Source organism: Phenylobacterium sp. (assembly GCF_004799515.1).
In the GTDB taxonomy this organism is placed as follows: Bacteria; Pseudomonadota; Alphaproteobacteria; order Caulobacterales; family Caulobacteraceae; genus Phenylobacterium.
Map to the genome: position 1 here is coordinate 1 of NZ_SSMX01000010.1, position 55,342 is coordinate 55,342.

56 protein-coding genes and 1 tRNA gene are annotated in these 55,342 nt (G+C 69.6%); 13 read left to right on the forward strand and 44 right to left on the reverse strand.

From position 1 onward, the window contains the following. Window positions 1-1,985 (forward strand): ATP-dependent Clp protease ATP-binding subunit ClpA (clpA, locus tag E8A49_RS04975; RefSeq protein ID WP_293377008.1); only part of this gene is annotated, 1,985 nt, incomplete at its 5' end. Window positions 1,986-2,055: 70 nt separating this feature from the next. Here clpA and E8A49_RS04980 read toward each other — a convergent pair. Together E8A49_RS04980 and E8A49_RS04985 are read right to left on the reverse strand one after the other, a co-directional pair. Continuing rightward, window positions 2,056-2,958: a phytanoyl-CoA dioxygenase family protein gene (locus E8A49_RS04980; RefSeq protein ID WP_293377011.1), complete on the reverse strand. Its 903-nt coding sequence runs from the start codon at window positions 2,956-2,958 to the stop codon at window positions 2,056-2,058. Continuing rightward, the gene (locus E8A49_RS04985) at window positions 2,955-3,392 is read right to left on the reverse strand and encodes an HIT family protein (RefSeq protein WP_293377014.1); all 438 of its coding nucleotides are present in this window, start codon (window positions 3,390-3,392) and stop codon (window positions 2,955-2,957) included. Before E8A49_RS04985 ends, E8A49_RS04980 begins: the two co-directional genes overlap by 4 nt. A gap of 58 nt (window positions 3,393-3,450) precedes the next feature. Between E8A49_RS04985 and E8A49_RS04990 the strand changes: the two genes are divergently transcribed. After that, the gene (locus tag E8A49_RS04990; RefSeq protein ID WP_293377017.1) at window positions 3,451-4,041 is read left to right on the forward strand and encodes a DUF4287 domain-containing protein; all 591 of its coding nucleotides are present in this window, start codon (window positions 3,451-3,453) and stop codon (window positions 4,039-4,041) included. Here the strand turns inward: E8A49_RS04990 and E8A49_RS04995 are convergent. From E8A49_RS04995 to phaP, 4 genes are all read right to left on the reverse strand, one after another. Further along, the gene (locus tag E8A49_RS04995) at window positions 4,038-5,204 is read right to left on the reverse strand and encodes a GNAT family N-acetyltransferase (protein ID WP_293377020.1); all 1,167 of its coding nucleotides are present in this window, start codon (window positions 5,202-5,204) and stop codon (window positions 4,038-4,040) included. The two genes, E8A49_RS04990 and E8A49_RS04995, sit on opposite strands and share 4 nt — an antisense overlap. A 7-nt stretch (window positions 5,205-5,211) precedes the next feature. Next, the gene (locus E8A49_RS05000) at window positions 5,212-5,976 is read right to left on the reverse strand and encodes a glycerophosphodiester phosphodiesterase family protein (RefSeq protein ID WP_293377023.1); all 765 of its coding nucleotides are present in this window, start codon (window positions 5,974-5,976) and stop codon (window positions 5,212-5,214) included. Next, entirely contained in the window at window positions 5,973-6,434 is a 462-nt protein-coding gene (locus E8A49_RS05005) for a RidA family protein (RefSeq protein ID WP_293377026.1), read from the reverse strand. The genes E8A49_RS05000 and E8A49_RS05005 overlap by 4 nt, the downstream gene beginning before the upstream one ends. 133 nt (window positions 6,435-6,567) lie before the next feature. Next, complete coding sequence (gene phaP / locus E8A49_RS05010) at window positions 6,568-7,008, reverse strand: phasin family protein (RefSeq protein WP_293377029.1); 441 nt, start codon at window positions 7,006-7,008, stop codon at window positions 6,568-6,570. A gap of 293 nt (window positions 7,009-7,301) precedes the next feature. On the opposite strand from phaP, the gene E8A49_RS05015 reads away from it, so the two are divergent. Then, window positions 7,302-8,576 carry a D-alanyl-D-alanine carboxypeptidase family protein gene (locus tag E8A49_RS05015; protein ID WP_293377032.1) on the forward strand — a complete coding sequence of 425 codons (1,275 nt, stop codon included), beginning with the start codon at window positions 7,302-7,304 and terminating at the stop codon, window positions 8,574-8,576. Between the two features lie 42 nt (window positions 8,577-8,618). On the opposite strand, the gene E8A49_RS05020 is transcribed toward E8A49_RS05015, so the two are convergent. From E8A49_RS05020 to E8A49_RS05035, 4 genes are all read right to left on the reverse strand, one after another. Continuing rightward, window positions 8,619-9,050 (reverse strand): DnaJ domain-containing protein, encoded by a 432-nt coding sequence (locus E8A49_RS05020; RefSeq protein WP_293377035.1) that lies wholly within the window; start codon window positions 9,048-9,050, stop codon window positions 8,619-8,621. Window positions 9,051-9,056: 6 nt separating this feature from the next. Next, entirely contained in the window at window positions 9,057-9,890 is an 834-nt protein-coding gene (locus tag E8A49_RS05025; RefSeq protein WP_293377038.1) for a division plane positioning ATPase MipZ, read from the reverse strand. A gap of 124 nt (window positions 9,891-10,014) precedes the next feature. Beyond that, complete coding sequence (locus tag E8A49_RS05030) at window positions 10,015-10,422, reverse strand: DUF1489 domain-containing protein (protein WP_293377041.1); 408 nt, start codon at window positions 10,420-10,422, stop codon at window positions 10,015-10,017. A gap of 59 nt (window positions 10,423-10,481) precedes the next feature. Continuing rightward, window positions 10,482-11,324 (reverse strand): enoyl-CoA hydratase-related protein, encoded by an 843-nt coding sequence (locus tag E8A49_RS05035; protein ID WP_293377044.1) that lies wholly within the window; start codon window positions 11,322-11,324, stop codon window positions 10,482-10,484. Window positions 11,325-11,438: 114 nt separating this feature from the next. Between E8A49_RS05035 and E8A49_RS05040 the strand changes: the two genes are divergently transcribed. Further along, window positions 11,439-13,226 (forward strand): patatin-like phospholipase family protein, encoded by a 1,788-nt coding sequence (locus tag E8A49_RS05040; protein ID WP_293377047.1) that lies wholly within the window; start codon window positions 11,439-11,441, stop codon window positions 13,224-13,226. A 252-nt stretch (window positions 13,227-13,478) separates the two neighbouring features. Here E8A49_RS05040 and E8A49_RS05045 read toward each other — a convergent pair whose 3' ends face one another. Next, complete coding sequence (locus E8A49_RS05045; RefSeq protein WP_293377050.1) at window positions 13,479-15,659, reverse strand: TonB-dependent siderophore receptor; 2,181 nt, start codon at window positions 15,657-15,659, stop codon at window positions 13,479-13,481. Between the two features lie 209 nt (window positions 15,660-15,868). Here E8A49_RS05045 and E8A49_RS05050 point away from each other — a divergent pair, with 209 nt between their 5' ends. Both E8A49_RS05050 and E8A49_RS05055 read left to right on the forward strand, forming a co-directional pair. Further along, on the forward strand, window positions 15,869-18,073 hold the full coding sequence (locus E8A49_RS05050; RefSeq protein ID WP_293377053.1) for a penicillin acylase family protein: 2,205 nt from the start codon (window positions 15,869-15,871) through the stop codon (window positions 18,071-18,073). 250 nt (window positions 18,074-18,323) lie between these two features. Further along, window positions 18,324-18,740, forward strand: a complete 417-nt coding sequence (locus E8A49_RS05055) for a hypothetical protein (protein WP_293377056.1) — start codon at window positions 18,324-18,326, stop codon at window positions 18,738-18,740. 61 nt (window positions 18,741-18,801) lie between these two features. Here E8A49_RS05055 and E8A49_RS05060 read toward each other — a convergent pair whose 3' ends face one another. The 6 genes from E8A49_RS05060 to E8A49_RS05085 all read right to left on the reverse strand — a co-directional run bounded on the left by E8A49_RS05060 (window position 18,802) and on the right by E8A49_RS05085 (window position 23,916). Further along, window positions 18,802-19,236, reverse strand: coding sequence for a DUF3574 domain-containing protein (locus E8A49_RS05060; protein ID WP_293377059.1), 435 nt, complete (start codon window positions 19,234-19,236; stop codon window positions 18,802-18,804). Then, window positions 19,233-20,399 carry an isovaleryl-CoA dehydrogenase gene (locus E8A49_RS05065; protein ID WP_293377062.1) on the reverse strand — a complete coding sequence of 389 codons (1,167 nt, stop codon included), beginning with the start codon at window positions 20,397-20,399 and terminating at the stop codon, window positions 19,233-19,235. Before E8A49_RS05065 ends, E8A49_RS05060 begins: the two co-directional genes overlap by 4 nt. A gap of 50 nt (window positions 20,400-20,449) precedes the next feature. Further along, on the reverse strand, window positions 20,450-21,907 hold the full coding sequence (locus E8A49_RS05070) for a lysozyme (protein ID WP_293377065.1): 1,458 nt from the start codon (window positions 21,905-21,907) through the stop codon (window positions 20,450-20,452). A gap of 86 nt (window positions 21,908-21,993) precedes the next feature. After that, entirely contained in the window at window positions 21,994-23,415 is a 1,422-nt protein-coding gene (mgtE, locus tag E8A49_RS05075; RefSeq protein ID WP_293377068.1) for a magnesium transporter, read from the reverse strand. A gap of 62 nt (window positions 23,416-23,477) precedes the next feature. Further along, window positions 23,478-23,562 (reverse strand) — tRNA-Leu (locus tag E8A49_RS05080). 99 nt (window positions 23,563-23,661) lie between these two features. Continuing rightward, window positions 23,662-23,916 carry a FliM/FliN family flagellar motor switch protein gene (locus E8A49_RS05085; RefSeq protein ID WP_293377071.1) on the reverse strand — a complete coding sequence of 85 codons (255 nt, stop codon included), beginning with the start codon at window positions 23,914-23,916 and terminating at the stop codon, window positions 23,662-23,664. Window positions 23,917-23,981: 65 nt separating this feature from the next. On the opposite strand from E8A49_RS05085, the gene lipB reads away from it, so the two are divergent. From lipB to E8A49_RS05100, 3 genes are all read left to right on the forward strand, one after another. Beyond that, the gene (lipB, locus tag E8A49_RS05090) at window positions 23,982-24,707 is read left to right on the forward strand and encodes a lipoyl(octanoyl) transferase LipB (RefSeq protein ID WP_293377074.1); all 726 of its coding nucleotides are present in this window, start codon (window positions 23,982-23,984) and stop codon (window positions 24,705-24,707) included. Between the two features lie 34 nt (window positions 24,708-24,741). After that, the gene (locus E8A49_RS05095) at window positions 24,742-25,725 is read left to right on the forward strand and encodes an SPOR domain-containing protein (protein WP_293377077.1); all 984 of its coding nucleotides are present in this window, start codon (window positions 24,742-24,744) and stop codon (window positions 25,723-25,725) included. Window positions 25,726-25,788: 63 nt separating this feature from the next. Next, on the forward strand, window positions 25,789-27,867 hold the full coding sequence (locus E8A49_RS05100) for a S9 family peptidase (protein WP_293377080.1): 2,079 nt from the start codon (window positions 25,789-25,791) through the stop codon (window positions 27,865-27,867). Here the strand turns inward: E8A49_RS05100 and E8A49_RS05105 are convergent. Continuing rightward, on the reverse strand, window positions 27,864-28,271 hold the full coding sequence (locus tag E8A49_RS05105) for a DUF805 domain-containing protein (RefSeq protein ID WP_293377083.1): 408 nt from the start codon (window positions 28,269-28,271) through the stop codon (window positions 27,864-27,866). The genes E8A49_RS05100 and E8A49_RS05105 overlap by 4 nt on opposite strands. 49 nt (window positions 28,272-28,320) lie before the next feature. Further along, the gene (locus E8A49_RS05110; RefSeq protein ID WP_293377086.1) at window positions 28,321-30,297 is read right to left on the reverse strand and encodes an acetyl/propionyl/methylcrotonyl-CoA carboxylase subunit alpha; all 1,977 of its coding nucleotides are present in this window, start codon (window positions 30,295-30,297) and stop codon (window positions 28,321-28,323) included. A 59-nt stretch (window positions 30,298-30,356) separates the two neighbouring features. Here E8A49_RS05110 and msrB point away from each other — a divergent pair, with 59 nt between their 5' ends. Next, the gene (gene msrB, locus E8A49_RS05115) at window positions 30,357-30,869 is read left to right on the forward strand and encodes a peptide-methionine (R)-S-oxide reductase MsrB (RefSeq protein WP_293377089.1); all 513 of its coding nucleotides are present in this window, start codon (window positions 30,357-30,359) and stop codon (window positions 30,867-30,869) included. 124 nt (window positions 30,870-30,993) lie between these two features. Here the strand turns inward: msrB and E8A49_RS05120 are convergent, their stop codons facing one another. The 4 genes from E8A49_RS05120 to E8A49_RS05135 all read right to left on the reverse strand — a co-directional run bounded on the left by E8A49_RS05120 (window position 30,994) and on the right by E8A49_RS05135 (window position 35,112). Continuing rightward, window positions 30,994-32,169, reverse strand: a complete 1,176-nt coding sequence (locus tag E8A49_RS05120; protein WP_293377092.1) for a BON domain-containing protein — start codon at window positions 32,167-32,169, stop codon at window positions 30,994-30,996. 80 nt (window positions 32,170-32,249) lie between these two features. Then, the gene (locus E8A49_RS05125; RefSeq protein WP_293377095.1) at window positions 32,250-33,782 is read right to left on the reverse strand and encodes an acyl-CoA carboxylase subunit beta; all 1,533 of its coding nucleotides are present in this window, start codon (window positions 33,780-33,782) and stop codon (window positions 32,250-32,252) included. A 76-nt stretch (window positions 33,783-33,858) separates the two neighbouring features. Then, complete coding sequence (locus tag E8A49_RS05130; protein WP_293377098.1) at window positions 33,859-34,191, reverse strand: hypothetical protein; 333 nt, start codon at window positions 34,189-34,191, stop codon at window positions 33,859-33,861. 138 nt (window positions 34,192-34,329) lie between these two features. Continuing rightward, on the reverse strand, window positions 34,330-35,112 hold the full coding sequence (locus tag E8A49_RS05135) for an ATP12 family protein (RefSeq protein WP_366928787.1): 783 nt from the start codon (window positions 35,110-35,112) through the stop codon (window positions 34,330-34,332). A 37-nt stretch (window positions 35,113-35,149) separates the two neighbouring features. Between E8A49_RS05135 and E8A49_RS05140 the strand changes: the two genes are divergently transcribed. Beyond that, complete coding sequence (locus tag E8A49_RS05140; RefSeq protein ID WP_366928788.1) at window positions 35,150-36,661, forward strand: DUF1800 family protein; 1,512 nt, start codon at window positions 35,150-35,152, stop codon at window positions 36,659-36,661. Then, complete coding sequence (locus tag E8A49_RS05145; protein ID WP_293377107.1) at window positions 36,658-37,923, forward strand: DUF1501 domain-containing protein; 1,266 nt, start codon at window positions 36,658-36,660, stop codon at window positions 37,921-37,923. The genes E8A49_RS05140 and E8A49_RS05145 overlap by 4 nt, the downstream gene beginning before the upstream one ends. 3 nt (window positions 37,924-37,926) lie before the next feature. Here E8A49_RS05145 and E8A49_RS05150 read toward each other — a convergent pair whose 3' ends face one another. From E8A49_RS05150 to E8A49_RS05180, 7 genes are all read right to left on the reverse strand, one after another. Then, window positions 37,927-39,426 (reverse strand): putative 2OG-Fe(II) oxygenase, encoded by a 1,500-nt coding sequence (locus E8A49_RS05150; RefSeq protein ID WP_293377110.1) that lies wholly within the window; start codon window positions 39,424-39,426, stop codon window positions 37,927-37,929. Continuing rightward, a complete protein-coding gene (locus tag E8A49_RS05155; protein WP_293377113.1) occupies window positions 39,423-40,403 on the reverse strand; it encodes an RluA family pseudouridine synthase in 981 nt (326 codons plus the stop codon). The genes E8A49_RS05150 and E8A49_RS05155 overlap by 4 nt, the downstream gene beginning before the upstream one ends. Beyond that, window positions 40,400-40,783: a fluoride efflux transporter CrcB gene (gene crcB, locus E8A49_RS05160; RefSeq protein WP_293377249.1), complete on the reverse strand. Its 384-nt coding sequence runs from the start codon at window positions 40,781-40,783 to the stop codon at window positions 40,400-40,402. Before crcB ends, E8A49_RS05155 begins: the two co-directional genes overlap by 4 nt. A gap of 10 nt (window positions 40,784-40,793) precedes the next feature. Then, entirely contained in the window at window positions 40,794-41,537 is a 744-nt protein-coding gene (locus E8A49_RS05165; protein ID WP_293377116.1) for an RluA family pseudouridine synthase, read from the reverse strand. A 10-nt stretch (window positions 41,538-41,547) separates the two neighbouring features. Further along, window positions 41,548-41,997, reverse strand: a complete 450-nt coding sequence (locus E8A49_RS05170) for a hypothetical protein (RefSeq protein WP_293377119.1) — start codon at window positions 41,995-41,997, stop codon at window positions 41,548-41,550. A gap of 75 nt (window positions 41,998-42,072) precedes the next feature. Then, on the reverse strand, window positions 42,073-43,374 hold the full coding sequence (locus tag E8A49_RS05175; RefSeq protein ID WP_293377122.1) for a replication-associated recombination protein A: 1,302 nt from the start codon (window positions 43,372-43,374) through the stop codon (window positions 42,073-42,075). Between the two features lie 6 nt (window positions 43,375-43,380). Further along, window positions 43,381-43,818, reverse strand: a complete 438-nt coding sequence (locus tag E8A49_RS05180) for a helix-turn-helix domain-containing protein (protein ID WP_293377125.1) — start codon at window positions 43,816-43,818, stop codon at window positions 43,381-43,383. Between the two features lie 80 nt (window positions 43,819-43,898). Between E8A49_RS05180 and E8A49_RS05185 the strand changes: the two genes are divergently transcribed. Beyond that, a complete protein-coding gene (locus E8A49_RS05185; RefSeq protein WP_293377128.1) occupies window positions 43,899-44,525 on the forward strand; it encodes an FMN-dependent NADH-azoreductase in 627 nt (208 codons plus the stop codon). Here the strand turns inward: E8A49_RS05185 and E8A49_RS05190 are convergent. The 14 genes from E8A49_RS05190 to rpsM all read right to left on the reverse strand — a co-directional run bounded on the left by E8A49_RS05190 (window position 44,522) and on the right by rpsM (window position 55,246). Next, entirely contained in the window at window positions 44,522-46,240 is a 1,719-nt protein-coding gene (locus E8A49_RS05190; protein ID WP_293377131.1) for a serine hydrolase, read from the reverse strand. The genes E8A49_RS05185 and E8A49_RS05190 overlap by 4 nt on opposite strands. A gap of 96 nt (window positions 46,241-46,336) precedes the next feature. Continuing rightward, the gene (locus E8A49_RS05195) at window positions 46,337-47,755 is read right to left on the reverse strand and encodes a Do family serine endopeptidase (protein ID WP_293377134.1); all 1,419 of its coding nucleotides are present in this window, start codon (window positions 47,753-47,755) and stop codon (window positions 46,337-46,339) included. Window positions 47,756-47,834: 79 nt separating this feature from the next. Further along, window positions 47,835-49,106: a TCR/Tet family MFS transporter gene (locus E8A49_RS05200; RefSeq protein WP_293377137.1), complete on the reverse strand. Its 1,272-nt coding sequence runs from the start codon at window positions 49,104-49,106 to the stop codon at window positions 47,835-47,837. Window positions 49,107-49,158: 52 nt separating this feature from the next. Next, window positions 49,159-49,620 carry an SRPBCC domain-containing protein gene (locus tag E8A49_RS05205; RefSeq protein ID WP_293377140.1) on the reverse strand — a complete coding sequence of 154 codons (462 nt, stop codon included), beginning with the start codon at window positions 49,618-49,620 and terminating at the stop codon, window positions 49,159-49,161. Continuing rightward, entirely contained in the window at window positions 49,617-49,970 is a 354-nt protein-coding gene (locus tag E8A49_RS05210; protein WP_293377143.1) for a metalloregulator ArsR/SmtB family transcription factor, read from the reverse strand. Before E8A49_RS05210 ends, E8A49_RS05205 begins: the two co-directional genes overlap by 4 nt. Then, window positions 49,961-50,416: a VOC family protein gene (locus tag E8A49_RS05215; protein ID WP_293377146.1), complete on the reverse strand. Its 456-nt coding sequence runs from the start codon at window positions 50,414-50,416 to the stop codon at window positions 49,961-49,963. The genes E8A49_RS05210 and E8A49_RS05215 overlap by 10 nt, the downstream gene beginning before the upstream one ends. After that, window positions 50,409-50,897, reverse strand: a complete 489-nt coding sequence (locus E8A49_RS05220) for a VOC family protein (protein ID WP_293377149.1) — start codon at window positions 50,895-50,897, stop codon at window positions 50,409-50,411. The genes E8A49_RS05215 and E8A49_RS05220 overlap by 8 nt, the downstream gene beginning before the upstream one ends. Before the next feature lie 54 nt (window positions 50,898-50,951). Then, a complete protein-coding gene (locus E8A49_RS05225; RefSeq protein WP_293377152.1) occupies window positions 50,952-51,395 on the reverse strand; it encodes a DUF1801 domain-containing protein in 444 nt (147 codons plus the stop codon). Window positions 51,396-51,432: 37 nt separating this feature from the next. Next, a complete protein-coding gene (locus E8A49_RS23140) occupies window positions 51,433-52,014 on the reverse strand; it encodes an alkaline phosphatase family protein (protein ID WP_366928789.1) in 582 nt (193 codons plus the stop codon). Further along, window positions 52,014-52,676 carry an ectonucleotide pyrophosphatase/phosphodiesterase gene (locus E8A49_RS23145; protein ID WP_366928790.1) on the reverse strand — a complete coding sequence of 221 codons (663 nt, stop codon included), beginning with the start codon at window positions 52,674-52,676 and terminating at the stop codon, window positions 52,014-52,016. Before E8A49_RS23145 ends, E8A49_RS23140 begins: the two co-directional genes overlap by 1 nt. Window positions 52,677-52,779: 103 nt before the next feature. Continuing rightward, entirely contained in the window at window positions 52,780-53,193 is a 414-nt protein-coding gene (rplQ, locus tag E8A49_RS05235) for a 50S ribosomal protein L17 (protein ID WP_293377155.1), read from the reverse strand. A 186-nt stretch (window positions 53,194-53,379) separates the two neighbouring features. Continuing rightward, entirely contained in the window at window positions 53,380-54,396 is a 1,017-nt protein-coding gene (locus tag E8A49_RS05240; protein ID WP_293377158.1) for a DNA-directed RNA polymerase subunit alpha, read from the reverse strand. Window positions 54,397-54,472: 76 nt separating this feature from the next. Next, window positions 54,473-54,862, reverse strand: a complete 390-nt coding sequence (gene rpsK / locus E8A49_RS05245) for a 30S ribosomal protein S11 (protein ID WP_293367170.1) — start codon at window positions 54,860-54,862, stop codon at window positions 54,473-54,475. A 15-nt stretch (window positions 54,863-54,877) separates the two neighbouring features. Beyond that, window positions 54,878-55,246, reverse strand: coding sequence for a 30S ribosomal protein S13 (gene rpsM, locus E8A49_RS05250; protein WP_293377161.1), 369 nt, complete (start codon window positions 55,244-55,246; stop codon window positions 54,878-54,880). Window positions 55,247-55,342: the final 96 nt, after the last annotated feature.

A 55,342-nucleotide genomic window follows, 5' to 3' on the forward strand; every position in this document is an offset into this window, starting at 1 on the left:
TCTCCGAGCGCGAGAGCCACGCCGCCTACTTCCTGCAAGAGCAGGACATGACCCGCTACGACGCGGTCAACTACATCGCCCACGGCATCGCCAAGAAGGCCGGCGCAGCGGAATCCAAGCCCGTGAAGGGCGCCTCGGACGACGAGGACAAGCCCACCGTCAAGACCGGCGGCGAGGCGCTGGAAGCCTACTGTGTGAACCTCAACGAGAAGGCCAAGCAGGGCAAGGTCGACCCGCTGATCGGCCGCTCGGCCGAGGTGGAGCGCTGCATCCAGATCCTGTGCCGGCGCACCAAGAACAACCCGCTCCTGGTGGGCGACCCTGGCGTTGGCAAGACCGCCATCGCCGAGGGCCTGGCGCGCAAGATCGTCAACCACCAGGTGCCCGAGGTCCTGGCGGGCTCGACCATCTTCTCGCTGGACATGGGCTCGCTGCTCGCCGGCACCCGCTACCGCGGCGACTTCGAGGAACGCGTCAAGCAGGTGGTCAAGGAACTCGAGAACCATCCCGACGCGGTGCTGTTCATCGACGAGATCCACACGGTGATCGGCGCGGGCGCGACCTCAGGCGGGGCGATGGACGCCTCCAACCTGCTGAAGCCGGCGCTGGCCTCCGGCACCCTGCGGTGCATGGGGTCGACCACCTACAAGGAGTTCCGCCAGCACTTCGAGAAGGACCGCGCGCTCGTCCGCCGGTTCCAGAAGATCGACGTCAACGAGCCCACCATCGACGACACGATCAAGATCCTGAAGGGCCTGAAGATCTACTACGAGGAGTTCCACAAGCTCCGCTACACCAACGACGCCATCAAGGCGGCTGTGGAGCTGTCGGCCAAGTACATCAACGACCGCAAGCTGCCGGACAAGGCGATCGACATCATCGACGAGGCCGGCGCCAGCCAGATGCTGCTGCCCGAGGGCAAGCGGAAGAAGACCATCGGCCTGAAGGAGATCGAAAGCGTCGTCGCCAAGATCGCCCGCATCCCGCCGAAGTCGGTGTCGAAGTCCGACACCGAGGCGCTGAAGCAGCTCGAAACCGACCTGAAGCGCGCGGTCTACGGCCAGGACGACGCCATCGAACAGCTCTCCGCGGCCATGAAGATGGCGCGCGCGGGCCTGCGCGACGGCAACAAGCCGATCGGCTGCTATCTGTTCTCGGGCCCCACCGGCACCGGCAAGACCGAGACGGCCCGTCAGCTCGCCTCGACGCTGGGCATCGAACTGCTGCGCTTCGACATGAGCGAGTACATGGAGCGCCATACCGTGAGCCGCCTGATCGGCGCGCCTCCCGGCTATGTGGGCTTCGACCAGGGCGGCCTCTTGACCGACGCGGTGGATCAACACCCGCACGCCGTCGTCCTGCTGGACGAGATCGAAAAGGCGCACCCGGATGTCTACAACATCCTGCTGCAGGTCATGGACCACGGCGCGCTGACCGATAGCAACGGCAAGAAGATCGACTTCCGCAACGTGGTCCTGATCATGACCACCAACGCCGGCGCCGCCGACGCCCAGCGCAACTCCATCGGCTTCGGCCGCGGGAAGCAGGACGACGAGGCCGAGGAGGCGATCAAGCGGGTGTTCACGCCGGAGTTCCGCAACCGCCTCGACGCGGTGGTGGCCTTCAAGGCGCTGACGCCGGAGATCATCCGCCAGGTGGTGCAGAAGTTCGTTATCCAGCTGGAAGCCCAGCTGGCCGACCGCCACGTCACCATCGAGACCACCGACGAGGCGGCCGACTGGCTGGCCAAGAACGGCTTCGACGAGCTCTACGGCGCCCGGCCGCTGGCCCGGGTCATCCAGGAGAACATCAAGAAGCCGCTGGCCGACGAGATCCTGTTCGGCAAGCTGGTCAAGGGCGGCCACGTTAAGGTGGTGCTGCGCGACGGCAAGTTGGCCTTCGACATCGAGGGCGACGACCACGAGCCGGGCGCACCGGTCATCGAGGCGCCCGCCGCGGCGGTCGAGGTGGCCACGGTCGACTAGGCTTCGCCGGTCACCTTCAGAGACGAGAAGCCCCAGGTCCGCGCCTGGGGCTTTTTCGTGGACGGCTGGTTCAGTCCACGAACGGCTGGCGGCGGACGCCAGCCAGTACGGCGCGGGCGACCAGGATCGGGGCGAGCGGAGCCGGCCAGCCATTGCGCTTCGGCCAGGCCCAGCGGCCGGTCCTGACGTTGGGCGGCATCCGCAGGTCGAGGTCGCCCGCCGCCTCGTCCGAACTCATCGGCGTGTAGTAGAGGCAGTCCTCGAAATAGCAGTGGACCACCAGGGACCGGCGCGTGGAATCCGGGTCGAGGATCGGCGCGCCGCCGTGCGCCAGGTTGGCCGCCCAGACCAGGGCCTGGCCCTTCTTCAGCTCGGCTTGCCGCCGTGGCAGGCCGGCACCATCGATGCGCTCGGCGAAGCGTGGCTCGAAATGCAGCGCATAGTCGTCCGGCTGGGCGCGGCCGGCGTTCACGCCCGCATCGCGCATCGTCATCACCGGCAGGCGGTGGCTGCCGGGATAGTAGACCAGGGGGCCAGCGTCGGGCCGCACGTCCTCAAGCGCGATCCAGACGCCGCACATGAAGCGCGCCGGCACGCTGTGGAAGTGCACGGTGTCGGCATGCAGCGCCTGGGTGCTGCCGCGCCGGAAGTTGAGCGTCTGGAAGGGAAACGGGTCGCGTCCATAGGCCGCGCGCAGCCGCTCGCGCATGGCCGGCCAGACCGCCAGGCGCCGCACGGCGGGCGACCGGCGCCAGGCGTCCTGCACGCGCACCGCGCCGGCGTCGAAATAGGCTTCGGTCTCGGCGACGGCTTGGTCGCAGAGGGCGCGGGCCGCCTCGCCCAGGTCGACCACCGCATAGCCGTCCCGCGCCAGGTCGCGGACGAAGACCTCGGCGTCGGCGTCAAGACCGGCCCTCGCCAGATAGGCGTCCAGGCCGTCGCTCTCGAACCAGGGAACGTCCGGCAGGCTCACGCGATCTGGGCCGCGATCTCAGCGGCGAGCGCCTTCAGCTCCGTAGGATCGGCCATGCCGCCGGCCGCATGGCGACCCAGTTCGACGCCCTCCCAGCGCGGGATGATGTGGAAATGCAGGTGGTAGACCGTCTGGCCGGCGGTCGCGCCATTGAACTGCGTGACCACCAGGCCGTCGGGCTTCAGCGCCGCGCGCACGGCGCGGGCCACCCGCTGGACGCCCAGGATGACCTGGGTCAGCACCGCCGGCTCCTCGTCCAGCAGGTTGCGGGCCTGGGAGTGCTTGGGGATCACCAGGGTGTGGCCGCGGGCCTGCGGGAAGACGTCCATGAAGGCGAAGACGTGGTCGTCCTCGAACACCCGGGCGGCCGGCGCCTCGCCACGCAGGATCTTGGCGAAGATGTTGCCGTCGTCGTAGGTCCCGTCCAAGCTCATGACGCTTAAGTCCCCCTGATTGTAACAATCGTAGCAAATCGCTCTGGAGGGTGAAACGATGGCCGCCGGCGATGACAAACTGACGCCGCCCAGCGGGCTTTCGCCGCGCCAGCAGAAGTGGTTCGCCTCGGTGCAGGCCAGCCTCGAGCGCGACACCGGCAAGACCCTCGAGGAATGGGTGGCGATCGCCAGGACCTGTCCGGAGACCAAGCCCCGCGCCCAGGCCGCCTGGTTCAAGGCTAACTACGGCCTCTTGCAGAACCGCGCCATGCACGTGCTGTCTGTCGCCTTTCCGTCCGAGACCGGCGGCTGGGCCGAGGCCGATGCGCTGCGCGAGGCGCTGTGGGCCGACCCGGCGTCGCGGGCGATCCTGGAGGCGGCGCAGGCCGCGGCCACCGCCCTGCCCGACGTGGTCATGGGCCAGCGCAAGCAATTCACCGCCTTCTCCCGCGAGTTCCAGTTCGCCTCGCTCCGGCCGGTGAAAGGCGGCAAGGCCATGCTGGGCCTGGCGCTCGCGCCCGACGCCGACCCGCGCCTGGAAGCGCCGAAGAACGAGAGCTGGTCGGAGCGGCTGAAGGCCCGGATGCTGCTGGAGAGTCCCGCCGACCTCGATCCCGCGCTTCTGAGACAGGCGTGGGAGCGGAGTTAGCTCTCCGCCTTGAACGGCGAATACTCCTCCGCCAGCCACTCCATCTCCTGCTCGACGCCCTGGCGTTCCTGCATCAAGAAACGTTCGACGGGACCGCGCAGCGCCGGGTCGGCGATGTAGTGGGCGGAGTAGACGGGCCTCGGCAGATAGCCGCGGGCGATCTTGTGCTGGCCTTGCGCGCCGGCCTCGACGCGGGCCAGGCCGTGGGCGATGGCCCAGTCGATGGCCTGGTAGTAGCAGAGCTCGAAATGCAGGAAGGGCACGTCCTCGACGCAGCCCCAGTTGCGGCCATAGAGGCAGTCGTCGCCGATCAGGTTGAGCGCGCCGGCGATCCAGCGCTCGCCGCGCCTAGCCATGACCAGCAACACACGGTCGGCCATCCGCTCGCCCAGCAGCGAGAAGAACGGCCGCGACAGATAGGGCCGGCCCCACTTGCGCGAGCCGGTGTCCATGTAGAAGCCAAAGAAGGCGTCCCAGTGCTCTTCGCCGATGTCCGCCCCGGTCAGGCAGAGTATCTCAAGCCCCTGCCCTGCGTCGCGGCGCTCGCGCCGGATGGTCTTGCGCCGGCCCGAGCTGAGCGCCCCCAGGAAGTCCTCGAACGCAGCGTAGCCGCGGTTCTCCCAGTGGTATTGCTGGCCTTCGCGCAGCGCCAGGCCCTGCCCGCCCATCCAGCGCCACTCGGCCTCGGTGGGGAAGTTGATGTGCAGGGACGAGGTCCCGTAGCGCTCGCAGAGCGTCAGCGCCCCGCCCAACAGGAAGGCCCGCGCCTCGTCCTCATTCACGTCCGGCCGGGCCAGCAGGCGCGCGCCGGTGGCCGGGGTGAAGGGCGCGGCCGACAGCAGCTTCGGATAGTACTGCCCGCCCGCCCGCTCGTAGGCGTCGGCCCAGGCGTGGTCGAAGATGTATTCCCCCTGGCTGTGGGACTTGCGGTAGAGCGGCATGACCGCGGCCACCCGGCCCGCCTCATCCTCCACCGCCAGATGCGTCGGACCCCAGCCGGTGCGCTCCACCGCGCAGCTCGACTCTTCCAGGGCGTCCAGGAAATCGTATTGGATGAACGGGTTGCCGGCGTAGGCGGGGTTGGCGGCGCAGGCGTCCCAGGCCTCGCGCCCGATCTCGGCGATGCGGCGGGCCACGGTGACCGCCGGCTTCAGGGCGGTCATCGGAGCCTCAGCAAGGGGCGAAACCTTCGAAGATCAGGTTGTCGCAACTGTCGCGCACCGCCTCCCACTGCTCCGGCTTGCGCACGGTCCAGGCGATGACCGGCAGGCCCTCGACGCGCAGGCCGCTGGCCGCCTCGCTGGGCAGCATGTCGAGGCCGAGCGCCAGGAAATGCGGCCGGGCGATGGCCACATGCTCCAGCCGCGCGAAGCTGCAGCGCTGTTCCTCCGAAAGCTGCGGGGCGCGGTCGTAGGAATAGGAATCGAGGCCGCGCAGGACGCCCGGGAACCGCTCGGCGAACCAGGCGTGGCTGTAGGGGTTGAAGCCGATCACGCAGACCGGGCCCGCGTGGTCGATGATGATCTCGTGGGTGCGCTGCTCCAGCGGCCCGACCCGGCCGTAGGGCGTCTTCAGCTCGATATGGACCAGCGCCCGGCGGCCGACCAGGGCCAGGGTCTCGACCAGGGTCGGGATGCGCTCGTCTGTCCCCTTCAGGCGCAGCTCGGCCAGCTCGGCGGCGGTGCGGTCGCCGAGCCGGCCCGGCGCGCCGGTCATCCGCGCCAGGTCGTCGTCGTGGAAGACCATGGCCTCGCCGTCGGCGGAAAGCTGCACATCGAGTTCGATGCCGTAGCCCGCGGCGCAGGCGGCCTGGAAGGCGGCGAGCGAGTTCTCCGGCGCCCCATCGGGGCTCCACAAGCCGCGGTGCGCCACCGGCGGGTGGAAGAGCCGCTCCCACGCCTCGCCGAATTGCGCCTGCCGTTCGGTGTCTCTCACCGGATGGCCACCACCGCGTCGACCTCGACGGCGAAGTTCATCGGCAGGCGATAGACGCCCACCGCCGAGCGGGCGTGGCGGCCGGCGTCGCCGAAGGCCTCGACCATCAGGTCCGAGCAGCCGTTCACCACCTGCGGGATCTCGATGAAGTTCGGGCCGGCCTGGACGAAGCCGCCCAGCTTGACCACCCGCACCACCCGGTCGAGGTCGCCTTCACAGGCGGCGCGCATCTGGGCCAGCAGCGATAGGCCGCACAGCCGGGCCGCGCGCTTGGCGGCCTCCATGTCGACATCCTCGCCGACCACGCCCTTGATCCCGCCATTGGCGTCCAGGGACACCTGGCCGGAGATGTGGACGAGGTCGCCTACCCGCACGAAGGGGACGTAGTTGGCGACAGGGGCGTTCGGCTGCGGCAGGACGATACCGGCGGCGGCCAGGCGGTCTTCGATCTGTGACATGGGCGAAGGTCTAGCGCCCAAGTTCGCCGGAGAACAGACACCTCACGAGAAAAGGGCCGGAGCTTTCGCTCCGGCCCTTCACGCCCATCGGTCCCGTACTAACGCTGGGGCCGTACGCGGGAGACTGGTTGTCTTAGCGAGCGGCTTGCAGGCGCTCGACCATGGCGGTCATGCGCTCGTTCAGCGGCTTCATGCTGTCCTTCACCGAGGCCGAAACGGTCTCGGTCATGCGGCCCATCTCGGCCATGTAGGCTTCCAGCGCGGTCTTGGCGAAGGAGGTCTGCAGCTCGACGACTTCCTGCACGCTCTTGGCCGAGGTCAGCGACTTGGCGGCCGCGACGTTCGACTCGAAGGAGGTCTTGGAGAAGGCCATCGCCTGGGCGCCCAGGGCTTCCGCGCCCTTGGTGGCGGCGGTGACCGAGGCCACGACCGCTTCCAGGTTCTTCTTGGAATGGGCGTTGGCGTCGTTCAGGGCGGCGAGGGTCTTCTCGACGCCGTCCTTGAAGGCGGTGTTGGAGGCGGTGGTGAACTGGTCGACCGTGGACTTCACGGCTTCGGCGGCGGCGGCGGCCATGGTGAGCTCCTGGTTTGAGGGCGGTACGGACGATCCGGGGGTGATCGCCGATCAACGCAGGGCTGTTGTCTCATGTTGCAGTGCAGCAGTCAACGACTTTTGTGCACTGCACAACGACGTGAATGGCGAACGAGTCGCTTGCGGGCCAAGCGGTTTCAGCCCATCTGCGGGCGCCGCGACATTTCAGCCCGTTCAATTCCTGTTTACTCTAATTTCAGGTTCAGGCTGTCATGCTACGGAGATTCACGAGCAGTCTGACGCTGTTCGCAAACCTTTGATTCGACGGACGAAGCATGATCGCCACGCGCGCCCGCCGGCTGTTCCTCGCGTTAGGTCTGGCCGCCACCACCGCCCTGGGTTCCATCGCCACCCCGGCCGCCGCCCAAATCCCCTATTTCCAGAACCTGCTGGCGGCCTCGCAGACCAAGTACGCGGCCGTCGTGGTGGACGCCAAGACGGGCGAGATCCTCTACGCCAAGCATGCCGACAGCCCGCGCTACCCGGCCTCGATCACCAAGGTGATGACGCTCTACCTGACCTTCGAGGCCCTGGCTTCGGGCAAGCTGCACCTGGAGGACCGGGTGACGTTCTCGCCGCACGCCGCGGCCCAGGCGCCGTCGAAGCTGGGCGTGCGCCCCGGCGACTCCATCTCCGTGGACGAGGCCATCGAGGCCATGACCACGCTGTCGGCCAACGACGCCGCCGTCGCCATGGGCGAGAAGCTGGGCGGCACGGAAAGCCGCTTCTCCGCCCTGATGACCCTCCGCGCCCAGGAGCTGGGCATGCAGAACACCCACTTCGCCAACGCCAACGGCCTGCCCGACAGCCGCAACCTGTCGACGGCCCGCGACATCGCCATCATGTCGCGCGCGGTGATGCGCGACTTCCCGCAGTACTACCACTACTTCAGCCTGGAAGAGTTCCCGTTCCGGGGCCGTGAGATCACCAGCCACAACCATCTGCTGGGTCCCGGCGTGGACGGGCTCAAGACCGGCTTCACCAACGCTTCGGGCTTCAACATCGCCGTCTCCGGCGTGCGCGACGACCGCCGCCTGATCGTGGTGGTGATGGGCGGGCCGACCCGCGTGGCGCGCGACCAGAACGCCGAGGACCTGCTGCTCACCGGCTTCGACGTCATGCGCCGCCGCGCCAACGGCGAGAAGATCGTCGTGGCCCAGAACATGTTCGAGCCGACCGAGTTGAACGGCCCGGTGGTGCGCCCGCCGGTGGAACAGGGCGATGGCGACCAGGATTCGCTGAAGATCCAGCTCACCGGCGCGCCCGCCGCCAGGGCCGGCAAGGTCACGGTCGAGACCCGCGCCCACATCACCAAGGCCAAGTGGGCCGTGCAGGTGGGAGAATTCCACTCCAAGTCCGAGGCCCACGCCCAGATCGCCTTGGTCGAGAAGAAGTTCGCCGACCATTTCGACGGCGCCCGCGGCGCGGCCGACAAGGCCGGGCGGCGCTACAAGGCGGTGTTCACCGGCCTGACCGAAACCGACGCCAAGGACGCCTGCCACGCCCTCAAGGCCCGGCGGCTTGCCTGCGTGGTGATCGACCCCGCCTGATCTGACGGGCTGGCGAGCCGGCGCCTTCGAACTCGCCGGGAACTAGTCGCTCAGCAATCGATCGCGTGCGGCGTTGAGCTGCGCCGCGAGGCCCGTCGTGCCGCCCTTGTCCGGGTGGGCCATGCGTATCAACCGGCTGTAGGCGGCCTGGATTTCGTCAGCCGTGGCGTCAGGCCCAACGCCCAGGATCGAGCAAGCCTCCTGACGGCTCATGCCGCGCTCCGGCGGCGGCGGAGGGACGGCCGCCCTCGGCCCGTTGATCCGCGCCGAGGTCACAAGCCACAGGCCCAGGATCACCAGGATGATCGAAATCTCCCAGCCCCCGCGTAGGCCAACGTAGGCGGCCGCCGCGAAGGCCGCGAGCGCGAAGGCGCCGGACAGCAGCCGCCACTCCCGGCGCTTGAACACCGTCTGTCCCCGCCCGAGCCCCACCAACAGCCACAGGATCGCCGCCCCGAAGGCGAGGTAGAGCATGGGCGCCTATTCCGCGGCGATCTGCTCGGCGTCAGAGAAGCCGGAAAGGCCGAGCGCGGTCATCAGGGCCCGCAGTTCCTGGCGCGCGGCCACGTGCTGCAGCGACATGACCACCGGGCGGATCGACGGCGACAGGTCCGCCACCGTCAGGCCGAAGGGGAACAGCTCGCGGTAGATCACCCGGTCGCGCAGGCCTGGGCCGATGCGGAAGCCGACCTTGCGCGACAGCGCCTCGATCCTCTCCTCCAGGCGCTTGCGGTTGCGCGCCTCAGTCGGCGCCAGGCGGTTGCGCAGCACCACCCAGTCGATCTGCTTGCGGTCCTTGACCGCGCGGGCCTTGCGGCTTTCCCAGACCGTCTCGGAATAGAGGCTGTGGCGCTTCAGCTCGAGCGTCACCGGGTCGACCACGCCCAGCATGTCGAAGTCGACGAAGCTGTCGTTCATCGGGGTGACGATCAGGTCGGCCAGGCCATGGGCGGCGCGGCTGATGGCGGTGTCACTGCCGGGGGTGTCGATCAGCACGAAGTCGGCGCGCTGGGCGACGTCGGCGAAGGCGTCCTCGAAGCGGGCCAGGGCCTCGGCGTCGGAGGCCTTGGCCAGGGTCTTGCCATCGGCGCTCAGCGGATGTTCGATCGGCATCGGGGCCGTGACGTCGTTGGCGGCCAGCCACGCGCGGCGGTTGGCGAAGAAGTGGCCCATGGACTGCTGGCGCAGGTCCAGGTCCAGCACCGCGACCTTGGCCTCGGCGTGCAGCAGGGCTGCGGCGGTATGGATGGCGATGGTGGACTTGCCCGCCCCGCCCTTTTCGTTGCCCACCACGATGACGCTGGCCTGCGGCATGGTCTTAAGTCTCCGGAAACGAATCGGCTGAGGGCCGACTCACGTCTGGCCTAGGTGAGCGCGCCGGGCGAAGCGAGGTCAACGCGCCGATGGCCGCCGGCTGTGGATTGGCCGGCGCGGAGGCCTACCAGGCGCCCACTTCGCGCAACTGGCGGGCGAGTTCGGCGGGAACGTCGCCGAAGCTGTCCTGCGCCAGATCGGGCGGCGCATCCTTGCCCTCGAGATAGCGCCAGCCCTGGAAGGCGCGGCGCGGGGTCGGCGCCACGCGCAATGGGGTCTCGTCGAGCGTCACCTCGCAGCGGGCGGCAGGCCCCTCGCCCACCGTGTTCACGTCCAGGATCGCCTGGCGGCAGAGGATCATGCCTTTGAAGACGCGGTAGACCGAACCGCCGTCCATCAACTCCGCCGCCCGCTTGGGCGTCTGCCGGGTGCGCAGGATCCAGGGCTGGCCGGGCGTGTGGGCCGCCCGCCATTCGAGCAGCTCCTCGACCGTGTCGCAGCCGACCACCAGCTTGATCATGTGCAGGACCATGACCTTGGATTAGGTCGCGCCCTCCATTTTGGCCAGAGGGGCTTTGGCCGCAGACGGTCTCAGCCGCCGGCCCAGCTCGGCTTGCGGCGTTCCAGGAAGGCGCGCACGCCCTCCTGGCCTTCCTCGCCGACCCGGGCTGCGGCGATACGCTTGGCGGTCTCCTCCATCAGCCCGTGATCGATCTCGCGGCCGTAGACGTCGCCCACCAGGTCCTTGGCGTCGGCCACCGCGCCGGGCGCGCAGGCCAGCATCTCCGCGCCGATCCGATCCCGCGCGGCGTCCAGCGCCGCGGCGTCGGCCACGACCTCGCTGACCAGGCCGATGCGCAAGGCGTGCTCGGCGTCGAAGGCCCGGCCGCTGGCGAACAGGCCGCGGGCCGCCCGCGGCCCGATGGCGGCCACCACATAGGGGCTGACCGTCGCCGGGATCAGGCCCAGCTTGACCTCGGAGAAGCTGAAGCGGGCGTCCGCCACGGCCACCGCCGCGTCGCACGCCGCCACCACGCCGGCGCCGCCGCCGAACGCCGCGCCCTCCACCAGGGCCACCGTCAGGTGCGGCAGGTCCCAGAGCGCCTTCAGCATGCGGGCCATGGCGAAGGCGTCCTCGCGGTTGTCGGCCTCTGTGCGGTCCACCGCCTCGCGCATCCAGTCGAGGTCGGCGCCGGCGCTGAAGGTCCCGCCCGCACCGCGCAGGAAGACGACGCGCACGCCCTCGGCGCCGCGCAGCGTCTCGAAGGCCTCGGCCATGGCGGAGATCAGGCCGGCGTCGAAGGCGTTCTTCTTGGCCGCCCGGTTCAGGGTCACCGTCACCGCGCCGCTTTCCGTCCCCTCGATCCGCACCAGGTCGGCGGTGGGGCTCACGTCCGGCAACTCGACCAAAGGATCGGCGATGGGGTTCGACATGGCGGGGTCCTTTATCTGCGCGCCAGCTCAGCGTCTCGGGCCGCGCCGCGGCGCCGGCGGAAGCGACCGCGAAGCCATAGCTCCGACTCTCCGGGGGCGATAGGCTCTGCGCCTGTGTCCCGGCTGCCTGACATTCCCGACGAGTCGGCGCTGGCGCGGCTCTTCCATCAGGAGCGCGTGCAGCAGGAATCCACATGGTTCTCCCTGCCTGGCGGCCAGACCCTGTTCTCGGCCGGCGACAGCTCCGAGGAGTTGTTCTTCGTGCGCGCCGGGCGGCTTGGCGCCTTCCGCCGTGAGCCAGGCCACGAGACCCAGTTCCTGGGCGTGATCCGCCCGGGCGAGCCGGCCGGCGAAATGTCGCTGATCGCCGCCGCGCCGCACTCCGCCGACGTGGTCGCCCTGCGCGACAGCGAGATCATAGCCGTGCCGCGCGACGTCTTCTTCGAGGCCTGCGAGGCCGACACCGCGGTGATGATCGAACTCGCCAAGCTTATGATGCTGCGCTCGCGCCAGGCGGTGACAAAGGGCGGGGTCGGCGAGCCCTCGGTGTTCGGCTTCGTCTCACTGGGCCAGACCGGGCCCCTGCGCGCCCTCGTCGACCGCCTGACCCTGGAGATCGCCCGGCTGGGCTACAGCGTCACCACCATCGGCCACGAGGCGCAGAGCGCCCCCACCGAGTGGTTCTCCGACGTGGAGAAGACCCACGACTTCGTCCTCTACGTCGCCGAGGCCGCCGACGGCGGTTGGCGGCAGATGGTGGCCCGGCAGGTGGACCGGCTGTTCCGGGTCGGCCGCGGCGACCGCAAGCCACCGCGGGAAGAGGCCGTCCACGACGTGCCCTCGCCGTTGCAGGCCCAACAGCTCGTCGACCTGATCCTGCTGCAGCCGCCCGACCTGGCGCGGCCGGAGGGCTCCGAGGCCTGGCTGGACGCCGCCACACCGGCGCGCCTGTTCCACGTGCGCCGCGACCACGACGGTGACCTGAAGCGGATCGCCCGTATCCTGACAGGCCAGTCGGTGGGTCTGGTGCTTTCCGGCGGCGGGGCGCGGGCCTACGCCCATGTGGGCGCGGTCCGGGCGCTGCGCGAACGCGGCGTGCCCATCGACTTCGTGGGCGGGGTCTCCATGGGCGCGGTGATCGCCGCCGGCGTCGCCATGGGCTGGACCGATGCCGAGATGGACGAGCGCATCAAGGAGGCCTTCGTCAACACCAGCCCCCTGGCCGACATCGCGCTCCCCCTGCTGGCCATGACCCATGGGCTGAAGGTCAACGAGCGGCTGGCGCACCACTTCGGCGACACCCAGATCGCCGACCTATGGCTGCCGTTCTTCTGCCTGTCCTCGAACCTGACCACGGGCGCCTATCAGATGCACCGCCGCGGCCTGTTGCGCCGGGCGCTCCGGGCCTCGGTCTCGCTGCCCGGCATCCTGCCGCCGGCCATCGACGACAACAATGTGCTGGTGGACGGGGCGGTGATGAAGAACTTCCCCGCCGACGTGATGCGCGCCAGCCAGCTCGGCCCCATCGTCGGCGTCGACGTCACCCAGGGCCGCAGCATCACCGCCGACGACGTGGCGCGGCCGGCCTCGGTCTGGCGCTGGATCTGGTCGGGCGAGTGGAAGAAGGGGCCGCCGATCGTCTCGCTTCTGATGCGCACCGCGACGGTCTCCACCTCCCGCGACCTGACTGCCGCACGCGACGCCACCGATGTCCTGGTGATGCCCGACGTGTCGAAGGTGGAAATCCGCGACTTCAGCGCCTACGCGCCCGCCGTGGCCGAGGGTTACCGCGCCACCCTGGAGGCGCTCGACAAGCTCTCCGTGCCCGTCCAGGCGGTGCGCCGCCGCCCCAGCCTGGACGAGCTTGCGGCGCAGAAGACACGGCCGGCGGCGATCGGCTGAAATGCGCCACGGCGACGTTTGCGTGTGCGCCGGAACCGACCCATATTCGAGATCCTTGCTCAAGCAACTGAAAGGAGGTGATCCAGTGTCTCACCGCAATCAACCGGAAATGTCTGCTGGATCAACGTCCTACGGGGTGGCCCGCTGACGTTGGATCTACGCCGTTTCTACGGGCTGACCTTTCCGTGATCGGTGTGGGCGGGCTGGGAAACCAGCCCGCCCTTTCGATTCTCGGCGTTATCGTTCGGGGCGCTACTGGCGGAAGGCCAGGGTCAGATGGACGGAGCGGCCGGCGCCCACGTTGAGGTGGTTGTCGTCGAGGCCGTCGTAATAGTGCTTGTCGAACAGGTTATCGACGTTGACCTGCAGGCTGAGGTCCGGCCTCAGCTGGTAGCGGGCGAGGACCGAGAAGGTCGCGTAGCCTGGAACCTCCTGGCGGAAGCCGTTCGGGTCGGGAACGGAGGCCGGGACCCGGCTCGAGGAATAGTCCATCCCGCCGCCCATTGTCAGCCGGTCGGTGACGTCATAGGCCGAGAACAGCCGCAGGCTGTTGCGAGGCGCGTCCTGCAACGGCTGGCCGACGTCGTTGTTAGGCGAGGAAATGATCTTGGCGTCCAGATAGGTGTAGCCCGCCAGCACCACCCAGCGCGGGGTGATATGGCCCTGCGCCTCCAGCTCGACGCCCTCGCTGCGCGCCGTGCCGGCGATGGTCTCCAGGCTGGGGTCGGTGGGCGACGGCTCGCGGAAATTATCCTGCACCGTGTCGAACGCCGCGGCCGACAGCAGCAACTGTCGGTGGTTGAACTCCCACTTGATGCCCGCCTCGACGGTGTGCTCCCGCTCCGGCGCCAGGTCCGCCGTCGTGGCGCTCAGCGAGAGGTCCTCAGCCGAGGGGTCGAAGGAAGTGCCGTACATCACGTAGATGCGGCCCGCCGGCGCCGGCTTGTAGACGAAGGCGGCGCGGTAGGACGGCTCGGTGTCGTCCTCGTGCAGGGTGAGCGGGGTCGGCACGGAATTGTGGAAGGTGGCGTCGAAGCGGTCGATGCGGACCACGCCCTCCGCCTCGAACAGCCGGCCATATTCGATGGTGTCGCCGACATAGGCGCCCAGCGTATCGGCGGTGAAGTTCACCTGCGACTTGACCTTCGTCACCCCGCTGAAGAGGGCGTCTTCGTCGGGCGAGATCAGGTTGGTCCCGGGCACGCCGGAATAGCTGTTGGTGGTGGGATCCGAAGTCTGCCGGCCCACCTCGCCGCCGAACACCAGCTTGTGGGTGAGGCCCCAGAGCTGGAACCGGCCGGAGACATCGGCCTGGTCCTCCAGGAAGCTCTCGGTGGATTGCAGGCCGCGCACGGTGCGGGTGACGGTGACCTCGTCGAGCGGCGTGCCGGGCGCGACGATCGGGGTGACGCCTGGCTCGACCCCACGGAAGTTGCGCGAATAGTAGGCGTAGCGGGCCTGGTCGTTGAAGGTCCAGCCGGGCGCCAGGTCCTGCTTCAGGGCGACGGTGGCGATGTCGGCGTTGGTGCGGGCGTAGTCGTCCTTGAAGCCGTAGTAGTTGCCCCAGGGCACGGCCGCCGGATGGCTGACGTTGGTGCCGGAGATGTCGATCCACGGCACGCCGTAGTCCGGCCGGCCCCACTGGGTCTGGTGCATCAGGCCGACGGTGACCTCGGTAGGCGTACCCATGCCGAAGGCCACTACCGGCGAGAGGCCGAAGCGGCTGGTGTAGACCTTGTCGCGGCCCGCCGTTGGCGAATAGTCGGCCATGCCGTTGATCCGCACCGCGCTGGTGGCCGACAGCGGGGCGTCCACGTCGCCGGTCAGCCGCCCCAGGCCTTCGTCGCCGCCGGTCAGGGTGGCGGCCGTGAACCCGTCGAGGCTCGGCTTCTTGCTGACGTCATTGATCGCCCCGCCGGTCGAGCCGCGCCCGAACAGCACCGAGGACGGCCCGGTCAGCACCTCCACCGTCTCCAGGTCGAAGGGGTCGCGGTAGTACTGGCCGAGGTCCAGCTGGCCGTCGCGGTAGATGTCGAACCGAGCGCTGAAGCCGCGGATCTGAACGTTCGTGCCCTGGCCGCTGTCCTCGTCGGCGTGATTGCTGACGCTGGGGTCCAGGCGCAGCACGTCGCGCAGGTCGGTGAGCCCGGCCAGTTGCATCACCTGCTCGGTGATGAGCGTGATGGTCTGCGGGGTCTCAATCACCGGCTCGGTCAGGAGCGGCAGGGCCAGTTTGCGCGGCGCGACCACCTCGACGCCCTGGACGCTCTGCGCCGCCGCCGGCCGCTTCGGCGCGGGCTTGTCCGGCGCCTTGATGTCGACGCCGGAGACCTGGTTGGCGGGGGCCGCGGCGGCCTCGTCCGTGTTGGCGCCAGCTTGGGCCGCGCCGGCTTGCAGTCCCGCAAGGATCAGCACCGCCGCGGGCCACGCCACGGCCGAATCGCGAATAAGACGCCTTCGCAGGTTCATACTGACCGCCCTCATGATCACCCCTTCTACCCGGCCCTTGGCCGCACGCGCACAAGCCGGGACATCGCCATGAGAACTGTGACATTGCCGTGATAGTCGGGGCGGTTGTCGGCCCCTTGCCTTCCCCGGCGCCTGTCGCGAAGGTCGCCGCTCGGCTGATTTGGAGCTTGGGCATGGTGAAGCGGCGTTTGGCGATCCTGGCGGCGGCCTGCGCGTTCGCCGTTCCGGCCCTCGCCGCGTCCGCCGGTCCTCATGGCGACCTCGCGCGCCTCAAGGCCGAGGCCGCGGCCGTCACCATCGTGCGCGACGACTGGGGGATCGCCCACGTGCACGGGAAGACCGATGCGCAGGCGGTGTTCGGCATGGTCTACGCCCAGGCGGAAGACGACTTCAACCGCGTCGAAATGAACTACCTGACCGCCCTCGGCCGCACGGCGGAGGCCGAGGGCCAGGGCGCGATCTGGGCCGATCTACGCTACAGGCTGTTCGTCGATCCCGTTGACCTGAAAGCGAAATACGCCGCCAGCCCGGTCTGGCTGAAGGCGCTGATGAACGGCTGGGCTGACGGGCTCAACTTCTACCTCGCCACCCATCCGCAGACTCATCCGAAGGTCATCCGCCACTTCGAGCCCTGGATGGCGCTGTCTTTCACAGAGGGCAGCATCGGCGGCGATATCGAGAAGTACGTCGCCCTGCCCCAGCTCGAGGCCTTCTACGGCGCCCCCAAAACCGCGGCGGCCAAGATCGAACTGGCCGAGGCCGAGAGCCTGAAGTTCAAGGAGCCCTCCGGCTCCAACGGCATGGCGCTCTCGCCCTCGATCACCAAGGACGGCCACGCCCTCCTGCTGATCAATCCGCACACCTCGTTCTATTTCCGCTCTGAGCTGCAGATGAGCAGCGACGCGGGGCTGGACGCCTATGGCGCGGCGACCTGGGGCCAGTTCTTCGTCTACCAGGGCTTCAACAGCCACGCGGGCTGGATGCACACCTCGACCGGCGCCGACACGGTGGACGAGTTCGCCGAGACCATCGTGCGCCAGGACGGCAAGGCCTTCTACCGCTACGGGGCGGCGCTGCGGCCGGTGACCGTCTCGACCATCACCGTGCCCTACCGCACGCCCGACGGGACCATGGCGTCGAAGGCCTTCACGGTCTTCCGCACCCACCACGGCCCGATCGTGAAGGCCGAGAACGGCAAGTGGATCGCGATCGCCCTGATGAACAAGCCCATCGAGGCCCTGGAGCAGTCCTTCGGCCGCACCAAGACCCACGACCTGGCCTCGTTCCTGAAGGTGGCGGAGCTGGACGCCAACTCCTCGAACAACACCCTGTTCGCCGACGACAAGGGCGAGACAGCGCTCCTGCTGCCGCAGTTCATGCCTAAGCGCGACAGCCGCTACGACTATACGAAGCCCGTGGACGGCGCCGATCCCGCCACCGACTGGCAGGGCATGACGCCCTTCGCGCAGATGCCGAAGGTGATCAGCCCGTCCGGCGGCTGGATCTACAATTCCAACGACAGTCCGTGGCGGGCGGCCGGGCCGGACAGTCCGAAGAAGGCCGACTTCCCCAGCTACATGGACCAGGCCGGCGACAATCCGCGCACGCCGCACGCGGTGAAGGTGCTGAGCGGCCATTCCGGCTTCACCCCGCAGACCCTGATCGACGCGGACTTCGATCCCTGGCTGCCGGCCTTCTCGCGTCTGCTGCCGGGGCTGTTCGCAGCCTACGGCGCCTTGCCCGCTAGCGACCCGATGAAGGCGAAGCTGGCCGATCAGATCGCGGCCCTGCGCGCCTGGGATGACCGCTGGTCGGCGGCCTCGACAGAGACCGCCCTGGCGGTCGGCTGGGGCGAGGCGATGTGGGCCAAGACCGCCGCCGACGCCAGGAAGGCCGGGATGCACGTGGACGACTACATCGCCGAGCGCGCCACGGCCGCCCAGAAGCTGGACGCCCTCGCCGAAAGCGCCGACCGGCTGACCCGCGACTTCGGGAGCTGGAAGGTCGCCTGGGGCCAGATCAACCGCTTCCAGCGGATCGACGACGCCATCGCCCCGCACTTCGACGACGCCCTGCCCTCGATCCCCGTGCCCTTCGCCTCGGCGCAGTGGGGCTCGCTCGCCTCGTTCGGGGCCAAGCGCTATCCCGACACCAAGAAGTACTACGGCTCCAGCGGCAACAGCTTCGTGGCCGTGGTGGAGTTCGGGCCCAGGGTCCGCGCGCGGGCGGTGACGGCGGGCGGCGAGAGCGGCGATCCGGCCTCGAAGCACTTCACCGACGAGGCGCAGCGGTACGCCTCAGGGAACTTCCGCGAGGTCTATTTCTACCCCGACCAGCTCGCCGGCCACGTCGAACGGACCTATCACCCCGGCGGTTGAAACAATTCGTGAGGTCCGAAAGCCGCCACAATCGGGAATTGCGGACGGGGCGGCGGTCGCCGTCGGATAAGGCCAGCCATCAGAGCGCCTTAGGGCGACGCCGGTCTGAGGCTGGACTGTCGGAATTGTCCCGGGGCTGAGCGTCCGCCACAAAATCTCCCTAAGATATCGACGGTTTGCGAGGAACTTTCGCCCACGCCTTGGGAGTTGCCGCCTGCACCATAGCGCAACAAAAGCAGGAGCTCTCCCCATGCTGAAACGCAATCTTTTCGCGGTCGCCGCCCTCGGCGGCGCCCTGACCCTCGCCGGGGCCGCCAGTGCTCAGGCTCCGGGCGGCGCGCCCGGCGGAGCCCCCGGTGCGGCTAGCCCCGGTGCGCCCAGCACCAGCCTGCCCGGCCAGCCGGCCGCGCCCGGCGCGACCAATCCGGGCGTGACGAACCCGAGCCTGCCCGGCGACACGACGTCCTCACCCACGCCTTCAACTTCGCCGAGCGCCCGCAGCGCCGGTGACGCCGGCACGGGCGCGTCGTCAACCAGTTCGACCATGAGCAAGTCGGGCAAGACCAAGGGCGGCAACCCCACCGGCTGCGCGGCCGGATCCTCGACGAGCACGCCCTGCGCCAGCAGCACGCCCCAGGGCAGCGCCCTCGGCGCGACGCCGCACTAAGCGGGAAGACCCGCTGATCCAGCCTCGCGGGCCGCCGGAGCAATCCGGCGGCCTTCGCGCGTCAGAACGAGACGCAGGCGGCCTGGGTGATCAGGAGGACGGAGTCCTGATGGAAGCGGGCCTTGTAGGCGTTGCGCACCGCCTCGACGCGGGCCGGCGCGTCCCGGCCCTTCGGCAGGACGATCAGCACGACCTTGGAGGCTTCGCGGATCAGGCGGTTCTCGTCGCCCTGCCACTGGCCGCCGCCATCCATCACGGTGAGGCCGTCAGGGAACTTCGGCGTCAGCTCGTCGTCCACGAACTTCTGGAAGTCCGCGGCGGTGACCGCGGGCTTGTCGCCGATGTTGCGGCCGAAGAAGAGCTGCGCCGTGCGCCGGGCCTCCTGCCCCGCCGGACAGGCGGGCAGCGGTTCCGGCGGCGGGCGCGGCGCGGTGGCGCACCCCGCCAGTCCCGCCAACCCCACCGTCAGAAGCAGCACGGCCCCCAGCCTGTTCATCCGCCGATCAGCTCCCGTCCGATCAGGAAACGCCGGATCTCATTGGTGCCGGCGCCGATGTCATAGAGTTTGGCGTCGCGCACCAGGCGCTCCACCGGAAATTCCTTGGTGTAGCCGGCGCCGCCCAGCGCCTGCACCGCCTCCAGGCTGACCCGCACAGCGTTCTCCGAGGCCATCAGGATCGCGCCCGCCGCGTCGAAGCGGGTGGTGAGGCCGGCGTCGCAGGCCCGGGCCACGGCGTAGACGTAGGCGCGCGCCGAGTTCAGGGCCACGTACATGTCGGCGATCTTGCCCTGCATCAGCTGGAAACTGCCGATCGGCTTGCCGAACTGCTTGCGCTCGCGGACGTAGGGCAGGACCACGTCCAGGCAGGCCTGCATGATCCCCAGCGGTCCGGCGGACAGCACCGCGCGCTCGTAGTCGAGGCCGCTCATCAGGACGCCGACCCCGCCGTTCTCGGGGCCCATGATGTTCTCTTCCGGGACCTCGCAGTCCTCGAACACCAGCTCGGCGGTGTCCGAGCCGCGCATGCCCATCTTGTCGAGCTTCTTCGAGACGCTGAAGCCCTTGAAATCCTTCTCGATCAGGAAGGCGGTGATGCCCTTGCCGGCCGCGTCGGGATCGGTCTTGGCGTAGACCACCAGGGTGTCGGCATGCGGAGCGTTGGTGATCCAGAACTTGGTCCCGTTCAGCACATAGCGGTCGCCGGTCCTGCGCGCGGAAAGCCGCATGGAGACCACGTCGGAGCCGCTGCCCGCCTCGCTCATGGCCAGCGAGCCCACGTGCTGGCCGCTGATCAGGCCCGGCAGGTAGCGGCGCTTCTGCTCCTCGCTGCCCCATCGGCGGATCTGGTTCACGCAGAGGTTGGAGTGAGCGCCATAGGAGAGGCCCACCGAGGCGGAGGCGCGGGAGACCTCCTCCATGGCCACCACATGCTCGAGGTAGCCCAGGCCCAGGCCGCCGTAGTCCTCCTCGACGGTGACGCCGTGCAGGCCGAGTTCGCCCATAAGCGGCCAAAGCTGGCGCGGGAAGGCGTTGGTCTCGTCGATCTCGGCGGCGATCGGAGCGATCTTGTCGGCGGCGAAGCGGGCCGTGGTCTCGCGGATGGCGTCGGCGGTCTCGCCGAGGCCGAACTCCAGGCTAGGGCCATGGTTAGGGATCATGCCCTGCGCTTAGCATGCGTCGGCCAGCCTCGCGAGCTTGGCCGTGGCGGCTAGCGGCGGTCGCGCGCCTCGCGCTCGGCGGCGCGGCCCAACCGGTCGAGCAACAGGTAGACGGCCACCACGAAGAAGCCGACCCCGGCGATGCCGGCCAGGCCGCCGACCACCTTGGGCCCCAGCCAGGCCGAACCGACGCCCGCGCGCGCATAGGTCGCCCAGAACACCCCGCCGCCGAAGAACACCAGGCCCAGCACCGCCAGGGCCGCGAGCGTCAGGAGCCCGCCTTCCGGGCGTTCCGGCAACGGCTGGACCACAGGCGCGTCGAAGCCGAAGGGCGCCTGGTCGTCGATGACCCGGCGGTCGTGGTCCAAGGGCACGCGGTCGAAAGGGCCGCGGCTGAAGGGGTGGCCCTCGTCATGGTCTTCGTCATGCGGCTCGGCGCCGTCTTCCTCGATGACCTCATCGGCCAGGCGGAAGAGGTCGGGGCCGCTGGCGCTCTCGTCCTGCGGTTCGAATTCCACGCGCGAGGCCCAGGGCGGCGGCGCGGGTTCGTCCTCCGACGCGGCCTCAGGCTCCGGCGCGCGCAGGAAGAAGGGCATCGGATCGTCGAAGGGCGCTGGCGCCTCGGGCTCCGGATCCGGCCTGACCGAGATCGCTTGGGGCGGCGCAAAGTCGGCCTGAGGATGCGGCGTCTCGGGGATGCGTTCGGGATGCGGCTGCGGCCGCACCTCCGCCTCTTCGTGCGACGGTTCGTCGAGCAGGTCGGGATGGGCGGTTGCGGCGGACGCCTCGCCAAACGCCGGCTCATCGGACTCCTGGAAGAGTGTGGAGAGGCGCGCGGTGACCGACTCGGCGGCGGCGCGGGCCGGCCCCTCCGCCGCGTCCTCCTCGGGCGCCACGGGCGGCGGCTCGGGCGCATCCTCGCGTGTCACCACCAGCTGGTCGCCGTCCAAAGAGGTGGTCACCTCCACGGGCTTCTGGACCGGCACGATGTCGTGGGCGTCGGTGTCCAGCAGGGGCTTCAGGATCGGCGACGGCGCCGGGACCCAGACGCCGCCCGGCGGGGTCAGGAACAGCGTCTTCTCGGCGCTGCGGCGGCGCACCAGGGCGTCGACCACGATCCGTTCGCCACCGACATTGGCCTTGCGCCACAGCTCCATGGCGCAGGCCGCCTGGATCAGCGACCCCTCGTTCAGCCGCCGCAGGACGCCGGACTGGTGGAAGCTGTCGAGGCCGATGTTGAAGACGAAGGAGGCGAGCGCATCGAACTGGTTCTGGGTCAGCGTGGCGAACACCGCCTCGTTGACCGCGTGCGCGACGCCGATCAGGTCGTAAAGCAGCAAGGCCTCGGCGTCGTCGGGCGAAACTTCGGCGCCCTGGCGCGCGGTCAGCGTATGGCCATGGCCGATCGTCCAGCGCCCGTCGGGCAGCTGGGCCGCAGTCTTGCGATAGCCCTCGAACCGCTTGATCAGGTCGATCGCGGTCCGGGAGACACGATGGCGAGGCAGCATGACCTCTGACCCAGTTTGAAACACGCGCTGACGCGCCCCGGCCATCACCGGCAATTCCCGGGCCGCCGACTTACGAGGCCCAATCCTTACAATAGGATAAGCGCCGCAATTCCCAGAAGGGCTAAGAATCCGAAGAAGTCGGTCATGAAGGTGACCACCACGACGGACGACACCGCCGGGTCGCGGCCATAGCGTTCCAGGACGATCGGAGCCAGGATTCCGCCCAGGGCGGCGACGAAGAAGTTCGACAGCACCGCCAGGAAGACCACGAGCGCCAACCTCAGGTCGTGCCAGAAGATCCAGGTGGCGACGCCCAAGAGCGCGCCCATGGAGGCGCCCTCGAACAGGCCTACCAGAAGCTCGCGGATGATGACGCGGCGGGCGTTGGCGGCGTTCAGCTCGCGGCTGGCGATGGCGCGCACCGCGACCGTCAGGGTCTGGGTGCCGGCGTTGCCGCCCAGGGACGAGACGATTGGCATCAGGACGGCGAGCGCCGTCAGCTTGGCGATCTCGCCCTGGAAGGCGCCGACCACTGCGGCGGCCACCGCCTCGGTCACCAGGTTGATCACCAGCCACGGCAGGCGCGAACGCACGATGCCGGCGAAGTCGGCGTCGCGGCCCGCGTCGGAGACGCCGGCCAGGGCCAGGATGTCCTCCTCGGTCTCCTCCTGGATGACGCCCACGATGTCGTCGACGGTGATCTGGCCCACCAGCCGCCCGCCGGGCTCGGTGACCGGCGCGGAGATCAGCCGGTACTTGTTGAAGATGTAGGCGACCTCTTCCTGGTCCATATCGACCGGGATTTCCGTCACCTGCTCCATGATCTGGGCGAGCGGGGTGTCGCGCGGCGAGCGCAGCAGGTGGCTGACCGGGCAGGCGCCGACAGGCTTGTAGGCCGGGTCGACCACATAGACGTCGAAGAACAGCTCCGGCAGGTCGCCGCGCTCGCGGCGCAGGTGGTCGATGGTGTGGCCCACGGTCCAGAACTGCGGCGCGGCCACCACCTCGCGCTGCATCAGGCGGCCGGCGGTCTCGTCCTCGTAGGCGAGCGTGGTCTCGATGGCGGCCCGCTCGACGTCGGGCATGGCGGCCAGCACCTGGGCGCGCTTGCCGGCGTCGAGGTCGTCGACCACGCCGGCGGCGTCGTCGCTCTCCATCTCGCCCAGGGCCTGGGCGAGGACCGCGGAGGAGACGTGCTCGAGGATTTCCTCGCGGATCTCGGTGTCGAGGTCGGCCAGCACCTCGCCCAGCAGGTCCGGCTGCAGGTGCGGGACCAGTTCCTCGCGGTCGGCCGCCGAGAGGAAGCCCATCAGGTCGGCGACGTCGGCCGGGTGCAGGGCGCCCAGGAGCTCGCGCAGCCGCTCACTGTCGCCGCGGTCCAACGCGTCGACCACCATCGGCACATAGGCCGGGTTCAGCTCGTAGTTTTCCTCAAGGGCGAGGTCTTCGAGGTCCTCGTCGGTCTCAGGCGGCTCTTTCAGCAGGAGGTCGTCCGTTTCACGGCTCATCGCGGACCTCCCTGGCTGATGTCGGAGCTTAAATCCTAAATGATTCCGGGACCTTGATTCACTGGTGCGGTCGAGAAGACTCGAACTTCCACGGGTTGCCCCACAGCGACCTCAACGCTGCGCGTCTACCAATTCCGCCACGACCGCTCGTGGTGAGGCGCGGGGGGTAGCAAACAGCGACGGCTTTGTGAAGGGCGCCCCCAAAGAGGGTTGTGGGAGACACCCCCGAAGCCGCCCCGAAGCCGCCTACGCCTGGCCGCCGGCCATGAAGTCGTAGACGTTGGCCTCGCGTGTCACGGCGATGGAGATCTTCTCGTCGTTGATCTGGATCTCGCCGCGGGCGATCGGGTGGTTGTTGGCCAGGATCCAGACCTCGTCGTTCACCGCCGTGTCGAGGGGAATCACCGCACCGCGGCCCATGCGCAGCAGCTGCTGCATGGGGAGCGTCGAGCGCCCCAGCACCACCTGGATCTCCACATTGACCGCCTTGACCTGGCTCACGGATACCGCCTTCCGACTACGCGGGCTTTGCGTCTGCCAAGCCCAGGCCCCACATTGGCCCTGACATGCTTGACCGGGTGTTAAACCTAGACCGTAAAGCGCCGATTTTCGGCCGGCAGGACGGCGCCCCGGCAGGCTGGGCGGCCTCCGCCGCGCCCGTGCCCTACCCCGAGGCCGTGGCGGCCATGGAGGCTCGGGCGGCGGCCATCGCCGAGGGCCGGGCCGGCGAGCTGGTCTGGCTCCTGGAGCATCCGCCCCTCTACACGGCCGGCGTCTCCGCCAAGCCGGGCGACCTCCTGGACCCCGGCCGGTTCCCGGTGTTCGACAGCGGCCGGGGCGGCCAGTACACTTATCACGGGCCCGGCCAGCGGGTGGCCTATGTCATGCTCGACCTGACGGCCCGCCGCCGCGACGTGCGGGCCTTTGTCGCGGCCCTGGAGGCCTGGGTGATCGGGGCGCTGGGCCGTTTCAACGTCACGGGCGAGGTGCGCGAGGGCCGGGTCGGCGTCTGGGTGGAGCGCCGCACCGCCGGCGCGCCGGCGCGCGAGGACAAGATCGCCGCCATCGGAGTGAAGCTGCGCCGCTGGGTGTCCTTCCACGGGATTTCCCTGAACGTGGAGCCTGATCTCGGCCATTTCAGCGGCATCGTCCCCTGCGGGGTGACTGAGCACGGGGTGACCAGCCTGGTCGATCTCGGTCTGCCGGTGACCCTCGACGAGGCCGACGCGGCGCTCCGCGCCAGCTTCGAAACGGTGTTCGGGCCGACCGTCGCGGACACAGCCCCGCTCTAGGCGCCACCCCCGAGTCGATGCGATGGAAGCGACGATGTCCGATCGCGTCCCGCTTCGCCGCCCGCGCCTGCCCCGCCGCCTGGGTCTCGCCGCAGCCCTCATGGCCGCCGCCGCCCCGGCGCTCGCCCAAGGGGTCATCGTCAGCTATCCGGCCTCCCGCTCGCTGGCCGACGTGGGCGCCTGGCTGCAGCGCGACACGCCTTTGCAACTGCCGCAGGTGATCGACGTCAGCCCGTCCGCGGTCACCGCGGTGCTCGCCGCGGCGCCCACCGGCGCGCCGCGCGGCTTCGTCGCCCAGATCAGTTCCGAGGCCGTGGACCCGCAGATCGCCAGCCGAGAGGGCATCGCCTCCTGGAGCATCCCCGTCGACGTCGATTGCGACCGGCGGATGGTGCGCCTGGGTCCGATGACCGGCTACCGCAGCCGCGACCTGGCCACCGACCCCAAGGTGGTGCGCGAGGCCGACGTCACCTGGGTCAGCCCGACGGCCAGCGCGCCCCTGGGCGCGGTGGTCCGCGCGCTCTGCGACCGCGACTACCACCGCCCCTTCGCCGGCAAGACCAAGCTCGCCGCCGCCAAGCCGCCGCCGGAGACCGGGCGGGCGACCCGCAACCCGGCCGCCCCGACTCAGGCTCAGGCTCAGGCTCAGGCCGATGCGCCGGCGCTGCGTCCAACCCTGGCGCCCGCCCCGTCGTCAGCCCCGTCGCCTGCGATCGCCAAAGCCGCGCCGGCGCCGAAGGCCGAGCCGGCCCCGTCCGCGCCGCTGAAGGGCGGCGGGACCATCGCCGTGCAGATCGGCGCCTCGCCGAGCCGGCCGGACATCGAGGCGCTGCTGGCCAAATTCAAGAAGGCGCACGCGGCGGAACTGACCAACCTCACGCCCAACGTCGCCACCGCGCAGGTCGACGGCAAGACCGTGAACCGGGCGCTGATCTCGGGCTTCGCCACCAACGCCGAGGCCAACGCCTTCTGCAAGGCGCTGGAAGCCTCCGGCCAGGCTTGTTTCATCCGCCGCTGATCGCGGTTTGACGCCGCCGCTGGCGCGCGCATTGTTGCGCCGCAGCTAAAACGGGGGCGATAGGTGAACGGACTCAATTTCGCAGCGCTGGCCTGCGCCGCCGGCCTCGCCGCCATGCCGGCCTGGGCGGCGGATGCGCCGAAGGCGCCCACCATCGACCAGTCGCTGGAGATGGCGAGCTTCGGGTCGCCGAAGATCTCACCGGACGGCAAGAAGGTGGTCTACGAGGTCACCACGACCAACTGGGACACCAACGCCTTCGAAACCACGCTGTGGATGGCCGACGCCGCCGCCGGGGGCCGGCCACGCCGCCTGACGCTAGCGCAGAAGTCCAGCAGCGACGCGGCCTGGTCGCCGGACGGGCGCTGGATCGCCTTCCTTTCCGACCGTCCCGGCGCCTTGCCGAAATCGCCCGTCGACAAGAAGCAGCTCTACGTCATGCCCGCCGACGGCGGCGAGGCCCAGCAGGTCGCCGTCTTCGAGAAGGGCGTGAACAGCTTCGAGTGGTCGCCACAGTCGAACAGCCTGGCGGTCGCCGCGGAGGTCCCCGATCCCAAGGCTCTGAAAGACCGCAAGGAGGCCTTCGGCGATTACCACGTCATCCATGCGGACTACGGCATGGTGCAGCTGTGGCTGGTGCGCTTGCCTGAAACCGACACCGCCGGGCGGGCGCTGCCGCCGCCCGCGCCGGTCCCGATCACCGAGGACGAGACCTTCAGCGTCGGCGAGTTCTCCTGGGCGCCGGACGGGCGCACCCTCGCCTTCTCCGCCCAGCGCGACCCGGACCTGATCTCGGCCTTCACCAGCGCCATCTACACCGTCGCCGTTTACACCAAGACGGTGAAGAAGATCGTCGACGCACCCGGGCCGAACACCGACCCGCACTGGTCGCCGGACGGGACGCAGATCGCCTTCCGCGCCGCGCCGGGCGCCAAATACTTCTTCTACGCCAACCAGAAGATCGCCGTGGTCGGCCGCGACGGCGGCCCGGTGAAGGTGGTCGATCCGGCCTTCGACGAGGACGCCGCCGTAGTCCGCTGGGCGCCGGAGGGCATCTATTTCAGCGCCCGCAAGGGCGTCGAATCCCACCTCTATCTGGACGATCCGGCGACCGGGACCGCTAAGCTCGTGCCCTTACCGGGCACGGAGATCGCCAGCCGCTTCAGCTTCTCCAAGGACTTCCAGAAGGTGGCCTACCTGGGCGCCAACGCCAACGCCTACACCGAGGTCTACACCCAGCTCCTGGGTGGCGGCGTCGCGGTGAAGCTGACCCGCGGCGGCGACCAGGTCGGCGGCCGCGCCATCGCGCGGCGCGAGGTGGTGTCCTGGAAATCCGGCGACGGGACCCGCGTCGAGGGCGTGCTCTACACCCCCGCCAACTTCGACCCGGCGAAGAAATATCCGCTGCTGGTGGTGATCCACGGCGGGCCGACAGGGATCGATACGCCGTCGATCAGCGCCGACCGCTACTATCCGATCGAGCGGTTCGTGGAGAAGGGCGCGGTGGTCTTGCGGCCCAACTACCGCGGCTCCGCCGGCTACGGCGAGAAGTTCAGGTCGCTCAACGTCCGCAACCTGGGCGTCGGCGACTATGCCGACGTGATCAGCGGCGTGGACTCCCTGATCGCCAGGGGCTTCGTGGACAAGGACCGGGTCGGCGCCATGGGCTGGAGCGAGGGCGGCTACATCTCGGCCTTCATCACCACCTCGTCCGACCGGTTCAAGGCGGTCTCGGTGGGCGCCGGCATCTCCGACTGGATGACCTACTACGCCAACACCGACATCACGCCTTTCACCCGCCAGTACCTGTTGGCCACGCCCTGGGACGACCCGAAGATCTACGCCAAGACCTCGCCGATCACCTATGTGGCCAAGGCCAAGACGCCGACGCTGATCCAGCAGGGCAGCGCCGACAAGCGCGTGCCGGTGGCCGACAGCTTCGAGCTGCGCCAGGCGCTGGAGGACCACGGGGTGCCGGTGAAGATGGTGCTCTATGACGGCTTCGGCCACCCCATCAACAAGCCCAAGCAGCAGCGCGCGGTGATGGAGGAGAACGAGAACTGGTTCGGCCACTACATCTTCGGCGAGCCGCTGGCCCCGGCGCTGACGCCCGCGCCGCCGAAGAAGGCCGCGGCGGACTAGATCGTCAGCGCCGGCCGCAGCGGGTTGGGGCCATAGCGGTTGGCGCCGGCCTCGCCCGGCATGGCGCCCAGCTCCACGCCCGCCCAGACCAGCACCAGGGTGAAGATGAAGTCGAAGAAGCTGAGCGGCTGGGGCCAGACGGCGACGATGGCGGCCAGCACCAGGGCCGCCCACCAGCCGGAACGGCCGCGGTCGTGCAGGCGCTTCGAGAGCACGCAGGCCGCGCAGTAGAACAGCGGCGGATAGACGAACCAGCCGGTGATCCAGTGCAGGGCGACACCGGCGACCGCCTCATAGAAGACCGCGATCAAAAGCAGCGCGCCGGCGGCGGTCAGCGACGGCATGCGCGCCGCGCGGCCATCGGCCGAGAAGAACAGCTCGCTCCAGTCCGTCTGGCCGTTCATGCGAGGCCCCCGAGATTCGCGGACGCCAGCATAGCGCGGCCGGCCCGACTCAGGCGAATTCGACCAGCACCTCGTCGGCTGCGACGCTGTCGCCGGCCGCGGCGTTGACCGCCTTCACCGTGCCATCCCGCTCGGCGCGGATGATGTTCTGCATCTTCATCGCCTCGATGACGGCGACCGCCTCGCCGGCGCGGACCAGCTGGCCCACGGCGACGTCGAGGGTCACCACCAGGCCCGGCATGGGCGAAAGCACCATCTTGGAGGTGTCGGCCGCCTGTTTGGGCGGCAGCTTCTCGTGCAGCTCGGCGATGCGCGGGGTCAGCACCAGCACCTGGGCCGAGGCCGCGCGGTGGCGGATGCGGAAGCCCTCCGGCGCAGGCTCGACCTGGGCGGTGAAGGCCCGGCCGTCCAGCACCCCGCGGAAGGTGGGTTTGCCCGGCCGCCAGTCGACGCCTTCGAGCCGCAGTGTACGCCCGTCCTCCAGGAACTCCACGGTCAGCGCTTCGCCGTTGGTCACCCGCACCAGGCGCCGTTCGCCTGCCTCGATCACCACCCAGTCGTCGCGCAGCAGCTCCGGCGCGGCGCGGCGGGTCAGGGTGCGATGCATGGCGCAGGCCACGGCGGCCATCAGGTCGCGCTGGAAGGGTGTCGGCGCGGTCCCCCAGAAGCCGTCCGGGAACTCGTCCTTGATGTAGTTGGTCGAGAGCTTGCCGGAGCGGAACCGCTCCTGGTCCATCACCGCGGCCAGGAACGGGATGTTCTGGCCCAGGCCCTCGATGTGGAAGTCCTCCAGCGCTCGGCCCATGGCGTCGATGGCCGCCTCGCGTTCCGGCGCCCAGGTGGACAGCTTGGAGATCATCGGGTCGTAGAACATCGAGATCTCGTCGCCCTCGCGCACGCCGGCGTCATTGCGCACGGTGGCCTTGGCCGTCTCGCCCTCGGCGGGCGGATTGTAGCGCACCAGGCGGCCGATGGAGGGCAGGAAGCCGCGGTAGGGGTCTTCCGCATAGATGCGGCTCTCGATGGCCCAGCCCTTGATCTTCAGGTCGCCCTGCGCGAACGGCAGCGGCTCGCCGTGGGCCGAGCGGATCATCTGCTCGACGAGATCGATCCCGGTGATCAGCTCGGTCACCGGATGCTCCACCTGCAGGCGGGTGTTCATCTCCAGGAAAAAGAAGCTCTTGTCCTGGCCGGCCACGAACTCGACGGTGCCGGCGCTGTCGTAGCCGACGGCCTGGGCCAGCGCGACCGCCTGGGCGCCCATGGCCGCGCGGGTGGTCTCGTCCAGCAAGGGGCTCGGCGCCTCCTCGATGACCTTCTGGTTGCGCCGCTGGATCGAGCACTCGCGCTCGAACAGGTGGACCACGTGGCCGTGCTTGTCGCCCAGCACCTGGATCTCCACGTGCCGCGGGCTCTCGATGAACTTCTCGATGAAGATGCGGTCGTCGCCGAAGCTGGCCTTGGCCTCGGCCTTCACCGCCGGGAAGCCCTCCTCGACGTCCTGGCGGGTCCAGGCGACGCGGATACCCTTGCCGCCGCCGCCGGCCGAGGCCTTGATCATCACCGGATAGCCGATCTCCTCGGAGATCCTGATCGCGTGGGCCGTGTCGTCGATCTCGCCCACATGGCCCGGCACCACCGAGACGTTGGCGCGCGCGGCGAACTTCTTCGATTCGATCTTGTCGCCCATCGCCTCGATGGCGTGCGGGTTGGGGCCGATGAAGACGATCCCCTCCTCGGCGCAGCGCTTGGCGAAGCCGGCGTTCTCCGACAGGAAGCCGAAGCCCGGGTGGATCGCCTCGGCGCCGGTCTCGCGGCAGGCGGCGATGATCTTGTCGGCCACCAGATAGGACTGCGCCGCCGGGGCTGCGCCGATGAAGACGCCCTCGTCGGCCATCTCCACGGCCATCGAATCGGCGTCGGCGTCGGAATAGACCACCACCGTGGCGATCCCCATCCGGCGGCAGGTCTTGATGATGCGGACCGCGATCTCCCCGCGGTTAGCGATAAGGATCTTCGAAAACATCTACGCCCGCACCCCAGCCTCACTTCCGAACAGCAGGCCGGGACCTTAGATTGCTCGTCATGAGCACGCCACAACTCTCCCCGTCCCAACTGTCCCCCAGCGGCTTCGACCTGACCCCGCCTACCGCAGAGGAACGCAAGGCCCTGGAGGCCACGCTGACCCGCGAGGAGGCCGAGGTCCTCTTACACCACGGCACCGAGGCGCCATTCTGCGGCGGCCTGCTCGATCAGAAGGACGCCGGCGTCTACTGCTGCCGGCTCTGCGGCCTGCCGCTGTTCGAGCACAAGACCAAGTTCGAGAGCGGCACCGGCTGGCCCTCGTTCTGGGCGCCGGTGGACGAGACCCATGTGAAGGGGATCGAGGACCGCTCCTACGGCATGCTGCGCATCGAGACGACCTGCGCCCGCTGCGGCAGCCACCAGGGTCACGTCTTCCCCGACGGCCCGCCGCCCACCCGGCTGCGCTACTGCATCAACTCGGTGTCGCTGGAATTCGTCCCTTACGGCGCGCCCCTGCCCGACCGCCTGCACCGCGGCGAAGGCCTGGCGAAGGCAAGCGCGCCGGCCGCCTGACCGCCTTCCTGTCCTCATCCTCCGGTCGCCCGAAGAGGCGATCCGGGGACCCCAAGCTGAACCGGCCCACCGGCGACTCAACTTGGGTCGCCCGGACAAGCCGGGTGATGACGACGCTGGGGGGCTAGTTCTTCTTTCCCGCCATGGACTGCCCAGCGCCTGCGCCGCCCGTGCCCGTCTCCACCGGGTCGCCGGCCTCGCGGATCTGTTGGCCGAGGACGCTATCGCCGTAGCCGGAGCTGGGCGTGGTGAAGTAGTTGCCCTTGGCGATCCGCAGGTTGTTCTGCACGTGGTTCACGCCGGAGATGTCCTCCACCAGGCGCTCGGCGCGGTGCTTGGCCTCGCGGCTGTCCACCGTGCCTGACAAGGTCACCTCACCGCCGGAGACCGACAGTGAGATGTTGGAGGCGTCGAGCCAGTGGTCGTCGGTCAAGCGCTCGTGGGCGTCGTCGTTGATCCGTTCGTCGGCGCGCTTGTAGCCCTGAGGGCCACGCCCGCGATGGGCGCCGCGGGCGTCGCCGCCCTCGAACATCCGGCCTTCGCCGCCGGCGTTGAACCAGCCCGCCACCTTTTCGCCGGCCCGGTGCAGGAAGTCGCCGGCGTTCCGGCCCGCGTCCTCGAAGCGTTGGGTGCGGGCGCGGTCGGGGGTCTCGCCGCGGCCGCCGTCGCCATAGCCGCGCTCGTAGTCGTAGCCGCCGGCGCCGCCGCTGGCCGCCCGATTGAAGTCGCGGCCGTAGCCGGTCGGGTCCCGGCTGCGGTCCTCGCCGCGATAGGCGCCGTAGCCCGGCTGACCGAAGCCCTGCTCGTGATAGCGGTCGCGGGTGGGGCTGTAGCCGGCGTCATAGCCGCCGGGGACGTCGCCGTACTCGACGCCGCCCTGGCCGTATTCCTCGCGGTGGACCCGGCCCGCGCCGTCGTCGCCGTAGAACCGGCCGCCATCGGCATAGGCGCCGCCGCGGCGATAGTCCTGGCGGCTGACGCGCGGGGGATCGCCGTAGCCGCCCTGGCGCATGGCCGGGCTGACGCCGCCGTAGTGCGGATCCTGCCAGCCGCGCGCGGCCGAGCCGGAGCGGGTCTCGCCTGACGCATAGGCGCCCGATCCGGCGCGGCCATAGCTGGCCCCGCTTTCGCGCTCACCGAACACCCGGTCGCGGCCGCCGCGCTGCGCCGCGTAGGCGTCGGGGCGGTCATCGGCGTCCCAGGTGCGGTCCTCGTCATAGCCCGAGGCCCCTTCAAGGCCCCGCCCGTCGCGTTCGCGGATCCGCCGCTCGCGGTCGTCCATCCAGTTGCTGCCGGCCATGGGAAAGTCCTCCGTTCGTGTGGGGCGTTTGCTGCCCCCACAACCGGAGCCGTCCGGCAGAGGTTCCGGGAAAACCGACCCTAGAGCGGAATGTTGTCGTGCTTCTTCCAGGGGTTCGACAGCGTCTTGCCCTTGAGGTTCTTCAGCGCCTTGACGATCCGCCGGCGCGTGCCGTGCGGCATGATCACGTCGTCGATGTAGCCGCGCGAAGCGGCCACGAACGGATTGGCGAAGCGGGCCTTGTACTCAGCCTCACGCGCAGCGATGGCGTCCGGGTCGCCGATCTCGGAGCGGAAGATGATCTCCACCGCGCCCTTCGAGCCCATCACCGCGATCTCGGCGGTGGGCCAGGCATAGTTGATGTCGCCGCGGATGTGCTTTGAGCTCATCACGTCATAGGCGCCGCCATAGGCCTTCCGCGTGATCAGGGTGATCTTCGGCACGGTGGCCTCGGCGAAGGCGAAGAGCAGCTTGGCGCCATGGCGGATCAGGCCGCCCTGCTCCTGCTTGGTCCCCGGCATGAAGCCCGGCACGTCGACGAAGGTGATCAGCGGGAATTCGAAAGCGTCGCAGAAACGCACGAAGCGCGCGGCCTTGCGGGAAGCGTCGATGTCCAGCACCCCGGCCAGCGCCAGGGGCTGGTTGGCGACGATGCCCACCGGCTGGCCGTCCAGCCGCGCGAAGCCGCAGACGATGTTCTTGGCGAAGTCCGGGCTGATCTCGAAGAAGTCGGCCTCGTCGACCACCTTCAGGATCAGCTCCTTCATGTCGTAGGGCTTGTTCGGGTTGGCCGGCACCAGGGTGTCGAGGCTCATCTCGTCGCGGTAGGCCTCGTCGAAGCTCTCGCGGATCGGCGGCTTCTCGCGGTTGGAGAGCGGCAGGAAGTCCACCAGGCGGCGGACCTGGGTCAGGGCCTCCAGGTCGTTCTCGAAGGCGCCGTCGGCCACGCCGGACTTCATGGCGTGGACGCGGTAGCCGCCCAGCTCCTCGTGGCTGACCTCTTCGTGGGTGACCGTCTTCACCACGTCGGGGCCGGTCACGTACATGTAGCTCGTGTCCTTCACCATGAAGATGAAGTCGGTGATGGCCGGCGAATAGACGTCGCCTCCGGCGCAGGGGCCCATGATCACGCTGATCTGCGGGATGACGCCCGAGGCCAGCGTGTTCTCCAGAAAGATGTCCGCGTAGCCCGCCAGGCTCTCGACGCCTTCCTGGATGCGCGCGCCGCCGGCGTCGAATAGGCCGATGATCGGGGCGCCGACCTTCAGCGCCTGCCGCTGGACCTTGAGGATCTTCTGGGCGTGCGCGCCGCTGAGCGAGCCGCCGAACACCGTGAAGTCCTTGGAGAAGACGAAGACCACCCGGCCGTTGATCCGGCCCCAGCCGGTGATCACGCCGTCCCCGGGGATCTTCTGGTCGGCCATGCCGAAGTCGGTGGCCCGGTGCTCGACGAACATGTCGAACTCCTCGAAGGAGCCCTCGTCGAGCAACAGGTCGACGCGCTCGCGCGCGGTCAGCTTGCCCTTGGCGTGCTGGCTGGCGATACGCCGCTCGCCGCCGCCGACGCGCGCGTCTTCGCGCCGCTTCTCAAGCTCTTCGAGAATCTGCTTCACGCGGAAAAGGCCCCTTCCCTGAACGGAAGAAGGGGTAGAGCGCGGCCGCCCAGGTGGCAAGCTTAGGCCGGAGGCCTTAGGCCCGCAGGTCGATCAGGCTGCGGTAGAGGGCCTGCTGGGTGGTCTTGAGCTGCAGCACCGGCAGGGGCGCGGCGGTCCCAGCCGGCGGCGGGGGCGCGTCGTCCGCGTCGCCGTCGAAGTCGTACAGCAGGCGGCCGAGGGTCTGGGCGGTTTCGGTGCGCACCGTCGCCGGCGAGGTGGCGCTGAGCTGTTCCTGCGCCTGCATCAGGGCCGTCATGGCGGCCGGCCCGAGCGCCACGGCGGTGGCGATGTGCGGGACCGGCGCGGGCGGCGGCTGGTCCTGCAGCGAGGGGGCCTGGGCCGTCGGCGTCACGGCGCGCGCCGTCATCCCCTGTATCAGGGTGGGACGGCTGAAGGATGTGACCGTGGCGATCACAGGTTGCAATCCGCTCCAATCCGGCACGGGCGCCGGGGGGTTCGGACAATCTGTCGCAAGTTCCAGGCCGAACGCGGTTCACCGACCTGATTAGATGAACAGACCCTCGAACCAACGCTGCAACAGCACCGCCTCGCCGCGCAGGCGCTCGGTGCGTTCGGCCGCCTCGGCGTCGATCCCCCACTGCTCTTCCTGCCACGCCTCATCGAGGCGCGAGAGGTCGAAAGCCGCCTCGCCGCTCAGCCAGCCGCGCTGCAGGGCGATGGCCAGGACCGCCGAGCCGAACAGGGGCGCGCCGAAGGCCAGGCCCGTGAGCCCGAAGTTGTCCAGCGCCAGGGCCAGGGCCTTCACCCGCGCCAGGGTCTCCGGCGGCTGCGGCTGGTGGACGATGCCGTCCGCCGGGAGGAAGGCCAGTCCCAGCTCGGCCTCCGCGCGGCCCAGCACCGGGCCCCAGAGCGCCTGCTGGCGCACCCGCAGGCCCACGGGCGTCTCGGCGTAGTAGCAAAGCAGGTCGGAGGCGGCGTAGTCGGCCACCGACTGGGCCGTGGCCTCGCGGGCGGCAGGCACAGCCTCCAGCGCGGTGTTGGCCAGGCGCGTCACCGGCATGGCCGCCAACTCCAGGACCTCGCCCTGCCCGGCCCACTCGCGCGCCACCTGCTGGGCCAGCGCCTCGGTGGGCAGGACCACCGGCGCGCCCTTGAGGCTCTTCAGGCCCCGGCCGTCGAGCAGGATTGAAAAGCCGCCGTTCATCTCACCGACAGAAACGTCGGCGTAGAACCGTCTCGGCCTGTCGCCGGGTTCGTGAAATCCTCGCGCCAAGCTTGAGTAGCTCCGTAACGTCCCGGCCCGCATTGCGCCGCTTTTGAGTGACATGATCGCGGTCGGGGATAAGCGCAAGGAGACCATACAGGTGGCGCTTGCCGATCAGGACATGATGGCCGCGATCGCGGTCACCCGTTTCGGCCTCGGGGCCAAGCCGGGTGAGCTCGCCCAGGCGCGCCAGGACCCGCAGGGCTTCCTCCGCAGCCAGATCCGCCGCTCCGGCGCCGACCAGCCGGTGGGCGGGGCCGCGAGCACCGGCCAGCGCATGGCCGAGTTCCGCGACTTCCGCCGTGAACGCCGCGAGGCCCGCGTCGAGAAGACCGCCGATGTGAAGCCGGCCTCCGCACAGATGACCGGCGCCCAGATGGACGCCGCCAATCCGGCCATGGCTGACGGCGCGGGCGGCAAGCGCGAGGCCTTGGATCCGGTCAAGCAGATCGGCAATGTCCTGCGCAAGGACATCGCCGCCGACTTCGGCGCCCGCGCTCAGTTGGCCGCCACCACCGATGCGGCCTTCCGCGAGCGCTGGACCCTGTTCTGGGCCAACCACTTCACTGTCTCGGCCTCCAAGGCGGTCACCGGCACGGTGATCGGGCCCTTCGAGGAAGAGGCGATCCGGCCGCACGTCTTCGGCCGGTTCGACGCCCTGCTGGCCGCAGCCGAGACCCATCCGGCCATGCTGACCTACCTCGACCAGATCCAGTCGATCGGGCCGGACAGCCAGGCGGCGCAGATGATGCGCAACGGCGCGGGCCGGTTCGGAGCGGCCCGCCTGCAGCCCGCCGTCCAGCGCACCGCCGGCCTCAACGAGAACCTCGCCCGCGAGATCATGGAGCTGCACACCGTGGGCGTGAACGGCGGCTACACCCAGGCCGACGTCACCGAGTTCGCCCGCGCCATGACCGGCCTCTCCATCGGCGGCCAGCGCGATCCGGGCTATGGCGCGGCGGTGTTCCGCGAGGCGGCGCATGAGCCCGGCGAGCGCACCGTCATGGGCGTGCGCTATGACGAGCGCGGCAAGGAGCAGGTCAGCGCCATCCTCAGCGACCTGGCCGCCAAGCCGCAGACCGCCCGGTTCATCTGCGGCAAGCTCGCCCGCCACTTCGTGGCCGACGACCCGCCGCCGGCCCTGACCGCCCGGCTGGAAGCCGCCTGGACCGCCAGCCAGGGCGACCTGGCCACGGTGGCCGCCGCCCTGATCGCCGCGCCGGAAGCCTGGGACCCGCGCCCCGCGAAGTTCAAGACGCCCTATGAGTTCATCGTCTCCAGCTACCGCGCGGCGGGGACGGAGCCGATGGGCTTCCAGCAGCTCGGCCCGATCCTCACCGCGCTCGGTCAGAAGCCGTTCTCGCCCGCCTCGCCCAAGGGCTGGCCGGACGACGCCGGCTCGTGGGCGGCGCCCGACGCCATCGTCAAGCGCATGCAGTTCGCCCAGAACTTCTCCACCCAGGCCGTCGACGGCCGCGATCCCTCGGCGCTCGCCGTGGCCGCGCTCGGCGAACGCCTGCGGCCCGAAACCGCCAAGGCCATTTCCCGCGCGGAATCCCGCGCCGAGGGCTTCGCCCTCCTGCTGATGTCGCCGGAGTTCCAACGCCGATGAACGCGCCCCTGAACTTGTCCCGCCGCGGGGTGCTCGCCAGCGCCGCCGGCTTTGGCCTGTCGCTGCAGCTGATGGCCGTCCCGGCGATGGCCGCCGATGGCGACCTGAACAAGCGCAAGGTGATCGTGGTCATCTGCCGCGGCGGCATGGACGGCCTGAGCGTCGCCCCGCCCATCGGCGATGGCGAGTATCATGGGCTTCGCGGCGGCCTGGCGCTCACCGACGCCGCCCTGCCGGTGGACGGGACCTTCGCCTTGCACCCGCAGCTCACCAGCGTCCACGCGCTCGCCAAGGCCGGCGAGGCGCGGATCGTCCCGGCCATCGCCACCCCTGACCGCGCCCGCTCGCACTTCGAGGCGCAGGACGTCCTGGAGACCGGCGCGGCCGGGGTCTATTCGACGACCTCCGGCTGGCTGAACCGCGCGGTGGAGACCATCTCGGTCCACCGCAAGGTCGACGCCCTGTCGGTGGGTCCGACCGCGCCGCTCATCCTGCGCGGCAAGGTGCAGACCGCCTCCTGGTCGCCGGGCCGCTCGGTGGACGCCGAGGCGCGGCTGCCGACCCTGCTGCAGGACCTCTACCGTGACGACGACCTGCTGGGCCCGGCGCTGGCCCGCGGACTCGCCACCGAGACCATGGCCAAGGACGCCACCGCGGGCCTCTCGGGCGCCCAGCCCAGCGGCATGATGGGCATGGTCGGCTCGTCCGCCGGCGCCGGGGCAGGTCCCAAGGCGGGCGCGGGCGGCGCTCAGCCGGGCCGTGAGGCGGCCAGGACGCTCGGCCAATCCCTGGCCGGCTTCATGCGCGAGCCCGGCGGCCCCACCGTGGCCGCCATCTCGCTCGATGGTTTCGACAGCCACGCCAACCAGGCCAACCTCCTGACCCAGCGCCTGGCCTATCTCGACGCGGTGCTGGACGGCGTCCACCAGGGCCTCGGCCCGGAATGGAAGAACACCGTGGTCCTGGTCGCCACCGAGTTCGGCCGCACCGCCCGCGCCAACGGCACCGGCGGCACCGACCATGGCACCGGTTCCACGGCCCTGATCCTGGGCGGGGCGCTGAAGGGAAACGGCATCGTCGGCGACTGGCCGACGCTGAAGCAGCAGGCCCTGTTCGAGAACCGCGACGTGGCCCCGACGCTGGACATGCGCGGCCTCTTCAAGGGCGTCCTGGCCGACCACATGGGCGTCGACCGCACGGCCCTTGAGACCACCGTCTTCCCGAACAGCGCCGCGGCCCGGCCGGTGACGGGGCTGGTTTAGCCCCTACTTCGGCACGGCGTCGAAGGCGACGGTCAGCCGGGACTCGTCCGTCGTGAACGGCACCGTGCCGTGCCACATGTAGGACGGGAACAGCACCAGACGGCCAGGCTTGGGCCGCACGAAATGCTCCGGCGGCAACGGCGGACTGGTCATGAAGGGCGGCTGGCCGAAGCGGATCCAGCCCTGCCGGTCGGCGGTCTCCAGCGCCGCGTCCGGCGTCTCCACATAGAAGGCCGAGGACAGCCAGCCTTCCGGATGGAAGTGGTCGCGGTGGAAGCCGCCGGGCCGCAACCGCACCGACCAGGCGCCCTGGATGCGGTAGTCGAGGGTGTTGCGGCGGCGCAGCGGATCGTCGCCAGTTCCCAGCTTGGCCATGTGCTCGCGGATCGGGGCGTCGATCGCCTCGAAGAAGGCCTTGATCGGCGGGGCGTTGGAGCCGGAGAGCAGGTGCATGCTCTGGCTGCCGTGGCGCAGCGACTGGTTGGTCGGATGCTGCTGGTAAAGATGTACTTCTTTCAAGGCCTTGGCGAGATCGCTCAAGAAGGCTTCGAGGCTGGGCCAGCCCTCCGGCGTCGCCAGATCATAGGCGCCCACCACCTTGTCGTAGTCGCAAAGCTCGCCGTAGAGCGGATCGCCGGCGGCGCGCGCCGCGACGGCCGCCCAGCCCCACAGGGATTGGTCGCCGGGGAAGTCCGCCAGCACGGCGCGCAGCTTGGCCAGCGCGACATCCGCCCGGCCCTGGGCCAGGTCGACGATGGCGGCGAGCTGAACCACGCTGCGTGAAGCGGGGTCGATCCCCTCGGCCAGGCGGACGTAGCGCTCGGCGTCCTCGATTCGCTCCAGGCGCAGGGCGAACTCCCCCGCCCCGAGCGCGATCAGGAGCTCGCCCGGCATCTTGCGGGTCGCCGCGTCCAGCAGGGCCATCGACCGTTCCGCATTCCCCGCCGCTTCATAAAGCGTCGCCTTGGCGAGCAGCAGCGGCGTCGGGTGCGCGCCGGCGTGGAAGGCCGTGTCCAGCACCCCGTCGGCGGCGGCCACATCGCCGCGCCGCATCCAGATGTAGTTGGCGTACTCGGCGGCCACTTCGGTGACGGCCGGCGCGCGCAACAGGCTCTGGTGATAGGCGTACTCGGCCCGTTCGTGGTTGCCCGCCGCGCGCAGGGCTCGGGCGTAGACCGCGAAAGTCTGCGGCGAATCCATGCCGAGGCGGAACGCCTGCTCGCAGGCCTCCACCGCCTCCTGCGAACGGCCCAGATCGTCGAGGGTGGCGGCGTAGTTATGCCAGGCGATGGGACTGTCCGCGAACCGGTCGATGGCCTGCAGGTCGAAGGGCAGCGCTTCCTCGCGACGGCCGACCAGCTTCAGGGCCGCAGAATGCGAGGCGAGCGCCAGGTGGCTGGGCGCCGGCCCGGCGGCCAAGCCCGCGGTCAACGCCAGCGCCGCGTCCACCTGGCCCTGGCCCATCAGGGCCTCGGCGCGTTCGATTGTCGCCTGCTCACTCATCGGCGGCCTTTCCTGAAGGGTTCGGGGTCGGCCTCGTGCTGATCGAAGCCGAAGCGCTCGAAGCCCGCCGCCAGCTCGCGGCTGATCGGGGCTTCCAGGATCAACTGCCCGCGCGAGGGGTGCGCCAGCACCAGGCGGCGCGCGTGCAGCTGCAGCTTCAGCTCGCCGGACAGCTCCCGCGAGGCGTCAGTGGCGTATTTCGGGTCGCCGAGGATCGGATGGCCCATGGCCAGCATGTGGGCGCGCAGCTGGTGGGTGCGCCCGGTGTGCGGCCACAGCGCCATCCAGGCGGCCTTGTCGGCCGCGCGCGACAGGGTGACGAACTCGGTCTCGGCGGTTTCGGCGTCCGGGTCCTTGGGATCGGCCGGGACCACCATCTCGCGGTCGCCGACGCCCCGCTTGATCAGGGGCAGCTCCAGCACGCCCTCGCCGGGCTTTGGCAGACCGGCCACCAGGGCCCAGTAGGTCTTTTGCGCCCGACGCTTGGCGAAAGCGCCGGAGAGCTTGGCCGCGGCCGCCGGACTCTTGCCAAGCACCAGGACGCCGGAGGTGTCGCGGTCGAGGCGGTGGACCAGCCGGGGGCGCTGCAGACCCTCGCCCCACGCCGAGAGCAGCCGGTCGATGTGCTTGACGGTCTTGGTGCCCCCCTGGACGGCGAGGCCGGCGGGCTTATTCAGCGCCAGGACGTCCTCGTCCTCGTAGAGCACCAGGGACTTGGCGAAGGCGACCTCGCGCGGATCGAGGCTGCCCTTTTCGCGCGGCTCGGGCGCCTCGGGCAGCGGCGGCACGCGCACCTGGCTGCCGGCGGCGAGCCGCGTGTCCGGCTTGGCCCGGCCGCCGTCGACGCGGATCTGGCCGGAGCGGGTCAGTTTCTGGATCTGGATGTGGTTCAGGTGTGGCCAGCGCCGCTTGAACCAGCGGTCCAGGCGCACCCCGTCCTCGCCGGCGTCGACGTAAAGGGTGCGGACCTCCCTCATGCCAGCAGCTTGCGCATCAGGAACATGCCCAGGAAGACCGCGCTGACGCAGATGACCACCGAGCCCAGGCTGTAGCCCAGCGCCTGTGCCCAGGCCTTCGCCTCGATCATCCGCGCCACCTCGAGCGAGAAGGAGGAGAAAGTGGTGTAGCCGCCCAGCACGCCCACGCCGATGAAGATGCGCCAGCGCTCCTGGTTCTCGCCGCCGCGCAGGGCCAGCACGCCGATGAGTATGCCCATCAGGAGGCCGCCCAGGATGTTCACGGTGAGCGTCCCGTAAGGGAACTTCATGCCCAGGATGCGCCCGGCGAAGACGCCGGTGAGATAGCGCATGACGGAACCAAAAGCGCCTCCGACGGCGACGAGCAGGATGTTCAGCAGCATCCGCCCCTTATGCGACGGTCAGGCCCAGGGCCGCAATCAGGCTGGCCATGTCGTCCGGGATCGGCGCTTCCAGCCGCTTCTCGCCGCCCGAGGGATGTGGGAATTTCAGCGCCGCGGCGTGCAGCATCAGGCGCGGAACCGGCTGACCGCCCACCACCAGAGCGCCGCCATAGCGCGCGTCGCCGGCGATGGGGCGGCCGACGTGGGCCAGGTGGACCCGCAGCTGATGCATGCGGCCGGTCTCCGGCTCCAGCTCCAGCAGCGCCGCGCCGGGCGCCTCGGCCAGGGTGCGGTAGCGGCTGCGGGCCGTCTCGGCGTCGGGATGATCGGGCGGACAGACCCGCGTGAAGGCCTCGCGGCCCTGCTCGTCGCGGCGCAGGGGGACGTCGATCACCCCGCCCCTGGGCTCCGGCGCGCCGGGGGTGACGATGGCCCGGTAGGTCTTGGAAAAGCGCCGGCCCATCATCGCCTTGCCGAGCGCGCCGGCGGCGGGCTTGGTCTTGGCGGTGAGGATGACGCCGGAGGTGTCGCGGTCCAGCCGGTGGATCAGCCGCGGTCGGGGCTTGCCGGGCTTGGCGAAGGCCCAGAGCAGTTCGTCCAGGGTGTGGACCTGGCCGCGCCCGCCCTGGCTCGAGAGGCCGGAGGGCTTGTTGAGCGCCAGGACCTCGGCGTCCTCGTAGATCACCAGGCCGCGGACGAAGGCCGTTTCCTGCGGGCTGAGCCGGACGGGTTGAAGCGCCTTCGTGTTCACCCGCCGTGGTCTAGCGGAGCACGCCCCGCTTGCCCATCGCCCAGGCGTACCAGAGGAAGAAGGCGCAAGCCGCCACCAGCACGGCGCTCATCACGGGCGGGGGCGCGATTACCTCGCCGTTCGCCGTGAGGTGATAGTAGCAGATGCTGATCAGCAGGGCCGCGAGCGAGACCGCGAAAGCCTGGGCCGCCCAACGGATGCGGGCCAGGAGCAGGATCGAGCCCAGCACCGAACCCCAGACGCCGATCGCCCAGTCCGACGTCATCCACACCGGCAGGGCGTGCAGCGCTGCGATCTGGGCGTCGCTCAGCTTCATGCTGCGCAGATAGGCCTCGCCGCCGCCCAGCTGGCTCATGGTGTAGTCATAGCCGCCGAAGGCGTTCCAGAGCAGCGAGACCACGCCCACCACCCACAGATGCCAAGGCGCCGCCGCGCGCGGAGCCTGAGTCGTCGCCGTCATGATCGTCTCCCCCGATCTGTTGTTGGGGAAGATTAGGCCCGCCACGGATGGATCACAACGTTCGGCGAATCCGCGTCAGCTCTTCGCCTTGCGCAGCTCCGCCCAGCGCTCCAGCCGGTCCTTGATCCGCGCCTCGGCTCCCTCGCCCTTCGGCCGGTAGAAGGTCTGGCGCGCCATCTCGTCGGGGAAATAGGACTGCCCGGAGAAGCCCTCGGCCTGATCGTGGTCGTAGGCATAGCCGCGCCCGTAGCCCAGGTCCTTCATCAGCCGGGTCGGGGCGTTGCGGATATGCATGGGCGGGCCCAGCGAGCCGGTCTCGCGCGCGGCCTTCATCGCCGCGCCATAGGCCCGGTAGACCGCGTTGGACTTGGGCGCCGTGGCCAGGTGGACGGTGAGCTGGGCGAGCGCGATCTCGCCTTCGGGAGAGCCCAGGAAGTCGTAGGTGTCCTTGGCCGCATTGGCGAGCACCAGGGCCATGGGATCGGCCTCGCCGATGTCCTCGGCGGCCGCGCGGATCAGGCGCCGGGCGATGAACAGCGGGTCCTCGCCGCCCGTCAGCATGCGCGCCAGCCAGTAGAGCGCCGCGTCCGGGTCGGAGCCGCGGATCGACTTATGCAGGGCGGAGATGAGGTTGTAGTGCTCCTCGCGGTCCTTATCGTAGGCGGGGCTGCGTTTCTGAAGAACCTGCCCCAGCTCCTTGACCGACAAGGGTTTCGCCGAGCCGATGTTGAACAGGGTCTCGGCCAGGGTCAGCAGGTAGCGGCCGTCGCCGTCGGCGAGCGCCACCAGGGCCTCGCGGGCTTCCGGCTCCAGCGGCAGGGCGCGGCCCTCGAAGGCCTCGGCCTTGCCGATCAAGCTGTCCAGCGCCGCCTCGTCCAGCCGCTTCAGCACGAAGACCTGGCAGCGCGAGAGCAGCGCCCCGTTCAGCTCGAAGGACGGGTTCTCGGTGGTCGCGCCCACCAGGGTGACAATCCCCTCCTCGACGAAGGGCAGGAAGCCGTCCTGCTGGGCGCGGTTGAAGCGGTGGATCTCGTCCACGAACAGCAGCGTCGACTGGCCGGCGAGGCGCCGCACCCGGGCCTGCTCGAAGGCCTTCTTCAGGTCGGCGACGCCGGAGAACACCGCCGACAGCTGCTGGAACTCATAGCCCGCCTCCTTGGCCAGCAGACGCGCGATGGTGGTCTTGCCGGTGCCGGGCGGACCCCAGAGGATCATCGAGGCCAGGCGGCGCGCCTCGGCCATGCGGCGGATCGGGCCATCAGGGCCCAGGAGGTGGTCTTGGCCCACCACCTCGTCCAGCTTCTGCGGGCGCAGGCGGTCGGCGAGCGGCGACGGCGCCTGGGGCGTCAGGCCGGCGGCTTCGAAGAGATCAGCCATCGCCGCCTACTTGCCCTGCGCGTCGAAGCGCGCCCGCGCCGCCTCGATCTCCGGCCGATGGGTGAACGCCCAGTGCCCCAGGGCGTCGATCGGCGCGAACAGCGAACGGCCCAGGTCGGTGAGTTCGTAGTCCACGCGCGGCGGAATGGTCGGGAAGACGGTCCGCGTGACCAGGCCGTCGCGCTCGAGCCCACGCAGGGTGAGCGTCAGCATCCGCTGGGAGATGCCGTTGATCGCGCGGCGCATCTCGTTGAACCGCTTGGGGCCGAAGCCCAGCAGGCGAACAATCATCACACTCCACTTGTCGCCAACCCGGGCCAGGATCTCGGTCACCGGCCGGCAATCGTATTCGACGGAGTGGACGCCGTTCTTTTCAATCCGGTCGAACAGCTCCTCGGCAGGAACCGGCGTCTGGATAGTCACATCGGTGTGCGTGGGTTTCAAAAAAGTGCCTTCTTGTGAGGTTTGGGGTGGTTACTCAAATAGTGCTGGTCACAAACCAATACCAGCATGAGGCCTGTTCCGTGAACCTGCTCCATATCGATTCCAGCATCCTCGGCGACCAGTCGGTCAGCCGCCAGGTCTCCGCCGCCGCGGTGGCCGCCATCGTCGCGGCCAACCCGGACGCGAAGGTGACTTACCGCGACCTGGACGCCCAGCCCGCGCCGCACCAGTCCGGCGCCCTGATGGCCGCCCGCTACCTCGATCCCGCCGCCCGCAGCGCCGACCAGGCCCGCGACGTGGCCCATGCGGACTCGGTGCTGGACGAGTTCCTCGCCGCCGACGTCGTGGTGATCGGGGTTCCAATGTACAACTTCGGCATCCCCAGCACCTTGAAGAGCTGGATCGACCACCTGGCCGTGGCCGGCAAGACCTTCAGCTATTCCGAGGCGGGCCCGAAGGGTCTGGCCGGCGGCAAGCGGGTGATCCTGGCGTCCTCGCGCGGCGGCTTCTATGGCGCGGACAGCCCGGTCGCCAGCCTGCAGCACCAGGAGAGCTACCTGCGCGGCTTCTTCGGCTTCATCGGCATACCCGACGTCGAGGTGGTGAGCGCCGAGGGCGTCAACTACGGCCCCGACCACAAGCAGAAAGCGCTGGAGGGCGCGGTGGCTGAGGCCGCCGGCCTCGGCCGCGTGCTACAGCCGGCCTAAGGGACTGGACGCCTCAGGTGGTCGACGCCTGAGGCGATCGCCCGCGTCGGCCGCCCGTCGAGCGGGGCATCGAAGCGGATACGTTCCGGCGACCAGGCCTTCTCGCCTTGCCGCCAGGTCCCGTCCGCCAGCGGGGTCAGCGGATTGACCTCGTCGACGAACAGCCGATCTCCCTGGGCGGTCACGCGGAAGCTGCCATGCCAGGGATCGTCGCACTCATAGGTCCCGACAAGGGCGGCCAGGTCGTGCGGCGTTGGCGGACTGAAGGGCGTCGTGGCCCGCCCGCCAGCCGCCCGCACATATTCGGTCCCATCCCACCAGACGCGGACCACGGCCTTGTCGGCGCGGCGGAAGACCAGCGGATGGGCGGTGGCTTCGGGCGACAGCGCGATGAAGGCGTCTTCATCCACGACCTCCATCTCATGCGCCGCCTCGCCCACGCCCACCGAAATCCCGCGCGGCGCGGCCGCCACCGTCAGGATCGCGCCTGCGCGGCTCACATACCCGCCGAGGTAGGGCGTCACGTCGGCGGGCTTGGGCGGCGCGGGCGCGGCGGCCGCCTTCGGCCCGCCCTCGACCGCCTCGCGCAGCCGGGCGCAGGCGAAGGCGGTGATGTCGCGGGGCCGATAGGGTGCGAGGCCAACATTGGTGCTGGCGAAGGCGCCGACGCCGGCCTGCGGGTCGACGTGCAGGGCCGAGTTGAAGGCCAGCATGCCGCCGGTGTGGTGCAGCAGCATCCGCCCGCCCACCGGGACCACCGCCAGGCCATTGGCGTACTTGGAGCCGCCCACCGCCCAACCGGGCGCGTCGATAGTCGCCTTGATGAAGCGCGCGGCGCCGGCGTCCGACAGGATCGGCGCGCCCCTGCCCTGCCCCGCAGCGATCAGCCAGCGGCAGTACCGGGCCATGTCCTGCGCCGTCGAAGCGACGCAACCCGCGCCCTGGGTGACGTCGGTCCACGGCCCCGGCCCCAGCGGCCCGGCGCGCGGATAGCCCCGGTCGCCATAGAGCGGCGAATGGCCCTGGGCGTAGCGGCCCCGGTCGCCCGTCAGGATCGAGCCGCGCGTGGCGTTCATGCCTAGCGGCGCCAGGATCCGCTGATGGATCACCTCCGCCAGCGGCCGGCCCTCCAGCCGCTCGACGATGGTCCCCAGCATCAGGAAGCCGAGGTTCGAATAGGACCACTGGCTTCCCGGCTCGAAACCGCGCCATAGCCGCCCGTCGCCGCCACGCGGGAACAGCGGGGCGTCGTCCGGCAGGCCGGAGGAGTGGTTCAAGAGGTTCTGGACAGTGATGGTCGCCCCAGGCGGCAGCGGCGCGCCGGGCAACAGGGTCGCGACGTCCTGGTCGAGGCTGAGCTTCCCCGCCTCCATCAGGTGGAAGACGCATAGGGCGGTGAAGGACTTGGAGATCGAGCCGATCTGGAAGAGCTGGTCGCCGGTCAGCGGTGCGCGGCTCGCCGGATCCGACCAGCCGAAGCGGATCTGCGCGCCCACCCCTCCGGGTGCGGCCAGGCTCAAGGTCAACCCCGGCAGGCCATAGACGCCCATGTGCAGGGCCGCGTAGGCGCGGATGTCGGCGATGGCGGCGGCGAAGCGCCCGGCGCCGTCGCCCTCGACCGTCAGGACGCCCGCATCCTGCGCCTGCGCCGCCACGGCCGTGGCGGCCAGCCCCGCGCCGGCCAGGCCGAGCCCCATCAGCGCGCGCCGATCCATATGCATCTTACGAAAACCCCCGCCCGCGGCCGCCTTGGCCGTGGATGGCAGGATGCTCAGCCCGGCGTGCGCCGCGCAAGCGCCTCGGCGGTCAGGTCAGGTGCGGAAGGTCGCGGTGAGCTGGCGGCCATTGCGCTCGATGGTGAACTGCCAGACCGGCGCCGGCGCGATCACCGCGCTGGAGAGGTCGGTGACCGTCTTGATGTCGCGGCCGTTGACCGCGCGGATGATATCGCCTGGCTGCAGACCCAACTGCTGGGCGATGCCCTGGGCGGTCTTGGTCACCAGCACGCCGGAGCGGCCGAAGGGATCGAGGCCCACCTCCTCGGCGACGGCGGGCGAGATGTTGACCACCGTCGCGCCTTGGAAGGGGTTTCGGCCGGCGATGACGTGCTCGTCGCGGGGCGGTGTGGCGGGCGCCGCCTCGGCGTGGACGGTCAGCGCCTGCTCGGCTTTGTCGCGGCGCACGCCGACCCGCACCGTCTCGCCCGGCCGGTGGGTGCCCATGGCGTAGTTCAGCGCCGCGGCGTCGACCACCGGCTGGCCGTCGACCGAGGTGACCACGTCGCCCTGCTTCAGCCCCGCCCGGGCCGCCGCCCCGTTCGGCCAGACGTCGGCGATCAGGGCGCCGGAGGGCGTGGCGAGGCCTATGGACTTGGCGATATCCGGCGTCACGCTCTGCAGGCGCGCGCCCAGCCAAGGCCGCACCACCGCCGCGCCGCCAGCCATGGCGGTCTCCACCACCCGGCGCACCACCACCGCGGGGATGGCGAAGCCGACGCCCGAGGACTGGCCGGACTGGGAGAAGATGAAGCTGTTCACCCCGATCAGCTCGCCGTCCATGCTGACCAGGGCGCCGCCGGAGTTGCCCGGATTGATCGCCGCGTCGGTCTGGATGTAGGCGCCGGCGTCGCCGTTGGGGTCGGCGGTGCGGTTCAGCGCCGAGATGATGCCGTTGGTCACCGTCTGGCCGACGCCGAAGGGATCGCCGATGGCCAGCACCAGGTCGCCCACCTGGATGTCGCTGTGATCGGCGATGGGCATGATCGGCAGCTTTTCACCGGCCGGCAGGTCGATCTTCAGGATCGCCAGGTCGGTGCGCTCGTCGGCCAGCAGCACCTTGGCCGGGAATTCGCGGCGGTCGGCCAGGGAGACGGTGATCTCCACCGTGCCCGCGCCCGGCATGGCGATCACGTGGTTGTTGGTCACGATCACCCCGTCGGCGCGGACGATGACGCCAGAGCCCAGGGAGCCCTCGACCCGGTTGCGCGGCGCGCCGATGCCGAACATCTGCCAGAACGGATCGGCCTGCTGGCGCACGGTGCGCTTGGACGAGATGTTCACCACCGCCGGGGCGGCGCGCTTCACCACCGGCGAGAAGGACTGCTTCAGGCCCACCGCGCTGGCAGGGACCACGCGGGTGGCGTCGGGCGTAGCCTGGGCCGCGCGGGCTGCCAGGGGCAAGCCAGCGCTCAGCGCGGCCAGGGCGGGGATCAGCAGGCGATGGGGGCGCATGACCGCTCCGAAACTCCGAAAGAACGCCAAGGTTCGCCGTGGAGTCCGCCGAAGGTCTTTGGCGCTTTAAAGGCGAGGCTTAAGCCGCCTTCGCCGCCTCGGCAACGGCTGGCGGACGATGCGGATGGGCGAAGCCCCAGGCCAGCAGGAAGGCCAGGCCCAGGAAACCGCCCGCCAGATAGATCGCCAGGCCCGGCAGATGCAGGGTCTGGTCGTGGCGCACCGAGAAGGCGAAGGTCAGGCCGAAGATCGAGGGGCCGATGATGCTGGCGATCCCCTGCACGCTCTGGTTCACCCCCTGCAGCTGGCCCTGGTGGGTCGGCGGCACGCGCTGCGACATCAGCCCTTGCACGCCCGGCATCAGGAAGCCCGAGAAGGCGAAGAGCGGCGCGCCGATCAGATAGAGCCAGCCGTTGGACGCCGAGCCGTACCAGGCGAAGCCGAGCGCGCCGGCCGCGCAGCCGATCAGCACCAGCCGCCGCTCGCCGAACCGCTTCACCGCCGGGCCCACCAGGAACATCTGGACGATGACCCCCATGATGCCGGTCAGCAGCAGGGTCGAGCCCATGATCTTCATCGACCAGCCGTAGCGGTAGGAGGCGTAGAGCACGAAGATCTGCGGCAGGACGATCTGGGCGAGTTGGAACAGGAAGGCCACGCCCGCCAGGCTGAAGAGCCCTGGATGGGCCGCCAGCAGCCGGAAGGAGCCCAGCGGATTGGCGCGTCTCCATTCGAAGCTCGCCAGGCGCCGTTCCTTGGGCAGGGATTCCGGCAGGATCAAGAGGCCGTAGAACCAGTTGAGCGTGGTGACGCCGGCCGCCACCAGGAACGGCAGGCGGATGTTGATGTCGCCCAGGAAGCCGCCGACGATCGGGCCGAAGATGAAGCCGAAGGAGAAGGCCGAGGTCAGCATGCCGAAGTTCTTGGCGCGGTCCTGGGGGGGCGTGATGTCGGCCACATAGGCCCCGCCAGTGGAAAAGCTGGCCGCGGTCATCCCGTTCAGGATGCGGCCAACGTAGAGCCACCAGAGCGTCGGCGCGAAGGCCATGAACAGGAAGTCCACCGCCAGGCCGAAGTTGGAGATCAAAAGGATCGGCCGGCGGCCCACCCGGTCGGACAGGACGCCCAGGATCGGGCCCACCACGAACTGCATCGCCCCCCAGGTCGTGGCGAAGATTACGTTCCAGTCGGACGCCGCGGCGGTGTCGCCACCGGTGAACTGGCGGATCAGATTGGGCAGGATCGGGATCATCAATCCGAACGAGGTCGAGTTCATCAGCGCGCTGGCGAAGATGAAGCCGAAGGCCGCCTTGCGCCCCGAGGCTGTGACCGGTGGTGATGGCTCGCTCATGGTCTATCCCCTCGGCCTCTTCTGAAACAAACCGGGAACTCAAGCAACCGCGTTATTCCAGCCGTCCACCGAACGCAGCGACCTGCCCGCGCCAGAAGTCCGCCAGCCGCACCAGCAACAGCTGGTCCGGCCAGCCGTGCCGCGCGGCGCCGGCCGGGACCTCGTGGAAACCGCGATGCTCGACGGCCACGCGGGTCTCGGCGCCCACCGCCTCGAACGTCACCTCGACCTCGGTGTGAAGATCGGGCGGGAAGTTCGCCTGCCGCCAGGCAAAAACCAGCCGGTGCGGCGGGTCCCAGGCGCGGATCTGGCCGATCTCGAAGACCTTGCCGCTCTCGCGGGTTTCGATCAGCCGGCCGCCCTCGCCGCCTTCAAACGACAGCACGCCGGGCCGCGGCGTGGTCTGGAACAGCAGGCTCGGCCGCCACCAGGCGCCGATTTCGCCCACGAAGGCCTGAAAGGCGCGCTCCGGCGTCGCCTTCACCCGCAAGGCCACATAGACCTTGGAGGTCACTCGTCCCTCTCAAGATGGGCCTTGAAGGCGGTGAGCTGTTCGCTCCACAGCCGTTCGGCGTCTTCCAGCCAGCGCAGCAGATGCACCATGGGTTCGGGCCTCAGGGCGTAGATGCGCACCCGCGCATCGAAGGTCGGATGAGATTCCTCCACCAGGCCGCTCTCGCGCAGGGTGCGCAGGTGGCGACTCATCGCCGGGGGCGACAGCGCCAGCTCGCGGGCCAGGTCGCCCGCCGCCCGGGGGCCCCGGCTCAGGAGGTCGACCACGCGCCGCCGGTGCGGGTCGGCCAGGGCGGCCAGGGTGCGGTCGAGCTCGGCCGGCAGGACCTGGGCCGCCGCGGTCACGCCCATCCCGTGATCTTCAGGCCGGTCTCCGCCTCCATCTGCTCGCGGGTGACCGTCTCGACGGTCTGGGCGACCGTCCAGATGTGGCCCTCCGGATCGCGGCAGCGGTAGGTGCGGTCGCCATAGAACTGGGTGGCCGGCTCCATGATGATCTCCGCCCCGGCCGCGCGCGCCCGTTCGCAATGGACGTCGATGTCGGTGTCGATCTGGATATGCACCGTCTGGGTGTTCTTGCCGCCGATCGACCTGGGGCTCTTGTGATCGGCGCTCCACTCGCTGCCGACCATGACGATGGACTCCCCGAAGCGCATCTCGGAGTGGGCGAGGGCGCCCTCGCCATCCTCGATCAGCATGGAGACCTCGAAGCCGAAGGCCTGTTCCAGCCAGGCCAGGGCCTCGCGGGGATCGACGTAGCAGACCGCCGACGAGAGGCTGGGAAACTTGTCAGCCATGGTCGGCCTCCGGCAGCGAGGTGCGGATCGTGAGGCCGGTCGCGGCCTCCTGGTCTTCGATGGAAATCTGCGCCAGGGGCTGGGCGAAGTTCCAGACGTGGCCCTCCGGGTCGAGGGCGCGGTAGGTGCGCTCGCCATAGAACTCGTCCCGCGGCTCCTGGGTGATCCGCGCCCCGGCGGCGCGGGCCTGCTCGCAGTGCGCGTCGATCCCGTCGTCCAGGCGGACGCGGATGAACTGGGTGCAGCGGCCGTCCAGCTCCAGGGGGCTCACCATGCGGACCCCGCCGATGATGTCGCCGGTGAACTCCGAGTTGATGCTCACGGTCGCACCCCGGAAGGTCATCTCCGAATAGCCGATCCGGCCGCTGGGTTCGGTGACCAGGGTGGTGGTCTCGAAGCTGAAGGCCCGCTCCAGCCAGCGGAGCGCCGCCAGCGGGTCACGGTAGAAGGCGGAAGGCTTGAAGGCAGGTTCGTCGGCCATGGCGCAGACCCTTGCGTTGATCGACAATATTTAACGCATACCGCAATTACCTCGTCAAGGCCGGCGGCGCCGCTGGTTGGGCGACACCGACTTCACGAGGCTGCGCGAGGGCTGGGCGGGATCGATAGGCTGGGCATTGGCGAGCGCCTGGGCCATCAGCGCCTGCACCTTTGGATCGTCGAGCACCCGCAGGTTCGGCAATTTCAGGCTGCGCACCTGGGCGCCCTGCCCCTCCAGCAGGCCGTCGGGATCGTCGAGGTCGGCGCCGTGGAAGAAGAACAGCCGCACCCAGCGCGGAAAGCAGGCGATGGAGAACACCACATCCTCCAGCTTCTCCGAGGCCCCATAGCCGATCGCGAGCGCGTTGTAGTTGTCGTAGACCAGCTCGAACGCGCCCGGCAGGCGGTGCTTCATCTCCGCGCGGGCGGCGCGGATTTCGGCCGCGATGGCGTCCGAATACTTGGCGATGAAGCCCTCGATCTGGGTCTCGGCGTCCATAGGGCGAGCCTGCCCCGCCGGGGGCCGCCGGGCAACGCTAGTTGGCGAGCGCCGGCTGGAGATCCGCCAGGGTCCCGTCGTTCGGCCGGGGCGCGACCCCGGTCAGGGCGGCCAGCAGCGGATAGACATCGACGTTGTCGAAGGCCGGCAGGACCACGCCGTGGCGGAACGACGGGCCGTGGGCGACGAACAGCGCCGCCATCCGCGGGTCGGCGGGATCGTAGCCGTGCTCGCCCTGCGGGACGGAGCCGCCGTGGCCGGGCTCGATCACCCAGCCTACCTCGGCCATGCAGACGAAGGGCGGCACGCGGGGGTTTTTGCCGTAGTGCAGCCGGTCCGGCACCTCGCCCTTGCGCCAGCAGGTCATGTGGTCGTGCGGCGCCAGCAGAGCCTTGGCCACCACCTCCTCCTGTCCCGGCATCGGGCGGATGCCTGCTTCCGCGCCCAGGCCGACGGCGTGGAAAGCCTCCATCGGCATCAGATCGCTGAGCGCCACGACACGCTCGCGCGAGGTGGCGGCCATGCCATGGTCGGCGACCACGATCACGTCTGTGGTCTCGAGCAGGCCACGCTTTTCCAGGCCGCGCAGCAGCAGGCCCACCGCAGCGTCGGTCTCCATCAGGGCGTTGTTGACCCCGTCCGAATCGGGGCGCTGATGTGGCCGGCGGTGTCCACGGCGTTGAAGTAGAGGGTGATGAATCGCGGACGCTCAGCCGGCGGGCGGTCGAGCCAGGTGAGCACTTGGTCCACGCGCTGTATGTCCGTGACCGCCTTGTCGAACAGCCGCCAATCATGCGGCTGCACGCCGTGGATCGGCCCATCGGAGCCCGGCCAGAACATGGTGGCCGTGCGCACGCCTGCCTTCTCTGCGGTCACCCACAGGGGCTCGGCCTGATCCCACCAGATGGGGTCGTGGACGATCTCAGGCTTGTTGAGCATGAAGACCACACCCGGCCGAGCGGCGTCCTCCATGACATTGCCGACGACCCCGTGCTCGTCCGGACGCAGGCCGGTGACCAGGGTGTAGTGGTTGGGGAAGGTGAGGCTCGGGAACGACGGCCGCATGGCCTCGGCCCGCACCCCGTCGCCCGCCATCGCCGCCAGCGCCGGGGTCTTGCCGCGCTGGATGTAGTCGGTCCGGAAGCCGTCGATGGAGATCAGGATGGTCAGCGGGACCGGCTTGGGCGCCGGCTTCGGCGCCTGGGCCAGGGCCGGCGCGGCGCTGAGGATTAGGACAAGGGCGGCGGCGAGGCGCGGGAATACGCGGCGGATGAAGCTCATCCCGCCAGCTTAGCCGCCCCAGGCGACAGTTCCAGAACGCCCCTGAAACAAAAAGCCCCGGAGCGACGCTCCGGGGCTCTTCGAAATCGGATTTTGGATCGGCTTATTCGCCGAAGCCCGCGTCGGCGACCGGGCCCGAATCCTTGCCCTTTTCGGCTGGATCGCGGTCCACGAACTCGATCACTGCCATGGCCGCGTTGTCGCCGTGGCGGAAACCCGCCTTCAGCACGCGGATATATCCGCCGTTGCGCTCCGCGTAGCGCGGGCCCAGGACGGCGAACAGCTTGCCGACCTGCTCAACGTCGCGGACCTGGCTGATCGCCTGGCGGCGCGCATGCAGGTCGCCACGCTTGCCCAGCGTCACCAGCTTCTCCACGAACGGCCGCAGCTCCTTGGCCTTCGGCAGGGTAGTGACGATCTGCTCGTGCTTGATCAGGCTGGCCGCCATGTTGGCGAACATGGCCGTCCGGTGAGCGGAGGTACGGCCCAATTTACGGTGCGCGTAACCGTGACGCATTTCGATATCTCCTGAGCCCTCAGGCCCACCAGGGACGCGCCCGATCTCCTGGGAAAGCGTCCGACCTAACCAAGTCCCAGCCTGCTCCCGCCTGGGTCGATACGAAGCGCCGGGACCCTCCGCCGCTGTTGCGGCTTCATCGGGTCCGGACCGCGGAAGCGGCCCGGAGTCGGCGCGAAAGCTCTGTTACATCTGGTCTTCGAACTTCTTCGCCAGCTCTTCGATGTTTTCCGGCGGCCAGTTGGGCACGTCCATGCCCAGGTGCAGCCCCATGCCGGCCAGCACTTCCTTGATCTCGTTCAAGGACTTGCGGCCGAAGTTCGGGGTGCGGAGCATCTCGGCTTCGGTCTTCTGGATCAGGTCGCCGATGTAGACGATGTTGTCGTTCTTCAGGCAGTTGGCCGAACGGACCGAGAGCTCAAGCTCGTCGACCTTCTTCAGCAGCGCTGGGTTGAACGGCAGCTCCGGCTTGGCTTCGCCCTCGACCTTCTTCTTCGGCTCTTCGAAGGTGATGAAGATCTGCAACTGGTCCTGCAGGATGCGCGCGGCGTAGGCCACGGCGTCCACGGGCGTGACCGCGCCGTTGGTTTCAACTTCCATGATCAGCTTGTCGTAGTCGAGGCTCTGGCCCTGCCGGGTGGGCTCGACGCGGTAGGCGACGCGCTTGACCGGGGAATAGAGGGCGTCGACGGCGATCAGGCCGATCGGAGCGTCTTCCGGACGGTTCATCTCGGCAGCCACGTAGCCCTTGCCGGTCTGCACCGTGAACTCCATGCGCACCTGGGCGCCCTCGTCGAGGGTGCAGAGCACGTGGTCGGGGTTCAGGATCTCGATGTCCGAGGGGACCTCGATCTGGCCGGCGGTCACCGCGCCGGGGCCGGTGGCGCGCAGGGTCATGCGCTTGGGGCCCTCGGCGTGCATGCGAACGGCGAGTTGCTTGATGTTCAGCACGATGTCGACGACGTCCTCGCGCACGCCTTCCAGCGAGGAGAACTCGTGCACGACGCCGTCGATCTGCACCGCGGTCACGGCCGCGCCCTGCAGGGAGGAGAGAAGCACGCGGCGCAGGCTGTTGCCCAGCGTCACGCCGAACCCGCGCTCGAGGGGCTCGGCCACCAGACGCGCCTTGCGGGCGGCGTCAGCGCCGGTCTCGATTTGCGGCTTCTCGGGACGGATAAGCTCGTTCCAGTTTCGTTCGATCACGGATGGGGGTCCCTCGAAAACGCAGGATCGCCGGCCGCAGGTCGCGGTCCGGCGCAGGGAATGGGTACTAAGTACTCTAGACGCGCCGGCGCTTGGGCGGCCGGCAGCCGTTGTGCGGAATGGGGGTCACGTCGCGGATGGTGGTGATCGTCATGCCGACGGCCTGCAGGGCGCGGAGCGCCGACTCACGGCCCGAACCGGGGCCCGAGACATTGACTTCCAGCGTCTTGACGCCGTGCTCGGCGGCCTTACGGCCGGCGTCCTCGGCCGCCATCTGGGCGGCGTAGGGCGTCGACTTGCGCGAGCCCTTGAACCCCATCATGCCGGCGCTGGACCAGGAGATCGTGTTCCCCTGGGCGTCGGTGATGGTGATCATGGTGTTGTTGAACGAGGCGTTCACGTGCGCCACGCCAGAGGTGATGTTCTTACGTTCGCGGCGTTTGACGCGACCCGGTTCCTTGGCCATCGGAGATAAGCTCTCTTACTTCTTCTTGCCGGCGATCGGCTTGGCGGGACCCTTGCGGGTGCGGGCGTTGGTATGGGTGCGCTGACCGCGGACCGGAAGGCCCTTGCGGTGACGCAGGCCGCGGTAGCAGGCCAGGTCCATCAGGCGCTTGATGTTGACGGCGGTGTCGCGGCGCAGATCGCCTTCGACGGTGTAGTCGCGGTCGATCGCTTCGCGGATCTGCAGGACTTCCTGGTCGGTGAGCTGGTTGACGCGGCGGGCGTCCTCGATTCCGACCTTACCCACGATCTCGCGCGCCTTCGCAGGGCCGATGCCATGGATGTACTGCAGCGCGATCACGACGCGCTTGTTCGTGGGGATGTTGACGCCAGCGATACGGGCCACGTGCTATCTCTCTCCTGGTCACGCAAGAGAAGCGCGAACGGCGCCCCGGCCCCTCGCCCCTAAAGGTCAAGCCGGTTCGTCCTTCGCGCTCTTTCG

Coding starts and splice junctions, on each gene's coding strand:
- E8A49_RS04995 (WP_293377020.1), bottom strand. CDS start 5,204: ATGACCGCCCTGAAGCCGGCGGTCACCGTGGCCCGCCGCATCGCCGAG.
- rpsK (WP_293367170.1), bottom strand. CDS start 54,862: ATGGCCAAGGAACCGGGTCGCGTCAAACGCCGCGAACGTAAGAACATC.
- E8A49_RS05170 (WP_293377119.1), bottom strand. CDS start 41,997: ATGACGGCGACGACTCAGGCTCCGCGCGCGGCGGCGCCTTGGCATCTG.
- phaP (WP_293377029.1), bottom strand. CDS start 7,008: ATGGCCGCCGCCGCCGCCGAAGCCGTGAAGTCCACGGTCGACCAGTTC.
- E8A49_RS05195 (WP_293377134.1), bottom strand. CDS start 47,755: ATGCGCCCCCATCGCCTGCTGATCCCCGCCCTGGCCGCGCTGAGCGCT.
- E8A49_RS05035 (WP_293377044.1), bottom strand. CDS start 11,324: ATGTCGAACCCCATCGCCGATCCTTTGGTCGAGTTGCCGGACGTGAGC.
- lipB (WP_293377074.1), top strand. CDS start 23,982: ATGCTTGACCGGGTGTTAAACCTAGACCGTAAAGCGCCGATTTTCGGC.
- rplQ (WP_293377155.1), bottom strand. CDS start 53,193: ATGCGTCACGGTTACGCGCACCGTAAATTGGGCCGTACCTCCGCTCAC.
- E8A49_RS05030 (WP_293377041.1), bottom strand. CDS start 10,422: ATGGTCCTGCACATGATCAAGCTGGTGGTCGGCTGCGACACGGTCGAG.
- E8A49_RS05055 (WP_293377056.1), top strand. CDS start 18,324: ATGCTGAAACGCAATCTTTTCGCGGTCGCCGCCCTCGGCGGCGCCCTG.
- E8A49_RS05025 (WP_293377038.1), bottom strand. CDS start 9,890: ATGCCGCAGGCCAGCGTCATCGTGGTGGGCAACGAAAAGGGCGGGGCG.
- E8A49_RS05215 (WP_293377146.1), bottom strand. CDS start 50,416: ATGGCTGACAAGTTTCCCAGCCTCTCGTCGGCGGTCTGCTACGTCGAT.
- E8A49_RS05110 (WP_293377086.1), bottom strand. CDS start 30,297: ATGTTTTCGAAGATCCTTATCGCTAACCGCGGGGAGATCGCGGTCCGC.
- E8A49_RS05050 (WP_293377053.1), top strand. CDS start 15,869: ATGGTGAAGCGGCGTTTGGCGATCCTGGCGGCGGCCTGCGCGTTCGCC.
- E8A49_RS05020 (WP_293377035.1), bottom strand. CDS start 9,050: ATGCTCTACCTCGCCTTCGGGGCGGCGATCCTGTGGCTGTTGGTGGGG.
- E8A49_RS23145 (WP_366928790.1), bottom strand. CDS start 52,676: ATGAGCTTCATCCGCCGCGTATTCCCGCGCCTCGCCGCCGCCCTTGTC.
- E8A49_RS05220 (WP_293377149.1), bottom strand. CDS start 50,897: ATGGCCGACGAACCTGCCTTCAAGCCTTCCGCCTTCTACCGTGACCCG.
- E8A49_RS05105 (WP_293377083.1), bottom strand. CDS start 28,271: ATGAACGGCCAGACGGACTGGAGCGAGCTGTTCTTCTCGGCCGATGGC.
- mgtE (WP_293377068.1), bottom strand. CDS start 23,415: ATGAGCCGTGAAACGGACGACCTCCTGCTGAAAGAGCCGCCTGAGACC.
- msrB (WP_293377089.1), top strand. CDS start 30,357: ATGAGCACGCCACAACTCTCCCCGTCCCAACTGTCCCCCAGCGGCTTC.
- E8A49_RS05070 (WP_293377065.1), bottom strand. CDS start 21,907: ATGCTGCCTCGCCATCGTGTCTCCCGGACCGCGATCGACCTGATCAAG.
- E8A49_RS23140 (WP_366928789.1), bottom strand. CDS start 52,014: ATGGAGACCGACGCTGCGGTGGGCCTGCTGCTGCGCGGCCTGGAAAAG.
- E8A49_RS05120 (WP_293377092.1), bottom strand. CDS start 32,169: ATGGCCGGCAGCAACTGGATGGACGACCGCGAGCGGCGGATCCGCGAA.
- E8A49_RS04990 (WP_293377017.1), top strand. CDS start 3,451: ATGGCCGCCGGCGATGACAAACTGACGCCGCCCAGCGGGCTTTCGCCG.
- E8A49_RS05190 (WP_293377131.1), bottom strand. CDS start 46,240: ATGGATCGGCGCGCGCTGATGGGGCTCGGCCTGGCCGGCGCGGGGCTG.
- E8A49_RS05200 (WP_293377137.1), bottom strand. CDS start 49,106: ATGAGCGAGCCATCACCACCGGTCACAGCCTCGGGGCGCAAGGCGGCC.
- E8A49_RS05060 (WP_293377059.1), bottom strand. CDS start 19,236: ATGAACAGGCTGGGGGCCGTGCTGCTTCTGACGGTGGGGTTGGCGGGA.
- E8A49_RS04985 (WP_293377014.1), bottom strand. CDS start 3,392: ATGAGCTTGGACGGGACCTACGACGACGGCAACATCTTCGCCAAGATC.
- E8A49_RS05150 (WP_293377110.1), bottom strand. CDS start 39,426: ATGAGTGAGCAGGCGACAATCGAACGCGCCGAGGCCCTGATGGGCCAG.
- E8A49_RS05225 (WP_293377152.1), bottom strand. CDS start 51,395: ATGGACGCCGAGACCCAGATCGAGGGCTTCATCGCCAAGTATTCGGAC.
- E8A49_RS05155 (WP_293377113.1), bottom strand. CDS start 40,403: ATGAGGGAGGTCCGCACCCTTTACGTCGACGCCGGCGAGGACGGGGTG.
- E8A49_RS05005 (WP_293377026.1), bottom strand. CDS start 6,434: ATGTCACAGATCGAAGACCGCCTGGCCGCCGCCGGTATCGTCCTGCCG.
- E8A49_RS05145 (WP_293377107.1), top strand. CDS start 36,658: ATGAACGCGCCCCTGAACTTGTCCCGCCGCGGGGTGCTCGCCAGCGCC.
- E8A49_RS05095 (WP_293377077.1), top strand. CDS start 24,742: ATGTCCGATCGCGTCCCGCTTCGCCGCCCGCGCCTGCCCCGCCGCCTG.
- E8A49_RS05210 (WP_293377143.1), bottom strand. CDS start 49,970: ATGGGCGTGACCGCGGCGGCCCAGGTCCTGCCGGCCGAGCTCGACCGC.
- E8A49_RS05065 (WP_293377062.1), bottom strand. CDS start 20,399: ATGATCCCTAACCATGGCCCTAGCCTGGAGTTCGGCCTCGGCGAGACC.
- E8A49_RS05175 (WP_293377122.1), bottom strand. CDS start 43,374: ATGGCTGATCTCTTCGAAGCCGCCGGCCTGACGCCCCAGGCGCCGTCG.
- E8A49_RS05135 (WP_366928787.1), bottom strand. CDS start 35,112: ATGTCACTCAAAAGCGGCGCAATGCGGGCCGGGACGTTACGGAGCTAC.
- E8A49_RS05130 (WP_293377098.1), bottom strand. CDS start 34,191: ATGACGGCGCGCGCCGTGACGCCGACGGCCCAGGCCCCCTCGCTGCAG.
- E8A49_RS05015 (WP_293377032.1), top strand. CDS start 7,302: ATGATCGCCACGCGCGCCCGCCGGCTGTTCCTCGCGTTAGGTCTGGCC.